The 45,716-nt window shown below is 36.7% G+C and carries 36 protein-coding genes and 1 pseudogene; 7 read left to right on the top strand and 30 right to left on the bottom strand.

What is annotated here, in order from left to right:
- The coding region (locus H4J76_RS10705; protein ID WP_182230567.1) for a transposase at positions 1–782 on the top strand (782 nt) is incomplete at its 5' end.
- A gap of 663 nt (positions 783–1,445) precedes the next feature.
- On the opposite strand, the gene H4J76_RS10700 is transcribed toward H4J76_RS10705, so the two are convergent.
- The 12 genes from H4J76_RS10700 to H4J76_RS10645 form a co-directional block, all read right to left on the bottom strand.
- Positions 1,446–2,759, bottom strand: a complete 1,314-nt coding sequence (locus H4J76_RS10700; RefSeq protein ID WP_182216404.1) for an OprO/OprP family phosphate-selective porin — start codon at positions 2,757–2,759, stop codon at positions 1,446–1,448.
- Between the two features lie 62 nt (positions 2,760–2,821).
- Entirely contained in the window at positions 2,822–5,425 is a 2,604-nt protein-coding gene (locus H4J76_RS10695; protein WP_182216403.1) for a response regulator, read from the bottom strand.
- A 30-nt stretch (positions 5,426–5,455) separates the two neighbouring features.
- A complete protein-coding gene (locus H4J76_RS10690; RefSeq protein ID WP_182216401.1) occupies positions 5,456–6,298 on the bottom strand; it encodes a phosphate/phosphite/phosphonate ABC transporter substrate-binding protein in 843 nt (280 codons plus the stop codon).
- Between the two features lie 458 nt (positions 6,299–6,756).
- Positions 6,757–8,163 carry a sigma-54 dependent transcriptional regulator gene (locus H4J76_RS10685; protein WP_182216399.1) on the bottom strand — a complete coding sequence of 469 codons (1,407 nt, stop codon included), beginning with the start codon at positions 8,161–8,163 and terminating at the stop codon, positions 6,757–6,759.
- 12 nt (positions 8,164–8,175) lie between these two features.
- Entirely contained in the window at positions 8,176–8,511 is a 336-nt protein-coding gene (locus H4J76_RS10680; protein ID WP_182216398.1) for an Hpt domain-containing protein, read from the bottom strand.
- Between the two features lie 129 nt (positions 8,512–8,640).
- Positions 8,641–9,462, bottom strand: coding sequence for an EAL domain-containing protein (locus H4J76_RS10675; protein WP_259364963.1), 822 nt, complete (start codon positions 9,460–9,462; stop codon positions 8,641–8,643).
- Positions 9,463–9,726: 264 nt separating this feature from the next.
- Positions 9,727–10,794 carry a hypothetical protein gene (locus H4J76_RS10670; protein ID WP_182216396.1) on the bottom strand — a complete coding sequence of 356 codons (1,068 nt, stop codon included), beginning with the start codon at positions 10,792–10,794 and terminating at the stop codon, positions 9,727–9,729.
- Between the two features lie 48 nt (positions 10,795–10,842).
- Positions 10,843–11,658, bottom strand: a complete 816-nt coding sequence (locus H4J76_RS10665) for a type II secretion system F family protein (RefSeq protein ID WP_182216394.1) — start codon at positions 11,656–11,658, stop codon at positions 10,843–10,845.
- Positions 11,655–12,524 carry a type II secretion system F family protein gene (locus tag H4J76_RS10660; RefSeq protein WP_259364964.1) on the bottom strand — a complete coding sequence of 290 codons (870 nt, stop codon included), beginning with the start codon at positions 12,522–12,524 and terminating at the stop codon, positions 11,655–11,657. Before H4J76_RS10660 ends, H4J76_RS10665 begins: the two co-directional genes overlap by 4 nt.
- Before the next feature lie 2 nt (positions 12,525–12,526).
- Positions 12,527–13,849 (bottom strand): CpaF family protein, encoded by a 1,323-nt coding sequence (locus H4J76_RS10655; RefSeq protein WP_182216391.1) that lies wholly within the window; start codon positions 13,847–13,849, stop codon positions 12,527–12,529.
- 37 nt (positions 13,850–13,886) lie between these two features.
- Positions 13,887–14,648 carry an SAF domain-containing protein gene (locus H4J76_RS10650; RefSeq protein WP_182216389.1) on the bottom strand — a complete coding sequence of 254 codons (762 nt, stop codon included), beginning with the start codon at positions 14,646–14,648 and terminating at the stop codon, positions 13,887–13,889.
- 73 nt (positions 14,649–14,721) lie between these two features.
- Complete coding sequence (locus tag H4J76_RS10645; protein WP_182216387.1) at positions 14,722–15,108, bottom strand: hypothetical protein; 387 nt, start codon at positions 15,106–15,108, stop codon at positions 14,722–14,724.
- 839 nt (positions 15,109–15,947) lie between these two features.
- On the opposite strand from H4J76_RS10645, the pseudogene H4J76_RS10640 reads away from it, so the two are divergent.
- Positions 15,948–16,732, top strand: a pseudogene (locus H4J76_RS10640) (transposase).
- On the opposite strand, the gene H4J76_RS10635 reads toward H4J76_RS10640, so the two are convergent.
- The 9 genes from H4J76_RS10635 to H4J76_RS10595 form a co-directional block, all read right to left on the bottom strand.
- A complete protein-coding gene (locus H4J76_RS10635) occupies positions 16,725–17,054 on the bottom strand; it encodes an SAF domain-containing protein (RefSeq protein ID WP_182216386.1) in 330 nt (109 codons plus the stop codon). The pseudogene H4J76_RS10640 and the gene H4J76_RS10635 sit on opposite strands and share 8 nt — an antisense overlap.
- A 69-nt stretch (positions 17,055–17,123) precedes the next feature.
- Positions 17,124–17,513 (bottom strand): hypothetical protein, encoded by a 390-nt coding sequence (locus H4J76_RS10630; protein ID WP_182216384.1) that lies wholly within the window; start codon positions 17,511–17,513, stop codon positions 17,124–17,126.
- Positions 17,514–18,153: 640 nt separating this feature from the next.
- Positions 18,154–18,915, bottom strand: coding sequence for an SAF domain-containing protein (locus H4J76_RS10625; RefSeq protein WP_182216382.1), 762 nt, complete (start codon positions 18,913–18,915; stop codon positions 18,154–18,156).
- A 73-nt stretch (positions 18,916–18,988) separates the two neighbouring features.
- On the bottom strand, positions 18,989–19,375 hold the full coding sequence (locus H4J76_RS10620) for a hypothetical protein (protein ID WP_182216380.1): 387 nt from the start codon (positions 19,373–19,375) through the stop codon (positions 18,989–18,991).
- Positions 19,376–19,960: 585 nt separating this feature from the next.
- A complete protein-coding gene (locus H4J76_RS10615) occupies positions 19,961–20,830 on the bottom strand; it encodes a M48 family metallopeptidase (RefSeq protein ID WP_182216379.1) in 870 nt (289 codons plus the stop codon).
- Positions 20,827–22,794: a pilus assembly protein N-terminal domain-containing protein gene (locus tag H4J76_RS10610; protein WP_182216377.1), complete on the bottom strand. Its 1,968-nt coding sequence runs from the start codon at positions 22,792–22,794 to the stop codon at positions 20,827–20,829. The genes H4J76_RS10615 and H4J76_RS10610 overlap by 4 nt, the downstream gene beginning before the upstream one ends.
- 240 nt (positions 22,795–23,034) lie before the next feature.
- On the bottom strand, positions 23,035–25,857 hold the full coding sequence (locus H4J76_RS20175; RefSeq protein WP_182216376.1) for a PAS domain-containing protein: 2,823 nt from the start codon (positions 25,855–25,857) through the stop codon (positions 23,035–23,037).
- Between the two features lie 14 nt (positions 25,858–25,871).
- The gene (locus H4J76_RS10600) at positions 25,872–26,471 is read right to left on the bottom strand and encodes a cysteine hydrolase family protein (protein WP_182216374.1); all 600 of its coding nucleotides are present in this window, start codon (positions 26,469–26,471) and stop codon (positions 25,872–25,874) included.
- A gap of 3 nt (positions 26,472–26,474) precedes the next feature.
- Entirely contained in the window at positions 26,475–27,482 is a 1,008-nt protein-coding gene (locus tag H4J76_RS10595; RefSeq protein WP_182216373.1) for a response regulator, read from the bottom strand.
- 680 nt (positions 27,483–28,162) lie between these two features.
- On the opposite strand from H4J76_RS10595, the gene H4J76_RS10590 reads away from it, so the two are divergent.
- The 3 genes from H4J76_RS10590 (at position 28,163) to H4J76_RS10580 (ending at position 32,000) form a co-directional block, all read left to right on the top strand.
- Positions 28,163–28,411, top strand: a complete 249-nt coding sequence (locus H4J76_RS10590) for a hypothetical protein (RefSeq protein WP_182216371.1) — start codon at positions 28,163–28,165, stop codon at positions 28,409–28,411.
- Positions 28,412–28,904: 493 nt separating this feature from the next.
- The gene (gene fdhD / locus H4J76_RS10585; protein WP_182216370.1) at positions 28,905–29,696 is read left to right on the top strand and encodes a formate dehydrogenase accessory sulfurtransferase FdhD; all 792 of its coding nucleotides are present in this window, start codon (positions 28,905–28,907) and stop codon (positions 29,694–29,696) included.
- Between the two features lie 12 nt (positions 29,697–29,708).
- On the top strand, positions 29,709–32,000 hold the full coding sequence (locus H4J76_RS10580; RefSeq protein ID WP_182216368.1) for an FdhF/YdeP family oxidoreductase: 2,292 nt from the start codon (positions 29,709–29,711) through the stop codon (positions 31,998–32,000).
- Between the two features lie 376 nt (positions 32,001–32,376).
- On the opposite strand, the gene H4J76_RS10575 is transcribed toward H4J76_RS10580, so the two are convergent.
- From H4J76_RS10575 to H4J76_RS10555, 5 genes are all read right to left on the bottom strand, one after another.
- Positions 32,377–33,843 (bottom strand): hypothetical protein, encoded by a 1,467-nt coding sequence (locus H4J76_RS10575; protein WP_182230566.1) that lies wholly within the window; start codon positions 33,841–33,843, stop codon positions 32,377–32,379.
- A 160-nt stretch (positions 33,844–34,003) separates the two neighbouring features.
- Positions 34,004–34,276: a hypothetical protein gene (locus H4J76_RS10570; protein WP_182230565.1), complete on the bottom strand. Its 273-nt coding sequence runs from the start codon at positions 34,274–34,276 to the stop codon at positions 34,004–34,006.
- Between the two features lie 29 nt (positions 34,277–34,305).
- Positions 34,306–34,689 (bottom strand): Arm DNA-binding domain-containing protein, encoded by a 384-nt coding sequence (locus H4J76_RS20295; protein ID WP_182221725.1) that lies wholly within the window; start codon positions 34,687–34,689, stop codon positions 34,306–34,308.
- Positions 34,690–35,244: 555 nt separating this feature from the next.
- On the bottom strand, positions 35,245–37,407 hold the full coding sequence (locus tag H4J76_RS10560; protein WP_182230564.1) for an AAA family ATPase: 2,163 nt from the start codon (positions 37,405–37,407) through the stop codon (positions 35,245–35,247).
- 129 nt (positions 37,408–37,536) lie between these two features.
- Entirely contained in the window at positions 37,537–38,526 is a 990-nt protein-coding gene (locus tag H4J76_RS10555) for a YafY family protein (RefSeq protein ID WP_182230563.1), read from the bottom strand.
- A gap of 355 nt (positions 38,527–38,881) precedes the next feature.
- Between H4J76_RS10555 and H4J76_RS10550 the strand changes: the two genes are divergently transcribed.
- Together H4J76_RS10550 and H4J76_RS10545 are read left to right on the top strand one after the other, a co-directional pair.
- Positions 38,882–39,301 (top strand): hypothetical protein, encoded by a 420-nt coding sequence (locus H4J76_RS10550; protein WP_182230562.1) that lies wholly within the window; start codon positions 38,882–38,884, stop codon positions 39,299–39,301.
- A 161-nt stretch (positions 39,302–39,462) separates the two neighbouring features.
- Positions 39,463–40,281 (top strand): HNH endonuclease, encoded by an 819-nt coding sequence (locus H4J76_RS10545; RefSeq protein WP_182230561.1) that lies wholly within the window; start codon positions 39,463–39,465, stop codon positions 40,279–40,281.
- Positions 40,282–40,504: 223 nt separating this feature from the next.
- Here H4J76_RS10545 and H4J76_RS10540 read toward each other — a convergent pair whose 3' ends face one another.
- The 4 genes from H4J76_RS10540 to H4J76_RS20290 all read right to left on the bottom strand — a co-directional run bounded on the left by H4J76_RS10540 (position 40,505) and on the right by H4J76_RS20290 (position 45,162).
- Entirely contained in the window at positions 40,505–42,619 is a 2,115-nt protein-coding gene (locus H4J76_RS10540; RefSeq protein ID WP_182230560.1) for a DUF262 domain-containing protein, read from the bottom strand.
- The gene (locus tag H4J76_RS10535; protein WP_182230559.1) at positions 42,619–44,418 is read right to left on the bottom strand and encodes a DUF262 domain-containing protein; all 1,800 of its coding nucleotides are present in this window, start codon (positions 44,416–44,418) and stop codon (positions 42,619–42,621) included. The genes H4J76_RS10540 and H4J76_RS10535 overlap by 1 nt, the downstream gene beginning before the upstream one ends.
- 1 nt (position 44,419) lies before the next feature.
- Complete coding sequence (locus tag H4J76_RS10530; protein WP_220466018.1) at positions 44,420–44,767, bottom strand: restriction endonuclease subunit S; 348 nt, start codon at positions 44,765–44,767, stop codon at positions 44,420–44,422.
- A 68-nt stretch (positions 44,768–44,835) separates the two neighbouring features.
- Positions 44,836–45,162 carry a hypothetical protein gene (locus tag H4J76_RS20290; RefSeq protein ID WP_404842533.1) on the bottom strand — a complete coding sequence of 109 codons (327 nt, stop codon included), beginning with the start codon at positions 45,160–45,162 and terminating at the stop codon, positions 44,836–44,838.
- Positions 45,163–45,716: the final 554 nt, after the last annotated feature.

Below are 45,716 nucleotides of genomic sequence, written 5' to 3'. Positions count from 1 at the left end.
ATGCGGTGATGAGTAATCACTATCATGTGGTGTTATTTATTGATGAAGAAAAAGCGAAGCAGTGGACAATGACTGACGTACTTGTGCGTTGGCACCGCATACACAAAGGCACGTTACTGACCAAACAATATTGCAACGGTGACCGCTTAGCTCAACCCTTACTTGATGAGGTTAATGCAACCGCAGAGGTCTATCGAAAGCGCCTGATGAAAATCAGTTGGTTTATGGGGTATATCAATGAAAGTATTGCAAGAGCCGCTAACCAAGAAGATAACTGCACCGGTAGATTTTGGGAAGGACGCTTTAAATCTCAAGCGTTATTAGATGAAGCAGCGTTAGCGTCTTGTATGGCCTATGTTGATTTAAACCCTATTCGAGCCAATATCGCAAAGACACCAGAGAGCTCAGCCCACACGAGCATAAAACGTCGTTGTAAAGAGGCAAAAAAGGGCCGGCAGCCCAAGACCCTGCTTCCCTTTATTGGTAACCCCAGGAAAAATATGCCAAAGGGCCTACCTTTTGAACTCGCCGACTATCTTCAATTAATTACGTTAACTGGCCGTTGTATTAGCGGAGATAAACGGGGTTTTATCGAACAAAAACAACCAGAGATACTCAAGCGATTGAATATCTCAGCGGACAACTGGTTAATCATCACCACCGAATTTAGAACACAATTTCATGGTGCTATCGGTCATGAAGATGTGCTGAGTGATTACTGCGAGCATCAGCAATTAAAGCGACGACATAACTTAAGCCATTGCAATAAACTCTTTGCTTGAAGACATTAAAACAGGTGTGAATTATAAAGCCATGATTTTGGAGAAATAGCCTTGCCAAAAAATTGTTATTTTGGGAGCAAATTGACTACATCTTTCTTTAATACATGAATATATTGTCAAAATATCACTTATCGGTGAGGACTCCATAAATGTTAAAATATATTTGTCATATATTTAGCTATTTAACATGAGTGTCTTATTAATTCTTTTGTCATCTATTTAGTTTTTTAACATGAGTGTCTTATTAATTCACTTATCGGTGAGGACTCCATAAATGTTAAAATATATTTGTCATATATTTAGCTATTTAACATGAGTGTCTTATTAATTCTTTTGAAACCAAGTCTCAAAACATTCAGGATGCTTTCTAAATGTTAGAAGAATGTGTGGACTATCCATCTATCAATGTTAACGATATTGGAGAGCAGGTCTCGGAGATCCCTAACACCATTATTGATGATGAAATTTATGATGCAGGAATAAAGGATTAAACTTTTATAGAGAAATTTTGAATAGCATTACTTCTCAATAGTTATTATTAACCCACGGCGAGATATATTAGTTGAGATATATAAGCTGTTCGACCTCTTAAAGTCACACAAGTCCAGATTATTGGCCTCTTGGAGCGATCCAATCTACATTCAATTTTATTTTTCATCCGACTTAAAATACCCACTCCATTCTTACTTGGCCAATATCCACGCTTGCATGGTCTGTCGTTGGATTATTTTTACTAACTTCCAACACTTTTAAGTATTCTGCAGTAAAGCGTATTTCAGGTGTCGCATATAAATTTAATGCTAGCGTCATATTTCTTTCAACGCCACCAATAACACTACCGTAACTTAAGTCTATTTCACTGTAACGCATAGCAAGTTCCCATGCTCCGCTACCATCTTGGCCAAGAATACTTTGCGGTTTCACGATACCAAACTTACCTTTTTTGTACGCTCGTCGGTCATTGGTTAAAAATAAACTCGATTGAATATACCAACTACTAAAGTCTAAGATTTCTGGACCTGTCTTTACTGAGCTTTGTATATATTCACTCTGAACATTAAATCGATTGTAGTTAAAAGCGAGTTCGAATCCTACTTGCGAGTAATCTTCAACCTCTTTAATGCCCCCCGTATCAACTAACTGAGTATTAGCAACATAACTTTCCGGATTAGATTTAAGTCTTAACGTGTCATTATCACCATTATTAGAGTACAAACCCGCGATACCTATATGAACAAAATAATCATCTTTCTTAATGGGTAACCAGACAAATCGTCCTGCAATGAGAGTCTCTTCATCTTGACCTTCACTACTTAGATGTATTTTGTTACCAAAAACGCCAGCTTGCACAGACCAATTATCCTTAAAAATATTTACGCCTGCCCCCAAGTGCCTACCTGGTGATAATGCAAAAGCCAGTGAACGTTCGATAAATGTATTTGCATGAGAACTGGCCTGGAACTCTAACGAGAATGGCACTTTATAGTTACCCGCAATTAATTGAACTGAATTATTAACTTTATATCCTAGGAAAGCATCTTTTATGCCTTTAGAGCCTCCAGCTACAAAATCATAATCCAATTTATATTGCCAGTCGTTATATAGGGTACCCTTTAAAAATAGTCGAGCTCGACGAATAGCCGAACCATCAGCTAAATCAAAATCATCACTACTATACCAAGCTGCGTGTGCTTCTACACGCCCACCAAAATGTGTAGAAAATTTCTTGTCAGCACTGCTCACTTTTAAACCATTTTTAACTAAAACTTCGGACTGATTTTTAATCCGTTTTTTAACCAGAGGTAGTGCTTGATTTTTTGGTTTTTCATCTTGTTGTTCAGCCATTAAGCGCTGATATTGTTCGGTACTTATGGTGCCGTTATTTTTTAAAACCTCAAGTAACATTGCCAGCTCTGATTGCGCACTAACCGGTGTTGCTAGCAGCATACTTAAACTTAACACTAATGCTTTTTTCATGATTTCTCCAAATACGGTTTGAATATTAAAATCTATTTATATCTAATGATAAAATGAAAGACCTATACATATTTTGCGCTAAAGTCGATATATGTTTTGAGCGTTAACTCACTAATAGACTTTAGTTCTTTGCATATAACTTCAGCTTCCATAAGTTTTTTTTCTAAACTGGCTTGTTCTAATCTTTTACAAAAATTATACATGGCCGTTGCCCCTAATGAACCCGCAGAGCTTTTTAAGGCATGGGCATGATCCCCAAGTGCTTCAATATCCGACTTCTCTAACGAGGTTTCTATCATCTGCACTCGTTCTTCAATATCAATAATAAATAGGTTGACCAAAGTTAAAACTGCGACTTCGGACAAATCCTCTGCCAAGGTTTTAAGTACGCTTTCTGACAACACTTCATTTTCATTTAAAGGGCTATTAGCTTTGCTTTTTTCTTGTGTTTCGGTGCTGTAGATACAATGATTAATACTTTCGATTAGCACTTGTGTATCGAAAGGCTTACCGACAAAGCCTTCCATTCCTGCAGCTTTACATCTCGCCATTTCAGATTTTTCTGCGTTTGCTGTCATCGCAATTACTGGGGTGTCTTTATTAATACCACCGCTTGCTTTTAAATGTTCTACTGTGACTATTCCATTCATTTTTGGCATACGAATATCCATTAGAATAACATCAAAAACTTGTGTTTCTAAAATATCGAGCGCATCAAAACCATTACATGCAAAAACAACTTGGTAGCCACGATTCTTTAATGTTTCACCCGCAATAAATCGATTAGCTTCCATATCATCAACTAATAAAATATTTTTTTTATCATTATGAGCACTATAAGTTAATTGAGATTTCGTCACTGAAAATGTATTGTTTTTATCGTTCAAAGAACATATATTGTTAAAGAGTAGTGGTTTATTTATACGATTAAAGCCTAGGTATGAACTTGACAAAGTTTCACCTAAGCTAGAAATACAGTGAACATTAATACCAAGCGAGTCTAACCAAATCTTATTGCTGTTGTTAACAGTCGCTCCATCCTCTATTAGCCACACCGATTTTTTACTTAATAATTGCGGCGTTGCCTGCTCACGTAACATATCTACATTGCTAAAGCCGAAGAAAGTGCCCCCTATTTGTTTAATTTTATTAGCAAAAACTTCCTGTAAACTTTGATTATCCGAAACAAGTACCATTGGGCCTTCAAATTGATGTTTATCTATTGTTTTATCTTCAACAAACTCTACGGGCATCGTAAAACAAAAATCGCTGCCCTGATTTAATTTACTACTAACAGTAATTGATCCCCCCATTAAGGTAATAAGCCCTTTGGCTATATTTAAGCCTAATCCAGTGCCGCTGGAATTTGCCTCTAATGTCGAATCAACCTGTTCAAATTCTTCGAATATTTGATTTAAATATTTTTCTCTAATCCCTATACCAGAGTCTTTTACATTCAACTGCAGTGTATCTTTACCATCTGCTATTTGGATTCGTTGGATAGTCACCAAAACAATCCCACGGGGAGTAAAATTACAGGCATTATCGACTAAAATAGTCAGTATCTGACGTAAACGTGTTGCATCAGTAATAACTCGCTCAACAGTCCCTGGTGCAACATCACCCAATATCGTTAAGTCTCGATTAGCTATTTTAGCTTCGGCGCAATTCAATACATCTTCAAGTAAAGGTAAGAGTTCTACTTCACTATATTTTAGTGACATGTGACCTGCCTCAATTTTAGAAAAATCGAGTATGTCATTAACAACCTCTAATAGTGCTCTGCCACTACTTTGCGCTGTGTTTAGCAACCGAATATGCTCAGGGGGCTCTTTAATTTTTTCCGATATTAGATTAACTGCACCTAACACTGCATTCATTGGTGAGCGTATTTCATGGCTCATTTGTGATAAAAATCTAGATTTAGCTTGGGATGCATTCTCTGCTGTTTGTTTTGCTTTGGTGAGATTAATAGCGTTTTCATTAAGTTTTTTCTGATCATCATTAATCTTATCTAACATCACATTAAACGCTTTTGCAGTGACACCAAGTTCATCTTTTGATTCTGTATCCGCCCTGGACGACATATCACCTTTTGTTACAGCAAGTGCTACTTTTTGTAAAACAAGTAAACCTTTGGTTAAGTAACTACCAAGTATTAGCGAAATCAGGCCAACCATTACCAATTCAGCTAAAGCAATACCAAATAAACGATAGCGCGCTTCACTTATAAATAACAATAAGGGGTCAACGGGTAAACCTACTTGTACTTTGGCAAATTCAGTTCCTGACTCCATTACTAAAACCTGCGTATCAAATATACGGTCATCTACCTGGTAAATTAGAGTATCTTCGAAAAAGCCATCCTCTAAACTACTTGTATCTCCAGCTTGTGCAAGAATACCGTCACTGTCTAATACACGAATATATTGAACACCTCCGAGCACAGCTATTTGCTGTGTAATTTCGTCCAATGCAGCAATATCTGATGAGATCACCGCATTTTTAGCGAGTAAGCTAAATAAATGAGAGGTCTCGCTGGCTCGTTTATATAAAGCCTCTTCACCTGATTGCTCAAGATATGCTAGAGATTGCCAAAGTAACAATAACAAAAATAGAGCTTCTGTAATGCCTATGAATAACATTGTTTTAATTCGAAATGACATAGAAATACCCTGAGCCAAAAAGTAAGTTTTTTAATTTTTACCAAGTAGAAGATTAATATTTAAACTACGAACATCATTCCACTCTTGATCGTTTGCTTGTGTAAAACCCTTCATTCTTAGTGGCACTAGTAATTTCACACTAGCATCAGAATTTTTAATATCTAAAAAACCACGAAGTAGTTTTTGTCGAATATCTTCAGTAACCCGCGGATGAGTAGCAATTGCGTGTGGTGTATAACCGTCTGATGTCCAGATGATTTTTAATTGCTTTCGAAAGCGCTCTGGTAATGCATTAAACGTGCGTATTATTCCGCCGCCTGCTACCAAACGGCCCATGGCAACATTGCGATATACAGCATCGTGTGAATTAACATATTTACTTTGAACGTTAATGTTTTTCTGTGCTAAGTTTGCCTTGGGGATCAATGTGGCGGCAAAAGATGCTGGCGCTGGAAAAGCAATTGTTTGCATCGATAAGTCTTCGATCTTGTTAATTTCACTATTTTTATTAGCAACTAAAATGCCTTTAATTTTTTTCCCTAGTTCATGTACAAGTGCTTTAAAGCCTTCTTCCTTACTTAATACAGCGTAGTGGTATGGGTTCATATACGCAATATCATAGTCACCTGCAATTAATCGCTTTTCAAACGTTGGAATATCGGGAGCTGTCGCAAATTTGAGTTCAATACCTGTGTTCTTACTGATCAGTTTAAGTAACGGAATCCAGTTACGAGCTAACTTAGCTGCTGATTGCTGCGGAACTATCCCAAATACTAGAGGCTTAGCTTCAACAACCTCAGCTGTATCCGCACTAGCAAAGCCAATAAAACATGTAATATAAATTATTGCTAAAAATTGAATTAATATCTTCATCTATTCACCTATGCTTTTTAAATTTGTTCATGCACTTAACAAAAGCAAGAAATACTCCAGCATTTAACAATATCAAAAAAAAACTTAAATTATTGATAAATAATATTTTTTATACTTATTCACTCAGTGTAATTTGATGGGAATTATTGAACATGCAATTTGATTCGCAATATGCAAGTCAAATTGCTTTGCATTTAAGAATATATAAATTAATTGATACATTTTATTTAAAGATTATATAAATATATTACAAGTATCTTGAACTAACTGAATATGACTTCACTAAAAATTATATTTTAGATTTAAGAGTTTCACTACTCAACGGCTATTTGTTAAGTTATCCATGGCTCGATTAAACTCAAATATTACCCATAGTACAATCATATATAGGACTACAACTTACCAGTTTTTATTACTTAGTAAAGTCCCAAAATTAGCAGGTTAACAAAGCTGGGCAACTAGTCCCAGTTTTTCATTTTTCTATAAATTGTTGACGCACTTACGCCTAGGTGTGCGGCGGCCAGCGGGATGTTACCATCACAAACTTCGATTGCCTTTTCTATAGTGTTTTTTTCAACTATCCACATGGGAACAATCTCTTGAATACTGGTAGGGCCAACAGAAGTACTTGCCTTGGTTTCTGATTTAATTACACTTGGTGTAGTTGTAACTTGAAGGTTAGTTTGTCTGAAACTCTCTGGTAACATGTCAATTGTAATCTCAGTACCAGTATTGATTACGACCATATTCTCAATCACATTTTGCAATTCTCGAATATTACCCGGCCAGTCATACTTCATAAATAATGTCTGAACATCTGATGAAAACTGTTGAAATCCTTTATCATTAGCTTCATTTTTATCCAATAAAATAGCGTTAGCCAACAATAAAATATCTGGACCTCTATCCCTTAAAGCAGGTAACTGAACTGGAATAACATTTAATCTATAATATAAATCTTCTCTAAAGCGACCTTCGCCAACTTCGGCTGCTGGATTACGATTAGTTGCACAAACAACCCTAACATCACTTTGTATTACGTCACTACTACCAACACGACTAAATGTACCTGTTTGCAAAAATCGAAGTAACTTAGATTGTAAATTTAAATCCATTTCACAAATTTCGTCTAGAAATAGCGTTCCACCATTAGCGACCTCTACAGCTCCTTTTCTATCGGCCAGAGCGCCACTAAAAGAGCCTTTCATATGACCAAAAAACTCTGATTCAAATAAATCTTTTGGTATCGCCGCACAGTTAATTGCAATCACGGGACCATTTTTCCGAGCACTGGTGTTATGTAAGTACTGAGCACAAACCTCTTTACCTGTTCCACTTTCACCGGTGACAAATACGCTTGCCTTGCTACGAGCAGCACTATCTAGCAAGCGAAAAACAGTTTTCATCGCTAATGATTCACCAAGAAAACTCGTATCTGGTTGATCTGAAACTTCATCTTCAACTGCAGGGGGTTCTGTTTCCAGATTAATCTGCTTTATTGCATCATAAACCGAAGTCACCATTCTTTCTCTAGTAAACGGCTTCTCTATAAAGTCAAAACCGCCCAAGCGCATAGCATCAACAGCTACTTCAATAGAACTATTAGAAGTGATAATAATAACCCGTGCAGGTGACTTCTGACGCTTGACAAATTGCAGTACATCTAAACCGCTAATATCTGGTAAGCAAACATCTTGAATAATAACACTGGGCATTTTTTCTTTAATCGCGGCTAAGGCAGAATAACCATCTACAAAATGCCTAGTTTCATAACCTATACTTTCAAGTTGAGAACTGTAAAGGGCTCCACTTGATACACTGTCTTCTACAATATAAACCAAGGTTTTTTGTGAATTTTTAGACATATTATTCCCTTACTAAAATTCTTTGCCATATTTGTTGTTATACAGTTTCAGAGTTTGTTTGATCAAATCTAATAGCTGGTTATCTGTATCCCTAAAGAGCCTTGAGGTTGAGCATAACCTATCATTTATTTCACTGGCCATTGTTGCTACAGTCATAGCCCCATAAAGTGCTGCCGAGTTTTTAAGTTTATGTGTCACTTCTTCAATTTTCTTCAAATCCATCGAGATAAATGCATTTTCTAAATCGACTAAAGACATGGTCATCTCGTCTATAAACAAACCAATCAATTTATGACAAGTTAGTTCATCTAAATCTTCGATCATTTGTTGAATGACCTTTTCATCCATTAAACAGCTCATACTCTACTCACTGATTAAAAATCTGCTCACTATTTAAACACTATTACAAAATGCGTTGCAAATTGCAAATTAGACAAATCTTAATATTCATCATCTAAACTACCTATGAATATTGTTTTAACTCCAACGGCGTAAATTATCTTCAAATGATGCTGGACGTCCTAGTAAGTAGCCTTGCGCAGTATCACAACCTAATTGGTTAAGTATTTGCAGTTGCACTTCATCTTCAATACCTTCAGCCACAATATGCATGCCTAGTCGTTGTGCCATTGCTACGATTGCACTACATAGAGTAAAATCTTCGTTACATGTCGCGATACCATCAACGAAGCTTTTATCTATTTTCAAACCATTAACTTTGAATTCTCTTAGTAAACTTAAAGAAGCAAAACCAGTTCCAAAGTCATCTACCCATATTTCGATCCCTTCTTTTTGAAAGGCGTCAAAAACCTTAGCGATAACTTTGGGATTTTGGATCAGTGCAGTTTCAGTCAACTCCAATTTAATACAACGTGTAGGTATTTCTAGTTTATCCACTAAGGTCATAATTTGCTCAAAAATATCAGTATTTGCTATCTGAACAGCAGATACATTAATTGAAACGGTAATATCTTTTAAACCATATTGAAGATAACGTTTAAGATCCAACAGTACTTGTTTAAATATCCAACTTCCCAGTTCAATAATCTGACCATTTTTCTCGGCATGTGGAATAAACTTATCAGGAGAAATAAACCCGAACTGAGGAGAGTGACATCTAACCAAAGCTTCAAAACCTGTTAATTTACTATTTTGCATACAAAAAAGTGGTTGATAAACCATAGAGAAGTGCTGATTTTGTAATGCGTCTTCAATAATGCAAGTCAAGTCATCTAACTTTGATGGCGTGTGAACAATTGTTGTTTCAAGTGTATCTATTGGTGAAAGTGACATATTCATATTATTTCATTCCTAATTTACTTTGAGTCGATAGTACTAACAAAGCAATTCGTAGACCAACGTAAACCCCAAACCAAAAAAAACACATAAGCCACTGAAAAATAAAACCTAATAAAACATAACCACTAGTATTTACATTTATTAAATACTGATAGTTGCAAAATGCAAATCAAATTACTAAGACTGATTACCAAATTGCCATTTGTAAAAAAAAGGGAAGAATGTAGTTATACATCCTTCCCTGCTTTTTCTTAACAACCTTTATTAGTTATTGCCTTCACCCTTTGGCGCAGTGTTGTACCATTGGTCGCCATCAACTCTACCGCCTAAGACTGGTAAGTTAACCTGGAAAGGGGGTGTAAATTGCTCTAACGCATTTTGAGTAGGATCATTTATATTAATGACAGATTCTGCTTTTTTCAGGCTCAAGCCGCTACAAAATGAAGGGTCGTCATAATTTGTACCCGTCGGGCAGCACTGGCCATCGACAGAGCCATCAGCAACAGAATAATATCCAGATGGACAACTACATTGCAATTGTGTATTAGTGCCACAGCCTGCATCACAAATACCCAATTTGATTTTTTTTTCAAGAAGATTATCTGTTACGTTATTAATTGAAATATCAACCTCAGATGCTTGGCAAGTTAATGCCGGTTGCCCCAGCGAAGTAGGTAAGATGAATGGTGATTCGCATGGCTCACCGGTTAACACTTTTTGTGAAATATAACGTGATCCAATAGGAGAACCAATTCCCCCAATAATTTCTAGCATCGGGCAAGCTTCAAAGGTTTCTTTATATAAAAATCCTGGCAGCCCATTAGGTGAGCGACCAATGGCGTAATTAGGAGCGCCCTGCAATGCTTGAAAGTAGCTCACTGAACCCGTATTAGGTAAACGGCTAATGCCTGTATTATCTAAAGTCTCAGCACTGGTTGGCTTGATGCAAGGAGGGCCTTGGCAGTTTAGTTCAGTGTAATAAATTGGCTCTCTACTGGTGAAACGGTCATCACGAACACCTATTAGTGCTCGGTAATTTGTTGTGCTGTCTGTAGAGGTACGGTCAATAAAAAACAATTGTGGTGCATCATGTTCATCAAAATTTATCACTTCGCCTAACACCTGACTATTACTATCTGCCACCAACACGGTTCGGTCTTGTTGCTTAATCTTTTGTTCAAATAATGCATTGCGAACAGCAGCTATGCCAACAAAGCTTCCTATGACTAAAATAGTAATAATCAGGATCAGCTCAATGGTTAAAACAAAACCTGCTTGTTTTTTTAATCGAGAATTTTCCTTCATTATTTTTGGCAATCTAACTTCAATCATTTTACTTCCTTTTATTATTTAGCACCGCTAAAACAGCATATCTTATAATTATAGGATATCACCCAACAATTTCATTATTTCGCTGATCTGCTGTCCAGCAGGAAAAAATACTAGCACAAAAAACATCGGGAAGCAGACCATTGCCATCGGCAAAGTAGATTCGAGGGCTTTGCGGTTAATTCTACTTGTTAGTTGTTGGTCCTGTTGTAACCTCAGAAAGTCAGCTAATGATTGTAATCCGTCACCAACGGGGCTACCTACTTCAATCCCAGCCTTAATTATTACCGATAATTTATTTAACGCCTCTACACCAGTCCTGACAGACAAATTATCAAAGGCTGCAGTGCGATCACGGCCAGCATCTAGCTCGTAAGCAATTAACTCAAGCTCTGCTGCCAAAGGGTTGTCTTTTTGCAAGCCAAATTGAGCAGCTTTTCGAAATGCCTGGCTTAACGATAAACCTGACTTCAAAAAAACAATCAGTAAATTGATAAAAAAGACTAATGACAGATTAATTCTACGTCGACGATTACTCCGGTTTATAAGTAGATACATGTCCATCAATAAAAAGGACACAATACCCGTACTGATAATAATCCATAAATTAAATGACAACTCAATAGCAATTATTACTAGTACTACAGCAGTGCACCACTTTACTGACCAGTACCATAACCAGAAACCAGCCACTGAAATACCACATTGGCGGATCAATTTATTTGGATAAATTAAATAAGCTTTTTTGGACTTATTAAAGGGATCATCAATCAATTTATTCTCTTTGGTAAGACTTTGTTTTAAAAAGTAGAGAAAAATAATTAACATTAGTAAAAAAAGTAAATCCAGCCAGTTGAATATATTCATTGCTCTATCCTCGATATACGACGTAACCATAAATAACCAGTAAATTGTAAAAATAGCGCCCCGCCCAAGTATGTTGGTCCAGATGGATGCTTTAATAAGGTGTCGAACCAGTCAGGTTGTTGCCATAGTAAAATTGGAATCAATATATAGGGTAAACCACCACATAATATTGCAGCATAACGAGTACCGGATAAGTGAGTGTCAATTTGTAACTGGTGACGTTGTCGATCTCGAACAATGCGGTTAACAGAATCAAGCATAAAAGTGAGATCACTTCCTGATTGATAGCGTGCAATAATAACTTGTGCAAATAGTCGAGTTGCAATACAGTTGTATTTGGTTGTTAGATGATTAATAGCCTGTTCTGGCGAACAGCCCATATCCAAGCGTCCTAACATTTCTGTTAGTTGATGCTTAACAGTTCCTTGACCTGACTGTGCAGCTAAAGCAATAGCCTGGTGAGGCGACTGGCCACTCGTTAAAGCCGCTTTCATCATATCCATAGCTTCAGCTAAACCTTTCTCTACTCGTTTTATTTTCATTTTCGCCATATCACTGATGCTATTAAAGCAAAACACCGTTACCGCCATTCCCGCAATAGCCGCCAAAGGAATATGCTTGGGGAATATCTCAAGCAGTAACATAAAAATAGCGAAGGCAACGATTGCTATACCCGCAATAACAAGTGCTGGAGGTAGATTCAAATTAAGCGTTTGCAAATGATTATACAATGACGAATCAGGTTTGCTCTTAACAGCATATGAAAAATTGGCGTTGCCCCTTTTAGATTCACGAAACCAATGCAATACAATAATTAGCATTACCAATAAACTTAGGGATAAACCGATAAACTCTATATTTATCATCACTAGTCCACCTTTAATAATCGATTGAATTGTTCACTTTTATAGCCTTTTACTGCTACCTTAGCCGCTAGTTCAGTACTATTACCTGTTGCAACATGCTTACCATGTATATGGTCTGGTTCACTGTTTGCTGCGTGCTTAAAACTAAACAACTCTCGAATTTCATCTTTATCTTCACCATGAACTAACTCGCAAATGCTTACGACTCTGCGGCTGCCATCTTGGAAGCGCATAACTTGAATAATTAATTGTAGAGAAGAACGAATCATCTGCTGAATAGCTTCTTTTGAAAAGCCTCCACCCATTAACGCAAGTGTTTCCATGCGGCTGATTACATCATGTGGGCTATTAGCATGTAAGGTAGTTAAGCTACCGTCATGACCAACATTCATCGCTTGCAACATATCCAAAACTTCAACCCCCCTGACTTCACCAACCACTATACGGTCAGCCCTCATGCGAAGTGCATTTCTAACTAAATCACTAAGATTAATTGCACCACTGCCTTCGCTATTAACATGTCTAGACTCGAGTGAGATAACGTGGGGATGCTTTAGCTGAAGCTCAGCCGTTTCTTCAACGGTTACGATACGCTCTGTTGTAGGGATAAAACCTGATATAGCGTTCAATAAAGTGGTTTTTCCTGCTCCTGCGCTACCCGCTATTACTATATTGATACCTGTTGATACGGCAAGTTCTAAGAAGTCCATCATGGCTTTACTTAGAAACCCCCTATTAATTAGTTGCTGAGTAGTCAAATCCTCGGTATGAAAACGTCTAATTGAAACGATTGGTCCCGACTCACAAAGCGGTGGGATCACTGCATGTAATCGACTACCATCAGGCAAGCGAGAATCTACCATAGGTTGACGTGCATCTAGCTGCCTACCTTGAGTACTTAACACTCTGTCCAAAAAGCGACGTAAATGACTTTCGTTATCAAAACGTAACTTAGTTTTTGTTAATCGTCCGTTTCTATCAACCCAAATTTCATCTGGACCGTTTATTAAAATATCGGTAACACCAGGTTCTTTCATTAAGTCAGAAATTGGACCCAAGCCCGTTAACTCTTGCATAATTTGCAGGGTTAATGCTTGTCTCTCATATACGCTTAAACCTGGATTTAATCTTGGACGTATTTCTTCAATCAATCGTTCAAGGCGACGTTCAACCTGCGAAGTATCTTTTAACAGATGTATGTTCTGCTCTTCCATACCGTCAATTAGGCGATTATGTAAAAAACGACGTAACTCACGAAAGCGCTCTGATTCTATATTCTCTTTGTCTAGCGCAGTAAATCCTAAAATTTTATTTGAGTTATTCATGATGTGTTACCTTTACTTAATACCTTGTTAAGGCATTTTAATTGTTCACTCGCACATTTGAACGACGAATACCTGCTACCATTTCAATATTGCGATAACGTTGTTTGGGGTCAATACTATATTGAGTACCTTTTGCCCTATCGTGTGCACTGTGAAAGATCATCGCTATCGAATCGCTGGCTTTGATACTCGCTAATGGGTATACATCAGACGGTCTTATCGCCACAACTAGAGACACCCCAGAGGTAACTCCTGCCTGCTTATTTTTTGGCATTAGCATATTTTTTAAACCACTGTCTGCAGTCTTTTTAGCAGCTGGGTGGTTAATACCAATTAACTGCACATCACGGGCAACGGTTCTTACACCATTCCTGCCTCTGACAACCACATCAAAGCGGTCACCGTCACTCAACTGCTCGTAAGGCATACCTTTTTGGATGTGCTCTAGGGTAAACAAAACACGACCAGCTGGAATAGCATCAGATAAAGATTTCTTTTCTTTAGTTTTCAAGTCGCTTGGGTAAATCGAACTCCCTGCTCGCTTGCTAACCTTTAATGTTTTACCCATCAAATGACGGGGGTTTTGTATAGTGCCTGCAAGATTGTCTTCATCAATACGCACTTGTTTAAGGAGTGATGAAGTCAGTACTTGACCCGGTTGTAGATTACTACTGACTATCCATGCCGGCTCCGTTGTCATATTTTCAAACTGGCGAAGTCCTAGCACTGAAGCTAACATACTTGATGCTGCAAAGAGGATCATGGCACCCGTGGCACTACCGGTTAATTTACTTTTCATATGTCACCTCATTTATCAAGTTAGGAATATTTTGGACAGGTGCAATGGCTGAACCTGCCCGTGAAACGCCTGATTAGTTCAAACTGCCGGTATTACTAGCAGAAGCAGCAGCTGTACTCGCTGTACCACTAATAGAGGCGGCAGATTCAGAAAAGTCAGTATTAATAAATTCAAACTTCTGACCATCACCTGCATTTATATCAACCGCATCAATAAAACCAGAGCCACTTATCTCTGACGTTCCTTCACCATTTTTCATACCATCAAAAGCGTAGCTCTGGTCTAGTGAGCCAATTGCTTCAGCAACATCTTCCATTTCAGCCGTTACAGCGTCACGCATCGTACTTAGACCTACGACTAGGCCAATGACTATCGTAGTCGATAACAATAACAACTCTGAAGTCATCACAAATCCGCCTTGTTTTTTCTTACCTAGTTTGTTGTTTATAAGAGTTTTCATAATGTTTACCTTTAATGTTGTGTAAGTTAGTAATTAATAAACCCAAATTATTTGAGCTTACATAGACTATTGCGATTGCTGTGCCAGCTTTTAAACAAACCAAAATAAAACCAAATAAATCCTTATAAAACAATAAAATAAATTTTAATTAAAATTAAATCATCACTGTATTGGTTATTAGCTAAAAAGCTTAGTTCACAATCTGATTTGCAATTTGCAAATCAGATTGTATTATTTATTTACGTACCCTCATTTGAGCTATTCAAAAAAGAAAATCTTTTTTTTGCGAAAAATATAGCCTATTAAAAATGAATGCCCATACGCTTAAAGAGTCAGACTCATATAATTTTAAAATTTATGATTATTGATTCTAAACCGACAGCTTTGTTTAAAATGGAGATGTATCGCTTGTTTCGTAATAGAAACGAGAAGAAAACTAACTTTTTATTGTGGAAGTAACTTAGAAAACGGAGTTAAAGGGTCTATATGTGGCGCATTGTATAGCTAAAAATTAGTAGTTATCAAAAAATAAATTAACAGTTAAGCAATAATTATCATTTTGTTAGCAATATTTTATGGCAATAAAAAGTTAATAAATACTAGTGTTTGAACCAACCAACGACCCTGTAGCAAAATCTGTGTAACTGCCTATCATTAGTACCCCAAAAGGGGTTAGGATTGGCAGACTATGAATAAGAAAGAACTAGGGTATTTGCTAAGCAAGCAGCCAAGATAACCGTTGAAGCCTTTTTAAACGCAGAGATTGAAGAGCATCTTGGTTATGCACTTCATGAGAAAATCAACACAAAAATAGCCGCAACGGCTACTATTCGAAGCCCATTCGCACTGAAGACGGCCAAGTAGAACTTGAAACACCACGTGATAAAGAAGGTAGTTTCGAGCCTTTATTGGTTAAAAAGAATCAAACGCGATTTACGTCGATGAACGATAAAATCTTGTATCTTTATGCCAAAGGTATGACGACGAGAGAAATCGTTAAAATGTTCAAAGAAATGTATGGCGCAGATATTTCACCCACGTTATATCTCTTGTCACTAATGCCGTAATAGAACAAGTCACTGAGTGGCAAGATCAACCTCTAGATTCAGTCTACCCTATTGTTTATCTTGACTGTTTAGTGGTTAAAATCAGACAAGATAAACAGGTTATCAATAAAGAGGTTTACCTGGCCTTAGGTGTTAACATTAAAGGTAAAAAGAGTTATTAGGTATCTGTTGATGGTCTTAAAGGCTTTGCTGAAGCGATTAATACCGTATTTCCTCCGGCACAAGTTCAGCTCTGTATTGTTCATATGGTAAGAAATTCGATGAAGTATGCACCCTGGGGGAATTACAAAGCAATAACGGGTGATGTAAAGCGAATATATCAATCAGTGACAGAAGAAGAGGTATTACTTGAACTCGATAACGTCTGCGTACGCTGGGATGATAAATACCCTCAAGACATTCGCAAACGATTTCCCTCTGATGACTCAGCGAAGAAAGTAGTTAATCTTGCAATAGATTCGGCATCCAAGAGATGGACAATCTCAATAAGAAACGGGAAAACGGCCTTGAATCGATTTATGATTGAATTCGAAGACCGTTTAAAGGACTTTATTTAAAACTGGAAGTTACACAAAATCTGTTACAGGATACAGCCAACTCATGCCAATAAATTGTACTGCTTGCCTCTTTATTCACCACTAACATTTTACCAACGAGTGCATCAGGGTTCTGAACTGAACCATAGATATTATTAGTAGAAACTCTAGTTTTAACTAGCAAATCTGACGTAATCAATTGACCTGCTGAGATATTTACTTTAGTTACCCAAGCTGAAACTGTGAACAAATGATTTAATGGTAGTAAAAAATATGCTATGGATATTAAAGTAACGAATGCGAATACGCTCCAGGCAAAAGGTGTATTTAATTTGTATTTCATACATCACCTCATTCATTAATTTAAAGATAAAAGAGCCAGTCAGGTGACTGACCCTACTATTTAAGTATTTTAGTTTATCAAACTACCAACATTGGCAGCAGAATTAGCACCACTACTAGCGCTACTACTAATAGAACTGGCTGTTTCAGAAAAATCACTCGCGATAAATTCAAATTTCACTCCATCCCCAGCGTTAGTGTCTATGGCATCGATAAATCCTGAACCACTGATTTCAGCAGTACCTTCACCGTTTTTCATACCGTCATAGGCATAACTTTGATCAAGTGAACCAATCGCTTCAGCGACATCTTCCATTTCAGCAGTTACAGAATCACGCATTGTTGTTAACCCTACGGTTAAACCAATAACGATAGTCGTAGACAACAACAATAATTCTGACGTCATCACAAAACCGCCTTGCTTTTTCTTCATGTTCTTTTTATTGATATTAGCTTTCATAGTGTTTACCTCTGGTAGTGTTAAAAAGATATCGGCTCATCATTTGTTATTAATTTAATGAGCCTATTAAGGTTATTGCCATTGCTGTGCCAAATATAAAAAAAAACAATAAAATCACACAAAAAACATAAAAAACCAATAAAAAACAGTGTAGTAAGTTGGAAGTAACAAAAACATTTAGTCATACATATTTACGAAGATTACCGCAATAAGTAATTTGATTTGCAAAATACAAATCAAATTATAACGAGTTACCTCTATCAAAAATGATTTATAAATTTCACTTATGGTAATGCTGTAGATCCAGATAAGAAGTTTCGATGGGTCAATAAGTACCTGTTAGGGATGTGCAAATAGCCTTTTTGGTTCCAAACAAAACCTAAGTACTCACTTCCCTGTGAGCACAGGTTTTTGGTTCCAAACAAAACCTAAGTACTCACTTCCCTGTGAGCACAGGTTTTTGGTTCCAAACAAAACCTAAGTACTCACTTCCCTGTGAGCAATAATTTATGAAATGGGTATAACGATTAAATATAAAAAGGTGTACTAGTATTAAAAAAAATCCGATTCAATCAATGTAAGACTAAACCGGAAAATTACTCAGGAGAGAGTAGAAATATTATTGTTACTACAAGTTTTGTTAATTAATAACCTGCACTCTTGTGCGGTGCACACCTGCTACCATTTCAACATTACGAAAACGTTGTTTAGGATCAATACTATATTGAGTGCCTTTTGCCATATCATGTGCACTGTGGAAAATCATCGCTACAGCGTCGCTTGCTCTAATACTGGTTAAGGGATACACATCCGATGGTCTTACGGCAACAACCAACGACAAACCGGGTTGATTACCTGCTTGTTTACCTTTAGGCATCAACATATTTTTCAGACCACTATTATCAGCCTTTCGGGCTGCAGGATGGTTGATACCAATGAGCTGCACATCTCGTGCAACCGTACGTACACCATTTCGAGCTCTTACAACCACATCAAAACGATCACCATCACTTAACTGTTCGTAAGGCATACCTTTTTGAATATGCTCTAGGGTGTATAACACCCGACCTGGTGGAATAGCATGAGATAAAGATTTTTTTTCTTTGACCTTTAAGTCACTCGGGGAAATTGTACTACCCGCACTCTTACTAACTTTTAATGTTTGGCCCATCAATCGACGGGAGTTTTGAATCGTCCCTACAAGGTTATCCAGATCAATACGTACTTGTTTAAGCAGTCCTGAAGTGATCACTTGACCTGACTGTAGATTGCTACTTACTATCCACGCAGGCTCAGTTGTCAGCTTGTCAAATTGACGCAGTCCTAGCACTGAAGCTAGCATACCCGATGCCGCAAAAAGGATCATGGCACCTGTAGCACTACCGGTTAATTTAGCTTTCATATGTCACCTCATTAATCAGATTAGAAAAACGAGGACAGGAGCGAAATACTTATCCTGCCCTTTGAGCCACGGATTAATTCAAGCTACCAACATTGTTAGCAGAAGCCGCGGCGGTGCTTGCAGTGCCACTTATATCATTAGCTGATTCAGAAAAGTCAGTATTTATAAATTCGAACTTCTGACCGTCACCAGCGTTAGCATCTACTGCATCGATGAAACCTGAACCACTGATTTCAGCAGTACCCTCACCATTTTTCATACCATCAAAAGCGTAGCTCTGGTCGAGTGAACCAATAGCTTCTGCAACATCTTCCATTTCAGCCGTTACAGCATCACGCATAGTACTTAAACCAACCACAAGACCAATGACTATCGTAGTAGATAACAACAACAACTCTGAAGTCATTACAAATCCGCCTTGCTTCTTTTTACTCGGTGTATTGTTTTTAATCGCTTTCATAGTGTTTACCTCTAAGGTTATAAAATTAGTCGTTTATAAGCCCAATTAATTTGAGCTTACATAGACTATTGCGATTGCTGTGCCAGCTTGTAAGTAAATGTAAAAATCAAATAACAACACCTTAATAACTCCTTATTAAACAACATGTTGAGCAAAGACCATATTCAGACTATTTAAGTTTACAATACCAAGAGGATCACTATCTAAAGCTGAAGTGACAAATTGATTCGCAATTTGCAAAGCAAATTTAATGAATAAATACCATGAAGTTTTGATCTTGATGTATGAAGAAAAAATAAATCAAGATTATGAGCTAGAATGATCTCTCACGATTTACGGTGATTGAGCCTTTAGTTCCAGACAGAACTTAAGTACTCACATTCACGCGTGCAGCATTGGTTGGCTGGTCTATCTTAACCAGTTCACATGAGAAAAATTTTATGAAATTAGTATGAATAACTTGAAATTTATCGACAATTATTGTGATGACTGTGCGCTAAAAAATAAAAAACCCAAGCGCTTAATAAACGGTTTGGGCTTATTTAATAAGTGGTAGTATTAGGGGGTTACCACCAATTTCAAATGCTAAGCTGGATTAACATAACAACCAATATGTTCTCTTAGTAACAGTATTTTTGCACTCATCATCTGGTTATCTGGCTGTTCTCTTAGTACACCGGTATACTCCTTACAAGCTTTATACCACTGCTGCTGCGCTTCATAAATTATGCCTCTGTGGTAATTAATACGCCAATCACTTTCCATAAAGCGTTCGGCTGATGTTATAGCTTGTAATGCTTTAGTATATTTTCCTTCAAGATAATAGTATGCCGCTTGAAGTTCATAAAGGTGCGGATTATAGGGTGTTACACTCAACTGTCGTTTGACTATTGTTCTGGCTAAAGTCAAGTTCCCTTCTTCCATTGCTATTCTACTGCGCAAAATAGCCGCTTCAGGAAATGCACCACGCTTAGACAAAATCAAATCTAATAACTGCTGGCTTGTATTAGTGTTACCAATTTCAAATTCCACTAATGCACTAGTCATCATAATTCGCTTATGATTTGGATATTTCAGATACAAGGCGTTCAATTCAGATGCAAATCGAAAACAATCAACTATCGGTTTGCTATTATCATGACAGTTAAGATTAATCATTAACGCTTTAACATCGATTAAATTATGATCTTTCGCTTTTTTACAATTAGAGTTGCTTGCGAGGTTATTCAAACACATTTCTTCGCGGTTAAATGATGTCATTCGACACTTTATTAATTGTTGCGTTCGAGTTTGACACTTAGGCTTAGGTACTTTTATTTTTACATACCTAGTTAAAAGCTCATCTAACTGCTCATTGGGCGCATAAACTTGGTTACTTGTACTCTTGTTCGCACAGCCAGTGATAAATAAACCACTGAATATCATACAAATTGAAAATAATTTTTTAATATTCATTTTACTGTCTCCTTTTCTGAGGCATTGAATGCCTGGTTGACATTAAAAACCGATTTTTGTAGTAGAAACTCAGTTGAAGGGAACTGCCATAAGTTGACTTCATGCTTCATCTCACGAACGATGGTAGGTGTAACAATGATAAATAGCTCACGTTCTGTATCTGAATCGGAAGTTGACTCTGCTAATTTTCCAAGTACCGGCACGCGACTCGCACCAGGTATAAAGTCTCGATTATTGTTAATGTCACGACTGACCAGCCCTCCAATAACCATAGGTTGTCCATCACGCAAACGTGTTGATGTGCTAATACTTCTAACATTAAACGCTGAGGTATTTAATCCGCTACCTGTACTACTCGAAATTTCCTGAGTTAGAAGCGTATCAGGTGTAGAAATTGTCGGGTTTAAGTCCAAAGTAATACGGTCATGTTCGTCGACCATAGCGCGAACCTGTAACTGAACGCCGAATGATTTAAATGTTGTCCCACTAAAAACACCAGAAGTATTCGCCCCAACTTCATCACCACTTACAATGCCACTTGGTGCAAATGCAGTTGGTACAGGCACTTCACCACCTGCTGAAAATACAGCTGATTCACCAGCTAATACAGTTAAAGTAGGACGAGATAAGGTTTTAGATATTCCTTCCTCTTCTAACATTGAAAACAATAAATCAAAGGCAAAATCTTTACCTGCTACTTGCAAATTATTTACTAGCCCGCCACCTAACACCTGCAAGGCATTATTAACTTTTGTCGATGATGATTCATTAGGGCTAGCTCCTGCTAAGCCAAAATTACCACTCGTTTTATCATAGCCCTTACTAAGTACTGAAAAATCTGGACGCCACTGTTTCAAGCGACGATGGTTAACTTCGTACATTTGAACCGAGACGCGAATTAGCGGTAAATCTCGTACTTCAATCACCGATAATAATTTACCTCCAGCAATGGACAATAATTTCGCGCGGCCAATATTTGAAGCAAGGTTATTATCTGAACTTCCGCTGGATCCAGACGCACCACTAATACCAAGTCCTGCCGGGCCAGCTGAGCTTTTCTTGCTATTACTCGTAAACAGCCCACCTGACTCGTTCGCTAGAATCGTAATAATGGCTTCTTTAGATTTTTTGCTTTCTTCTCCGGTCACGAGTCTAGATGCAACAGTAAGTACTCTAACTAATTCAACTTGGTTATCTACATAACCTTTTAGTAATAAAGTGTCTTGATTAGCATTAGGAACATCTCCATGCTGAACACGTGTCACAGTGACAGACTCGCCCCCCACTAAGTTAATATTATTTTTCACCCGAGTAACAATATCTTCAGGTAATATTTCAACCTTGATTAAGTTTATAATAGCGGCTGATTTAGTCTTTCTTTTTAGCGTATGCTGAACATCTTTGTCCTGCATACGCAAATTATTAACCAATGATGCAATTGCCGATGACTGCAGCAAAACATTATCATTGTCTCCTTGACCTGCTTCGAAATAGTTACGGGCCGCCGCTTCAGCTGCTATTCGGTATTTAATAGTAGGTACTTTTCCACGTAACACTAGCGCATTACGATCAGGAGCTAGTGTCAACGAGATGTTAGGATGAATATCTTTAATGGCGTGATGTAATACACTTAAATCTGAAGTAACAGTAAATAGAAAAGTTTCTGATGTATTATCAGTATACCAAACCATAACACTAGTTCGGCCCACTTTTTTGGCCAATGCTAAAGCTTCATTTTTACTCAGTACTTCTACTTGTAAAGTTTCTTCTTGCCCAACAGCAATTCGCTCAAGCGGTTTATTGAAGACTAATCGACTGTGTGTCCACTGCACTAGTTCCCTAGTTTCTTTGGACTTTTTACTGTCTGCGGTCTCTACAAATTTCAGGCCATCAGCTGCACATACCGTTGAGAATAAAGCTAATAACCAAATATAATTAATCAAAACTAATTTAAAAAATTTCATAATGCTCTCCTGTTACATTCGTCCGCAGCTACATACTTATGGTGTTTGTTGATACGGCGGTTACTAGCTATATCGCAACATTTAGACCAAGTTGGAGATTAGTTTAAGGATTTAGATTTAATTATTATAAAACAGTAGGTTATAAATTATATTTAAAATTTATTATCAGAAAGGAATTTATCTACATGGAAAATGAAATTGAACATTCTTATATTGAATTGCGTTTTGCAAATATGTAGATTATAAGAGGCATTTTGCAACAAGTGTGCGCATTTCTAACAATCGTTGAACTTTAGTTTCATTATTTTTTTGCTTTTTATGTTCAGGTAAGTATTTAATTAACAAGCGATGTAATTCTTTGCGAATAACAGGTTTAGGCAAGAAATCATTCATACCAGCTTTCATATAACGCTCTTTGTCACCATAGACTGCGTCAGCAGTCACCGCAATAATAGGTACATGCTTAAAGTGCTCATCGCTTGAGCGTATATGAGTAGTCGTGGTTAGACCGTCCATTACCGGCATTTGGATATCCATGAGCACTAAATCAATTTCAGAATTTTTCAACATGCGTAACGCTTCAACGCCTTGGTTAGCGATTAGCACCTGACATCCGCAAGATATTAAAAATTGTTCTATAATAATTTGATTTTGTTGGTTATCTTCCACAACTAAAATAGTCGCATTACCAAAATTAATATCACTCTTATTAACGCTGAGTGCGTCATATAACTTGATACTAGCCTTCCCTAACATCTCATGCAACTGCTCCAAAATCCTACTAATGTGAGAAACTTTGATCGGGCCATTAACCAGTAATTCATTTTTACTGTGCCAATGAGTGAATTTACCACTGCCCAGCAGATCCAATATTATCAAACAAGGTGTGGAGCCATCGCTGAAGTAAGGCTTTAAATACTTTCTACAACTATCGCTTTGAGCCGGCTCAGTCACTACCAAAAAGTCAGCTAACCCAATAGAAGGATCAGGTAATTCTGAGGTGGACCTAAACACTTTATATGTTACTTTGTAACGTTTGAATATCTGCTTAATTGCATCGTTTAGATTATTATCATTCCCAATTAACCAAACAATATTGTTGCAGTTATCTGGTAGTAAAGGTAATTGATTTTGTGGAACAGAAATATCAATCTCAATTGGAATTTCAATACAAAAAGTACTACCTTTATCTAATTTAGAATTGACTCTAATTGTTCCTCCTGCAGCTTCACAAATTTGATGACAGATGGCCAAACCTAAACCACTACCGCCAAATTGACGAGTGGTAGACACGTCAGATTGCATAAAAGGTTCAAATAACTGAGACATTTTTTCTTCAGCAATGCCAATACCCGTATCAATAACCTTGATTGAAAGAACACCTTGGTTATTTTCTGTGGGTTTGTATGCTACATGAATGTTAATTTCTCCAATACTCGTAAACTTAATAGCATTGGCCAGAAGATTAATTAAAATTTGGCGAAGTCTAACATTATCACCTATGACGTTCATTGGTACATTAGCATCAATACACAAAATCAGTTTCAGCTTTTTCTTAACCGCGCTGTCAGACAAAATATCAATAGCTTCATCTATACAAATACCTAAGTCGAATTTTCGATGCTCAAGTGTGACTGCATTAGCTTCAAAACGTGAATAGGTTAACACGTCGTCAAGAATACTTAATAATGCACTTCCACTCGATTGGATCATATCAGCAAAGCGTTGTTGCTCTTGATTAAGCCCAGTATCTTGTAATATTTCACTTGAGCCAATCATGGCATTTAGTGGGGTGCGAATTTCATGGCTTATATTAGCCAGAAAACGACTTTTTGCAACAGCAAGGGTTTCAGCATGCTGCTTGGCCTCTTTTAATGCATATGCTGCTGCTACACGCTCATCAACATCAACAAGCGTAGCGGCAATAGCAATTAAGGCACCATTTTGATCAACAATTGGCGTCATACTCATTTCTGCCCAAGTATGGGAACCGCCAGCGCATCTCATCTGTAATTCTAATCTGCATGTGTTGTGCACGCCATTGGCAAATTGGTTCAAAGCCTTAATAACAATTGGTTGGTTAACACCACTAACAAATTCAGTGATCTCTTTACCCATACATTGACTTTCAGGCAACTTGATTAAATCACTCCATGCATGATTCATAAAAGCAATGCGTCCGTCTGGTTGAAGGCGCAGAACAACTTCACTAATATTATCGACTACTAGTCGATAACTGTATTCAGCAGCAGATGCCAACTGTTCAGCTTTTACTCGTTGGGTAATATCAGATTGGACCGCAATATAGTGGCTAACTTGACCATTTTTACTTTTTACTGGTGATGCATCCATTGCGATCCAATAAGGCTCACCATCGCGATTATAATTGATAATTTCGACGTTAAAATTCTCCTTATTTTTAATGGCTTCAGACATAACTGTAACAACGTTCTGATCAGTCATTGGCCCTTGTAGTAACTTTCCTGGTCGCTGGCCTTTAATTTCCTCAAAAGAGTACCCAGATAGTTTTTCAAAGCTGCGATTAACCCATTCAACTTCACCACATTCATTTGTTATAATCACCAAGTTGTTGGTGTGACTTGCAACCAAAGATAATTTTCGTGCTTCTTCTTTAAAGCGTAAGCGGGTTTCCATATCTTTATGAGCTTGAATATCGAACAAAGATCCTATAAACCCCTCTTCAGCGTTTCTAACCATACGCATTTCAAACCATCGGTATTCACCAGATTTATCTCTAAGTAAAACCTCAACTCGCTTAGGATCACTTTTTTCACATGCTGTTTCAGCCATGTTATTACAGAAAGATTCTTTACTTTTTTCATGCAAGTAAGTTGGTAAAGCACAACCCAATAATTCGTTATCGGTATACCCTAATTGCCTATTCCAGGCTGAGTTTAAATAGGTCAGCGTAAAGTTATTATCGCATTCAAATATACATTCATCTAACAACGACAGTAATTTAGCGTGAGCTTGCTGGCTTTTTGATAGCTTCTCAATTAGGGCATATTGGATTTGTACTTGGAGCTCTTTGCTGTTATCCACGCTGACATCCTATGCTATTTAGTTGAAGCTAATTGTGACCAGTGACAAACATTGGCATATAAAGGAAAAACTTCGGTGCAATAAAAGTTCTGTTCAAAAGGTGTTCGACTAGAGGTACAATCATCCAGAACTGTTACGTTAAAGCCCAAATCTATTGCGGAACGCGCAGTGGAATCGATACAGATGGAAGTAACTGTGCCTGCAAACACGATATCGGTAATACCTTTATCATGAAGTAACTTCGCTAAATCTGTATTAGAAAATGCATTCAATCCTCGCTTACCTGGAATTATAGTAACAAAATCATCAAATTTAGACAGTTGAGGAATAACTTCTGCTCCAAACGTATTTTCTTTGAAGGCTCCAACATCTTTGATGACTTTAAGAATACCTATAGGATTTGCTAGCTCATTGTAGTCAGCGGTAAAATGAATGGGCGTGTTGATCACCATCCCAAAATCACGCCCATACTCACTAAGTAACGTAAGCGTATTTTCAAGTACTCCCGTCACTCTTGATGATTCTTCAATCACACTATATAAAATACCTTGTGGTGAAAAATAATCATTTTGATAACCTATCAAAACTAGTGCGGTATGGGATAAATTATTCATCTTTTAAACTCCAATAGTTTCATTTACTTGTGCAAGTTGAATTTTACGATATTGTTGTAAAAAATTTTCTAACACTAACTTTGTAATAGGCTTTTCAATATGATGAGTAATACCTTTTCTATATAACTCAGCAACAGAATCTCTGTCGGTGATCCCTGTCAGCGAAATTTTCGGCGTATTAGCATTTACGCCATTACCATCACGTAACTGGCTTGCAACATCACTACCAAGTAAACCGGGCATCCGTTCATCTAAAAATATAAGGTCAAATGGCTGTTTGCTGGTCAACTCCAACGCTTCAATACCATCATCTGCACCAGTAAGAATACAACCTAGATGTTCTAGCATGATTATTGTCGTCATTTTACTGGGTTGACTATCGTCTGCAACAAAAACTCTAAGTTTACGTAAATGCTTAATGTCACCCAAAAGGTTATGTAAATCACTATCAAAAAATGGCCAATATAGTGAAATTTCGTCCGTACGCTCACGCTCCTGCAATTGTTGCATAGTACGCAATACAATCGTTGAATGACTATTTGTTTTAGTTAAGTTAGCATAAACGTCAGACGTAGCTCGACAATCTTTAATTTCGATATGGCAAGGTGAATCAGCTGTTTCATTTGATGATTGCGCTATACATTCAATATTAAGGCCTTGTTCAAACGAACGAAAACAATGTTGTAATGATCTGTCGTCTGATTGAATACGGACTTTAATTGGCTCACCAATCAGCTCTGGCAGGCTTTCTTCTAGTTTAGGTTTACCAGAAATTATAGTGCTAAAATATTTTTCACTTTGGTCATCACAGTAAAAATCAAAATGCATGTGATCATCAACAACACTGAATTTTATAGTGACACCATATTCGACACTATCTATAGCCTGTTGAATGTCTTCTGCAAGCTGTTTTGTCAGTTTATTTGCATCAAGGTCAACCATAGCTCGACTAAAACTGGTTTGGTTTAGCAATCGACAACAAACGGGTCGCCCCATTTGAGCTATCAACATAGCTCCTACACATTGAACCAATTCTAATATATCAATTCTTGAATTTTCCAAAATGATGTTCACCTTTAATGAAAAAACGATATTATCCTTAATCAAAGCAATTAACGTTCCATTATAAAGCCTATTATTTAACGTTTAAAATCAATAATTAAAAATTATTGATTTTAGATATAATCATAAAAGTCAATTTGAGTTGCAAATTGCAAATCAGAATAAAAACCAAATTGCTAAAAGTAATATATTAAATTACCCATACTAAGTTTTCCAAATAGTGTAAAAACAACTTCAAAAAATCCATCAATTTTTTGTTCTAGAGAAAATAAGCCGCTCGTTTAAGCAAAATATAAGTATTGAGATTTAATTCACAGTTATTAGCTCCTCCAGTATCTTTGTCGACTGTATAAATATCGATTAACATCAAACACACAGACTCTAACTATTAGCTATACTTTATGAAAAAAGCTAATAATCAGTCACACAATACTTTAATAAAATACATATTTGACAAATATTTACTCGATAATAAAAGAAAAAAGTATATAAGTGACGCCTGTCAAAGCTATCAAGAATTATTAACACTTCACCTTAATAATTCTTGATATATTATCTGGCATAAATAATGCTTTGTAATATTCACAGCCCATAGCTAACAAAGAATATCAATTCAGGGGTGAATTACTATGATTAATATTAGAAAGCAGGCAGGTTTTGCAGTTACCGCTGAAATGGTATTTTTGGCAACAATTATATTTATTGGTTCAATCATTGGATTAGTTGTGATCCGTGATGCTCTTGTTCAAGAGCTACTAGATGTGGCTGAAGCAATAGAAATAAGCGAGCAATATGCCTTTGATGGTATTAAAAAACCTGTTGAAGAAAGTCAAAGCACAGTAGTCATTGTTAATCCAGAATTGGAAGGTATCCAATAGTCGTGTTTGGCACTAAGCACATTAAAAATAAAATGACAGTGTAAAGTATATTATCAAATCATTTTGGATATAAAAAACTGAAAACCCTATATAACTTGGAGCTTTCAGTTTTCATTGGTTCTTATTGAACCTGTATTTGGTGCAGATAGAGAGACTCAAATTCTACCCCCCTAATGCCCCCAAAGATGGACGTCAAAAAAAATTATAAATTTTTATATCAACTACTTAATTAGATCACTAAAGTAACTCTCCCATACATTTAAGTACGATTGGGTACATTAAAATACAAAGAATTTACTGTTGAATATGGTATTGAAATTGATGATGATGTCTGTAGAGAAATTAATACTACAGATTTAAGTGTAATGGTTTAAAACACTGAGTGTTCGAGAAAATATGCTGGAGGTAATTAAAAACCTTACGGTCCTATTGTATAATAGAATGGCTTTGTCGATAGTATGGCAAAGCGCCACTATTTTAAGATAAAAACACTTTGGAGAATGTTATTATAGAGCATCTTAACTGCACTAAAAAAATTGCTGAACTTCCTCAGAAAGAGTTGCATCAAGCGCAGCTTACTGAGGCAGCTATTGCAATTAGTATTAATGGCATTAGCCAAGCGGTAATGATGGCATCTCCTGAGCATTTAAAAGACTTTGCACTTGGTTTTAGTTTAAGCGAAGGCTTAATTCATTCGGCTAACGAAGTTTTAGATATCATTGTTCATTCACATATCTCTGGATGGCAAGTTGATATTCTGGTTTTAGCACGAGTTCAGCATCGATTGAAGCAACGACGCAGAACGATGGCTGGGCCAAGTGGCTGTGGCCTTTGTGGTCTAGACTCTATTGAAGCTGCTATGTCATTAAATCAGCCTCATCAAAAAGAGGTAAAATCGTTTCAATTACCCTCTGAGAAAATTATTATTCAAGCAAGAGATGCCTTACCTAGTATTTTAAAAAAATCGGGGAGTATCCGAGGAAATCATTGCGCTGCATTTTTTGATTTATCTGCTAAAATGATCGCCTTTCGAGAGGATGTGGGTCGTCATTCAGCGTTAGATAAATTGCTAGGTTGTTTGTCGCATAAAAAATTACTGACTCATGATGGTTTTGCTTTGATAACAAGCCGCTGCAGTCATGATTTAATTGCCAAGGCTGCTCGCTTATCTCTGACAACGTTAGTCACGCTAGCACAGCCGACTGACTTAGCTGTTAATTCAGCTCGCAAATCTCAAATAGCCTTATTTTGCTTCCAACATGGGCAACTAAAACGTTACGCCTAATAAAGGATTTATATGTCTAAGTCATCAAAAAACAATCCTGCCTATTCTTCACCTGCTGGTGGTTGGGGAGCACTAAGAAGCTCAGCTAAACACTTAATTCAAAGTGAAAATGCCGCGAAAAGCGTTAAAGCATTACTCAAAGCAAATCAACCAGGTGGTTTTGATTGTCCTGGTTGTGCATGGGGTGATTCTACCACTGCCGGGAAAGTAGACTTCTGTGAAAATGGCGTTAAAGCCATTGCATGGGAAGCCACCAGTAAACGTGTTGATAGCAATTTTTTCAAACAATATTCAATAACAGAATTACAACAATGGGATGATCATTCACTGGAGAAAAGTGGCCGTTTAACCCAACCAATGTATTACGATGGAATAAGTGATCACTACCAGCCAATTGATTGGCAAGAAGCTTTTAAAATCATTGGCACTAGCCTGCAGCAACTTTCCTCCCCCAATGAAGCATTATTGTATACCTCTGGTCGAGCGAGTAATGAAGTGGCCTACTTATATCAGTTATTTGGTCGAGTATTAGGCACAAATAACTTTCCTGACTGCTCTAATATGTGTCATGAAGCCTCTGGCATAGGCATGACAAATAGTCTAGGTACAGGTAAAGGTACGGTGACTATGGACGACTTTTCTAAAGCTGACGCCATTTTTGTCTTCGGCCAAAACCCAGGCACTAATCATCCTCGTATGTTGGGAACCTTGCGTGAGGCAAGTAAACGCGGAGCTAAAATTGTCTCCGTTAACAATTTAAAAGAACGTGGATTGCAAAAGTTTTCAGACCCACAAAGCCCAAAAGAAATGATCTTCTTAACGGGGACTACCATCAGTCAATATTATTTCACCCCTCGCTTAGGCGGAGACATGGCGTTATTACGTGGCGTCGCTAAATGTTTATTTGAAAGATTTGAGCATGATAAATCAGTACTCGATATCGAGTTTATCAATAAACATTGTCATGGTTTTGAAGCATATCAACAAAGTGTTGCGGCAAGCGAATGGGACAAAATTCTTGACCAATGTTGTTTGACTCGAGAAAATATTGAACAAATAGCAACAATATATGCCAGCAGTAATAAGGTTATTTTCACTTGGGCGATGGGGATTACCCAACACCGCCATTCTGTCGCTACAGTACGAGAGTTATTGAACGTACTAATGCTCAGGGGTAATATTGGCAAAGCAGGGGCTGGCGCATGTCCGGTACGCGGTCATTCAAATGTGCAAGGTAATCGTACTATGGGGATCAATGAAAATCCGTCAATGGACTTTCTTGATGCACTAGAGAATCGTTACTCTTTTAATGTTCCTCGTGATAATGGTTTTAATACCGTTGAGTCTATTCATGCCATGCTTGAGGGTAAAGCTAAGGTATTTATTGCCTTGGGCGGCAATTTTTCTGCGGCAACACCTGATACCACGCGTACTCACAAGGCCCTAAGAAAGTGTGACTTAACCGTACAAATCAGTACTAAATTAAATCGAAGCCATGTAATAACAGGTAAACGTGCGCTAATTCTCCCGTGCTTGGGCCGTACAGAAATAGATCGCCAATCTAGCGGCGAACAGTGTATTACGGTGGAAGACTCAATGAGTATGGTACACAGTTCAACGGGTCAAAATGAACCAGCAGCTAACACTCTTCGTTCAGAAACAGCTATTGTTGCTGCAATAGCCATGGCATCAGTAGGCGATAAAATAGTCGATTGGAATACGCTGGCCGGTAATTACGGGTTAATTCGTAAAGAAATAAGTGCTGTCATACCCGGTTTTGATGACTATAACTCCCGAATAAAAGCAGGTAGAGGTTTCCACCTAGAAAATTCAGCAGCACAACGTCATTGGCGTACTCCAATAAAAAAAGCCATTTTTAGTGATGCTAGATTACCAGACCAATTAGTACATGAGCGTGCACAGTTAATGACTAAAAAGCCGGTACTAACGTTGCAAACACTGCGTTCACACGATCAATACAACACCACTATTTATGGAATGGATGATCGTTACCGTGGTGTATATGGTGAACGTAATATCATATTTATGAGTGCAAAAGATATAGATAAACAGGCATTAAAAAATGGAGATTATGTCAAAATAACAACGGTATCAAACGATGGCATAGAACGTTCGCTCTCTAATTTTAAAATTGTTGAATACCTTATCCCCCCAGGCTGTGTGGCTGCCTATTATCCAGAAACAAATCCCTTAGTGCCGTTAGAAAGTATCGCTGACGAATGCGGTACCCCAACATATAAATCGATACCAATATCTATTGAAAAAATGGATAACCAACAATAGGTCTTAACTAGATATATCGGTTACCTATCAAGAACGATAAAATACGCTTCTTGATTAGTAACCGACAGAGTTAAATTTATATCGCTGAATTAAAACTACGTGACGCGACTGGAGTGGCCTAATAACAAACCTTTAAGTGGTGTACTTTACTTCGTACATCACTCAATGACATGCTAGGGTAATATCCTAATGTTAAGCGAATAGGCTTATTATTAAATTTATATCTATATTGCTAAACAACTTTACCTTTTTAAATACCCTATGTAGTGGCGTAATATTTAGAAAGCCATTGAGCATTGAGGTATATCATCAGCCAAAAATAAAAATACCAGCATGAAGCTGGTATTTAATTAAAGCCACCTAAATAAAAAAGCGATTAAGGACAGTCTCCCCAGTTAACGCCGTCAACACTACATTCATAAAAAGTTGTGCCGTCCTCTTGCTTCGTTTCTTTACGCCACTTTCCTTCATCATTTTTATGTATCACTACATTACCTGTTGCCTTGCTTTTACGCCAGTAACTAACATCAACTGCAACTTCATCATCAAATCGATAAGGCATTGCATCAAAAGCAGTAAAGAAATCTGCTGGATCTAGATCTGCAACCTTCTCTTTAACATTTACCCAATTAGATAAAGTTTGAAAGTCAGCATTCATGTCTCTGAAATAGAACTCTGCACCATACTCATAATCAGTTTCAGAGTAACGTAAGTTAAAGTTACGCTCATAAGGGTTTTCTAAACTGGTATTTATACACTCTTCAAGTGTTGGGAAAGTGACTGTGGGTATTGAATTCCCAAGCTCATAGTGAATTCCCTCTTTTTCAAAGCTAACACGCTCAATATTGCCACAGCGATATGTTTGGTCTGCATTGATATATACATCTTCTCGAATACTTAGCCAACCTTTGAGTGACTGGTCGCCCCAGCTAATTCCCACTTCATGAAATTTAGCTAAAACAACATCAACTTTTTTTAATGACCCTGTATCTTTAAGCTTCACAAACTCAATAAAGTCTTCAGTGCCCATATAAATAATTTCATCGCGATACCAAGCATCAGTAAAGTTGTACTCTTCATCTTTATCTTTGTCTTGATAGATAACAACTCGAATTTCGGCAGCAGTTGGATATTCTTTTTCCAAGGCTTTTTTATGTTTATAAGCAGCTTTTAAGCCCGTAACAATAGACTGAGCTTTGCCATAAGCGGCGCTGTCATTATTCGCAATAAAATCTGAATAAATTTGATCAGCCGATAAATTGTAATGAGCAATCAGATTTAGTATTACATCTTCAATTTCTTGCTTAAGCTCAAGACGTAAATCAGTATCAGCCTTAAGTTCATCACAAGTTAAGTTTCCCTTGCCACTCCCTTTTAATTGACGTCGTAATTGCCCCCAAATAACAGACGTTAATGGCGATATATTACGAATATCATCATCTGATAAAGGCTCTATAGATGGAGGAAAAGACATCTGATATGCCTCAGTAACCTCGCCTAAATCTTCATCTATAGCACCAACAGGCACATCGACATACATAGTAGAATAAGGTACACAAGAAGCTTGTTCTTCAGTGAATTCAAAACTGTAATTACCTGATTCAGTTGAAACTACTGACGGCTCAGTTTGCTTATCAAACTTACTATCACCATCTAAATCCAACCAAACCGTAGCACCTGAAACGTACCCATCAATAACTTTACCCGTAAGAGAAATCGTATTAACTACTATAGGGTCAGGTTTATCAGGTGCAGGTGCAGCATCAGAACCACCACCGCCACAACCAGCAAGGCTAGCCGTCATGGCTAAAGAAATAACAAATTTACTTTTTTTAAAAAACATACAAATTTATCCTTTTTTGTATTTAAAAATTAATGCCATACGATTACAAATCGTATAATAGGAATAAGTGAGCAACTCGGGCATTTATAGTAGTTATTTTGTAACTACCTACAAAATAACTGATTAATTACATTTCAGCTAGTCTATTTCTTTTTATCATTTAATAATAAGTAGATGCTCCCGCCTCAGTAAGGCCAACTTCACTTTTAAATAAAGCTAAAATTTCTGATCTTATTTTATTAGAGGTTTCATCAAAAACTTTCTCAGCTTTAGGTTTTTTAGTTATTTTATGTAGAGCAGCCTGCATAATCTCAACCCACTTATTCTTTTTGTAACCAAATTCATCACCATTATTTAACTCATCACCTTCTAATTGCAATTCAACATCATGGTTGGTAATAGCTGAATGATTTTCAGTAATCCTATTAAACAACTAAAACCTTTCTGGAATGGTTACTTCTTCTACTGGAAATTTAAAAGCATTTTCACCATGAAGAACAAGTGTCGACTGATAATTTCCCTGTAAGACGTCTCTAAAGTTTTTACGTGCTTTTCCATAAACCAATCAATACATTCATCTAACGTTTCGTTTCGAGTTGCTTTAGAGCGTTTTGTTTGAACAGCTGGGTTAAGACCATCATTTAACAATTGTCGTAACTCTGGTATCTTCTCACACGCTTTTTTCAATGAAATATCAGGATAACGTCCCGATGCAATGCGAGATGGTTTATCATGGTAACTATATTGAAAAGTAATGGTACAGAACTCCGAAACACGTACACTTAAACTATCACGGTCAGCTATATCGAAACGTTTGGATTGTTTTTTATTTAATAAAGATTTAATTTTGAATCACTTAGTGCCATTTTTATTACCTTATAATTTTTATCATGGGTACACAAATGGGACACTTTTATTTATAACGGTAGAAAACACGATGATATCCAATGTTACACAACAACACATACAACAGAGTTAAATAGTTGATTTATATGAACAACAAAGAACGTAACGTTACACAGAGTGACACTATGAACCAGCCTACGATTCTCTGGCACGATTATGAAACCCGCCTTACTTTAATGGGCTACAGATGAGCGTTATTGTTTTGTGTACACAACTATGTACACAACAAAAACAGTCCAAAACAATTTAGCCCTAACAACAATATTTCATTATCACTTACTGAGAGATTCGAACTCTCACTTTTCGCCACTATAGCCATTGTTTTTACTGACCTCTTGTTTTTCGCGTGCAACACGCGTGCAAGTCAGACCAGTAAGTTTTCGCATGATTTATTCTAATGCATAGCTGCCTTTTAAAGTATAAAAGGCAGCTATGATGTATCAAAAAATATTCTAAAAAAAGAGCCTCTGAACTGAGAGTGGTTGTGAGCAAAAGCTAAATAAACCCTATCGGCTTAGCTTCTGATTGCTTATATGCCGACTCATCAATCAGAATATCTAATATCTCATTTTCAGTAAACTTCCCCAGCAAAGCTGATTTTCTAGAGACGACAGCAAAGTCACCAGGTGTTAAATTATGTAATTTATTAATCTGTCCTTTTGACTTTTGGCTTATTTTAGGTGCTAACTGTTTGAACATTTTTATCGATTGCTCATGTTTTAAATAATCTAACTTAATTTTAAAGTCAAAGCGCCTAGCAACGGCATGATCTAGCTTTTTATTAAAGTTTGTTGTTGCTATAAAGACACCGTCAAAGTTTTCCATTTGAGTCAGCATTTCATTGACCATAGTTGATTCCCAGTTCTGACTGCTACCCTCTCGAGAGTTTAAGAAACTGTCGACTTCATCCAATAATAATATCGCGTTCTTTTCTTTTGCCTCATCAAATGCTGCGGCTATATTTTTTTCAGTTTCCCCTACATAGCAACCTAGCAAATCAGAAGCGCTTTTAGTGATTAAAGGCAAACCAACCTCTTCTGCAAGATATTTAGCGTATGCTGACTTACCCGTCCCAGGAGGTCCATATAGCAAGATACGAGACTCACCCAAACGGTTAATGCCTTTTTGCACAACGCTCAAATCATGCCCAATACAGTTAGTCAGTGATAAGTCATAGTCTAAGTGTGAAGACTTTTGTATATCTTTTAATTTTGGATAACTGCCTGCAACTAGATACCCATTTAACAACATAGTCATTTGCTCTGCTGCGTTAGTTGCCGTCAGGCCAAACGTTTTTGTTACGTTAATCGTTTTTTCAATATGCGCAATTGAAAGGTTTTTATGATGGCAAATATGTTTAATAAACTCACTTGATAAGCGCAGCCCCTTACTTAGTTTCCTTATTTTATTTTCATAGTTTTCAGGCTCGGGGGATGTGATCTCCATCACCATATCAAAGCGACGTACATAAGCGTCATCAAGGCTGGAAGGATTGTTAGTTATCCAAATTGTTGGCTTAATAGAACACTCTAAAATTTTGTTTATCTGATGTTTTCTTATATTCCTACCACTTGAAGTACTCTCATAAAAGAAATCATCACATTCATCGACTAACAAAATAATATTACCAAGTTGTTCACATAAGACTTGAGTCCGTAATAACTCACTTGCCATATTTTCGGAAAGATTACCGCGTCCATCATTACTTGAGTTTTTACTAATATCAAATAAATCACACCTAAGAGAATTGGCAATCGTTTTCACTAATTCGGTTTTCCCCACACCTGGATCACCATGTATTAGAATATTTACTCCCCGTTGTTTAAGTCCAATTGCGGTCTCTAAATATTGGAACATGGGTATAAACTGATCGGAGGAAAAATCTAATGGTGTCAATGAGGTTTTATAGTTTAATTGATAACACTGTCTAATTAAGTGCTCTACAGAAGTAAGTTCTGGATGGCTACTAATAACAGGAATAAACTTCTGAGGAAGCTCAATATTCGCCAGCATTATCCTTATATCTATACATGAATAGCTTTGAAGATGAATGCTTTCTTCATCTTGATTCACCAACAAGCTATCACAGGTCTGCTCAAATAGTTCATCCCCTATAAGTGCCTTATTAATATCACTTTCACTGATACCAATAATATTTAACAGGAGGAATTTAGAATCTTCATTATTACAGTAGTCTGAATTAAGCTCGTCTATCAATTGACGAAAAGTGCTTGAAACCTGTTTAAGGTAACAAAATAGATACAACCTGAAATATAGGCGAGGATGTTTTGTCTTTTTCGTTAATGTGCGAATATTTTGGTAAAACTTTGCAGCTTTCAATGTAGACAATGACGTTTCATCAATAATATTGCTCAGCCATTTTAATTGATGATCTTGTTTAGTATTTTTTGTTTTACGTAAGAACTTTGGGATATCAATTTTATGTATGCCACTTACAAAACGTCTTGGCATACCTAAAGCAGCCAAACTACGAACTATGAGAGACTCATCAATCAAATCATCTAATGCTAAACAATGAGTCTGAATTTGCTGTAGTAATTTATAAATGCAACAAAGCACTAGTGGTTGCTCATGCATAGTTAATGCATAAGGTTTAGTTTCTATTTCTAATGCATGAGTTTTTATTCTAATAGCCATAGTTATCTCTTTTAATACTAAATAAAGGAACTATGACTATTATACGGGTGGTGGCGACAGATGTTGTCGCCACCTAAAAATTAGTGGTGAGCAATACCTTCAGCAGTCTTTACTGATAAAATTCATTATTCAAAACACTTCACCTGTTTTACGCTCTTCTAGCGCATCAACCAAATTTTCTGGCTCCAATACCTGCACCAATTTACCGTAACCTAATAGAAAGTGAACAAGAGTATAGGTAAAGTCAACAGTAGCTGTTAGCAATGCGCACTGTCGTCCAGTACTGCCAGTAAAAAATTTAAGGTGTTGATCATCACTAAGTTTTGCATTTTCTAGTAGGTTTAACGCTGGGCCAGAAATGTTCATTTTTATCAATATTGGTTCTTCACTTATCATGAAGCCTGTTACATCCGAGCGTATAAATACTGAAACATCATCAGCACTCGGCAAATTATCTAAAAATTGGCGTTCTACTGATTGTATTTGTGATAATTTGAATAATTGAAAGATATCTGGAGAACTAAGCTTGCTCGCCACTAAATACTGAACATAGTCTTTTATAATCAAACCATGAGCACTTAATGAATAATCGGCAACATCGCCATTATTTTTTCGATAATTGATTTTTACTTGTTGGACTTGTGCAACCGCCTCATAAACATCTTCCCTGATATTTTCACTAACCTCAGCAACAATCAAGGGCACCATACCTTGAACAACCTTAATTTTATCTTGCCAGTTTGCCATAACCGTATTCTGTGACAAAGTAGCTTCAGCTTTATCAAATCGTGGCTCTAAGGACTGCAAAGCTTTAAATGGCATAATATTTTTTAAATGCTCTTTCGCTTGAAGTAACAATAAAGATTCGCTTGGTGAAAGTGCAGGCAACAACTCGCGGGCATGGTTTATATAAGACCATTTATATCCCTCGGGGCTATCATAATTGATTAGCCCCATAACATCAGCAAGCTTATGTAAATCTCGCTCGACTGTACGAGTGGACGTTTTAAAACCATCATCGATTAATCGCTGATATAAATCCTTAGTCAGAACAAAAGCGGGATGCTTAGGAATAATTTTAAGCATGGTAATTTGTCTTAAAATAGTACTCTTATTCATGATGTTCCTTCACCTAATAAAAAATCACTATAGCACCTTAATTGTCAAATAGTATCGCTATGGGAATATCAGCTTCTAAACAAGTTTTAAAAATTTATTACTTTGTAGTTCCTAACGACATGAAAATATGGGATATTAATAAAAAATAATAAATAGTTAGCTAATTTGTAAGTTTGGAGAGTAATTATCAAGTCAATTAGAAAAGTTCTTGGCGCTGCTTTAGAGCATGCATCAAACAATGCATGCTCAATGACAGGTGACGCTCCCCGAGTATTTCCTTTCGGTTAAAGTTGCAGAATACCTTCATGACCATTTTAAATCTTTCACTTTTTCTATGGAAGATTCGATACCTCAAATGGCTAAAGAAATTGAAATGGACATTTCAGGTGAATCCGATGATTTTAGGCTAAATGGAAAGGCCGATTTGGTACTTCGAAGTCAAAGAAGCAAACGACTGAAACATGTAGTTGAATTTAAACGGAGCTTAGGGGTAACGGGCATAAAAAAAGATGCTCTAAGGCTTGCTTGGATTTGTGCCAATACACCTAACGGTCATAGGGCGGAGAAAAATTTCTTAGTTGCAGTAACTCATAAACCAGAAAGCTTGTTTAAAACGCGAACTTCAAATATCGAAGAATGGATTAAAGAAGAGTTCGATGGAAATATTAAAGTTAACTTTGAACCCGTTAACTTAAGCCCCTTAAAAAGCACTCATAAAAATGGTGGAGGAAAGGAGCTTTTTGGTGGTGTATGGGAATTCAATTATGTTGAATAATCAGCTAAAAATTCCTTAAGAGCAGACAATTTACAGCTGGCTACTTTTTGTCCACGTTATTGTAGCCGACTGCTAATAGCCACATAACGCGCGTTAGTTTTTCAACCAGAATCATCAATATTATAGTCTAAAACTGTAATCATTTAAGTAGGGATTAGCTTATGACAGCATCGTTAAAAGAGACACTTATCAGCAAGTACAGTAAACATTCCGAAATTGTAATTAATCGCCAAAAGTTATTGGTGAGTGACTCTGATATCATTTGGCTTATGTCCAAAAGTATAAAAAATGAAAGTCATCAAATTCATATTGACTATAAATCAACATCAACATTATCTGACGAAGCAAAAGTTAAAGGGTTAACACCATATATCTCTTTAGGAATCGAAGACCACATTGCTAATTCAGGGCAAAAATTTTATCAGATTCCGCTTAGTGATTTACTAAATTTTGCTGTTCCTAATCAAAAAGATACTCCCAGTCGTTACATTATCCACTTATCGAACACGAAAAATTACGAATCAAAGCAAAATATTCTAGATCGCTATCTGATTAACGAGGTTACTAAATCTGGGGTTAACATACATATAGAGAACTCGGCATATATTGATAAAAAGACATACTCTCAGATCGAAAACCGACGTGGTCAACCAGTTTTCAGAAATAACTTAATAGATATTTATAAAGGCCAATGTGCCATTACAGATTGTACAACTATTAGTGCCTTAGAAGCTGCTCATGTGGTGCCTTACTCTGAAACTAACAGCTTATCTCAGGATCAGGGAGTTCTTCTTAGGGCTGATATACATACATTGTTTGATCTATACTTGATTTCAATTAACCCTGTAACAGGTGTGGTTCAAGTGGATTCAAGTTGTTGTGATTATTATAAGAGCTACTCAGGTAAAAAAGTAAAAACTTTGCCTAATTTAGATGCATTACATATCCATTACACAAGGTTTGTAGAACAAAAAAACTAATAGACCTCCGCTCAGGATAAGCAAAGTTACTTAATAAGCTATTTTAGCGCCGATCTGCGTTGGTTCTGTTACCAATAAACTGTTATTAGTAACAGAACACACTAAACTATCAATATTGAGCGATATGAATAGGTTAATAAGTTGCTAAAACGTGAGAAAACAGGTGGCTTTTCACGCGTTCTGCAATATTTATAAATTTAACCTTCGTTTGTTTTACTAACCATTATGAACTCCTTTTATCTTCTGGTAGCAATGTATATAACTCACGTGGGCTTCCGCCTTTAAAGTCACCTTTTGTATTCAAGAATGGCTTGCGTTCATCAAATGCTTGGTCTTTTTTATTCTCTGTATAGTATTCACAAAGAGCAATATATGGGCCTTGATTCCACATACCTTCTTGCAAATTATTGTTGTACCAAAGTAACTGATTCAACAAAGAATCATCTGTACCTTCAATGTACCGCTTTCTTTTTTCAGCTAGCAATTGCTCAACTGACCATCCTGATTCCATTAATTCATTAAAGAGCACGTTAAACTCAATTCCCGTTAAGTGTGGGGTGCGTGAACGAACAATGTTTCTCCAATCATTAAACTGATAATTTTCGTAATAATATGGAGATTTTCGTTTCCAAAATTTTCCATAGTGCAAAAGCAAACTTAGAACTTTAGGAAACCTACTACTATCTGTAGATTTATCAGCGGGAAAACAGTTATAAAACGTATCCTTAATCTTGGTTAACTTTTCGAGCGTAATTTTTTCTTCAAAATTAATTAAGTGACTACTGTTGGTTAAGCCAACATCTGAACCATCTACATTAAATGGGTGATCTTCAATTTGCCAAAGCATTGACTCTAAACTTGGCCAGCCTTCTGTTTTACTGATATGCGTAAGCCAACGTTCTTTCTTATATTCCTCATCATCAGCCTTCGCTGAAATATAACCTGTTTCAAGTAAACTTTTAACAGAGTTCTTTATGCCGTTATTACCAGTAACTGAACGAACATTATTTTTATACCGAAGGTAAAATTGACGTATACCACGAAAGATTTGATGAGTACTAAGTTTTTTGTCAATGCTTAAAGCCGAATCGACCCAGTGTAATACGCCCCACACAAACACCATTTTTCGGCGTTCTGTAGAAAAACGGTCGTAATTATAATCAATAACCCATGCTGTAGTGGTCGTATTCAGTATTGACCAAAACTCATAAAAATATTGCTCAACCCACTCAGTGTTATTGTAAGTGTCAGATAGCGATTGCTGACTATCAGCAATATATGTTAACGCCTTTATATACTTAGCTATAAGATCTAATGAAAGTACTTGGGTTAACATGCTCTGTGAGGGCTTTAACGCTTTTTGTTTATCTATCCAAGTATTAGCTTCATCTTCTAAGTAAATATTAAGCCCTGTTACACAGTTTAAAAACTCATTAAACCCCTTATCTGCATTGAGCTTAGCTCCTTTAGGAAAACGGACACCTTGTGCTCTCATTCGCCAGAAAAAGTCCTGCCAGTTTTCCCACTCAGCGCCCATTTCATTTTTATTTTCTGTAGTTTCTAAGGCGCTTAAAAGCTCTGCTTTAAGGTTCTCATTGCCCTGCATTTGCTCGCCACGAGCATTAAGGTAAATATATAGGTTTTCACCTTGGGCACTAATGTTTGTATCGAAATACCAAAATTCAGTAAAGTTATTTAAATACAGATAGAACTCTGATTCGTCTAAATCACTTTTTTCTAGCCAATCAGTGATCACTTCAAGATTACTGATTATATTTTTAACGGTTATGTCATTGTCATAACTATTTAAATACCAGCATTGTTCTTTAATTTCAGCGTTTGGGTTAGTTAAAACGAATGAAACAAGTTGACGAATAAAACTACAAGCAGAGTCCCGAACACGATAATCGAGCTTAGGCATACCCTTGATACAATATTTCTTTTCAAAATCAGCTTTGTTACCCGTTCTCACGGCAAGTAATAACAACACTAAATACAAAGTAGTTATACGCTGCTGACCATCAATTAAAAAATAACGCCCATCATATTGCTGATCACTATAGGCATAAATAAAACCAATATTGGATGAGTGATTACGTTGACGGTAAAAGTCTGCAAAATCAGCATTAAGCTGTTTTGAATCTACGCTTTCTTCACCAGAACTTAGCGAAGGTATATCAGCATGTTGAAATCGTAAAAAGTCGTCTGCAATCGAAGAAAGCAATCCTACTACTTGGGGTTTTTGCCAAACATAATCACGTTGTATTTCAGGAATGATGAGTTGTTCAACATACCTGTTAACAAATAAAGCTTGATAGTTATATTTACCTGCTCTCATTACGCATCATCCTTAATATCATTTAAAATGGTACTTGCTATATATTGCGCATGGGCATCAATATCTTTTTTCGACCATTGCTTTAAATCAACACCTAAACCAGCAATCATCTTCGCAAAAACATCAAAAGTGTGTTTGGGTACAAAATTCCCCCTTTGAATGAGTTCAAGAATTTTTTGCCTTTTGCCATCGAAAAATATGCAGCCTAAAGCACTATTTGCTCCGCCAGTTAATAAACACATATTGCCAATATTGTCTAACGTACCTGTTTTACGGATGGCATCTACATACACTTTTTGCTCATCTGTAGTTCGAGATTTTTGTTTTAGTAATAACTCAACAACTTCATTTTCTTCCTTACCTTCGCCCAAAATATGTTTAATATTGTGTTTTTCATCATCCGTTAAAACGTGGCCTTTACCTTCAGGTGTTTGTGGAAAAATGTGCTCTAAAGACCAGTCTTGTCTTTTAAATGAATCAAAGTCGAAGCGCCTAGTAACATTTTTAGGGAAAACACTTAAAGCTAACAGTACTGCATGAATTTGCTTATCATCGTCGCCATACTTTAAATTTTTAACTAAAGCTTCTTTGTTATCACTTTCAGCATTTTTGCCAAATAGTAATTCCGACTTCTTTTTTCGCAAAAATGAGGTTAAAGCTGTTTTAGTTGGTAGCGCTAAGCACTCTTTTAAAAAGCTTAACCGCTTATATTCGCTGTTTTTGGCAAAGCGACAAAAACCAATGAGATGATATATTTCGTCTGTATCAAACCAGTCTTTTAAACGCTCTTGTGTTGAAATTAAGTATTCAAAACCATTTTGAGTGCTTTGCTGTTGAGAAAAAAAATTAAAAAGCTGATGACTACCTAGTTGAGAACCAACTAGGTCAGCTTGCTTAGCACCCATCACCAGTGCAGTTAATTTAAGTAACTCATGTAAAGAAGAGCCTTTATCATCAAAATAAAAGCTCGTAATAGCACTACTTTGCGCCCATTGTTGAATGTCTTCCCAAGTTCGACTTAAGCCAAGCCGAACTTCCATCACTTCACGAAAGTGACTTTCTGAACTGTTAACCTTGTCACGCCCGACACGAGTTATAAATAACGCTTTAATTAGTTCAACTTCGGACAGTGGCACTTTATTGTTGTTTAGGTTTTTGAAGACTGTTTCACTGACAATATGTTGTTCAACTGAATTGACTATTAACTTAACATGCTTAAATAAATACAGTTTAAAGTCATGCAGTAATTTAGCTTTATCATCAAAAAAAGTAGCGCATTCTTTTACAGCACCATGTAAATAAAAGATGTCTTGGCGATCTAATAGTTGAAGGTCTTTTGCAATAAAGTCGTCCCAGCTTATTTCAATTATTTCTGATAGCTTTTCTTGCGCATAAATAAACTCGCCGAAAAAGTTTGCTCTTATTGCATAGTCGAGCTTATTACAGGCGATATTGTCATCGTTTGTTGTATCAGCTTGTTGCAAGTTCAATACAGACAATAAAATAGACAGGGTTGTTAGCCTTTGTTGACCATCTATCACTTCTAAATAATTCGTATTTGTCGCTAACTCTAAGGGCTTTACGGTGATGTATTGCAGATAATATTCATCTTCCTGTTTTTCAAATGCATTCCATAAGTCATCCAATAAAACGGTTACCGCCTCGCCTGCCCCTGTATCCCACTTATATCCTCGTTGATAGGCGGGAATATGAAATGAAGTTGCACCATATTGTGAAAGGCAACCTCCCATTGTTTTACTGTTAAAAATATCAGCTATATTGAAAACAAGTTCCTTCATCCTAAATCACCTTTATATTCCCTGTTACTGAGCTGTTGAACAGCGTGGTTTGGTATTCTTTTAATTTTTCGATTTGTTGTTGAAGTAAGTCTATTTCACCATATGATGAGACCATAAACTTTTTAAAGTACATAGCTATTCCCTTTTGTTCTTCTAATGATGGAATGAACAAATCAACTTGTGAAAGGTTATCAAAATTAAGAGATTGCCCACCTCTAATAAAGTTACCAGTTCTTTGTAAGGTTGTGATATAACTTAGGAGCTTTAATAGATAACCATAAAAAACAGGACTTATGCCTTGTAAAGGGCGTAAATTATATAAGAAGAGCGTATGCAACCGCTCGACCAAGCTCGCTCTAAGCCTCCTTGGAAACTTCTCATGCTGATAGCAAGTCACCTTTATTCACATTATTTCGCTTAATCCCCTACAACAGGAAAACATGGCTCTCCCCAAATTTCATTAGAGCTATCCATCATGGTTTTGATTATGGATGGTAAAAATTTACTCATAAAAACAACCGCATCACGCATTTGGCCTCGATTAACTGCACTATTCCATGTTGCGCCACCGTGCATTGTTTGATTACGTACTGTATATAGACGTGAGAAAATTACAAATAGAACGGCCGAGGTATTTTTATGGCCTAGAGCTTTATGAGCAAAAGCATTAGCTGTTTTAAAATCATCTTGCCATTTTTGTTCAGTCTTCTTGTGATTATGAAAGTCCCGAAATGGCTTGAACACATACTGATTACTAAGAAGCACACGGATACTACTGGTAAATTCTTTCCAAACTAAGTCTGACAGTAAGTTACTTTGATCTAGCTGGCACAATCTATCAATAAAATTTCGAAAAGTTTCTTGTTCGGTAAATCGGTGGTGGTCATCTATTTCATTTGCATAGGCAGCGTTAAACCCTATCCAGAGAAAGATAAACTGACCATCTTGGTCACCTTCTGCTTGTTCTGCTCTATCAAGTCAGCTTAAAGCTCGGTGGACTCTTAATCCTAGATTAATAGGGTAAGTATCACGCTCTTGTCTTTGACGTTTTTTAAGTCATTGATGAGTAATATCCATATTTGTACTTCCGTGTAATTAATAACTAACTATCTTATAAGTAAGGATAAATAGCTAGTTATTTTATTGAGTTAAAATGGCTTTGGTTGATTTATCACAAATTACTTTCTTCTCTAAAACCTGAATGAATTCATTAGCAGTAAATCCATCAGTATATGAAGTAAAGTTAGCCTCTCCGTGCATCTCTTGACTTTTGTAGTTATTATCTTAGTTGTTTCAAC

It is taken from the genome of Colwellia sp. BRX9-1, assembly GCF_014077195.1.
Taxonomy (GTDB): Bacteria; Pseudomonadota; Gammaproteobacteria; order Enterobacterales; family Alteromonadaceae; genus Colwellia_A.
The sequence above is the reverse complement of the archived record's forward strand: the minus strand, read 5'-3'. Positions and strand labels throughout refer to the sequence as shown.

Coding starts and splice junctions, on each gene's coding strand:
- H4J76_RS10700 (WP_182216404.1), bottom strand. CDS start 2,759: ATGAAAAAAGCATTAGTGTTAAGTTTAAGTATGCTGCTAGCAACACCG.
- H4J76_RS10695 (WP_182216403.1), bottom strand. CDS start 5,425: ATGTCATTTCGAATTAAAACAATGTTATTCATAGGCATTACAGAAGCT.
- H4J76_RS10690 (WP_182216401.1), bottom strand. CDS start 6,298: ATGAAGATATTAATTCAATTTTTAGCAATAATTTATATTACATGTTTT.
- H4J76_RS10685 (WP_182216399.1), bottom strand. CDS start 8,163: ATGTCTAAAAATTCACAAAAAACCTTGGTTTATATTGTAGAAGACAGT.
- H4J76_RS10680 (WP_182216398.1), bottom strand. CDS start 8,511: ATGGATGAAAAGGTCATTCAACAAATGATCGAAGATTTAGATGAACTA.
- H4J76_RS10675 (WP_259364963.1), bottom strand. CDS start 9,462: ATGAATATGTCACTTTCACCAATAGATACACTTGAAACAACAATTGTT.
- H4J76_RS10670 (WP_182216396.1), bottom strand. CDS start 10,794: ATGATTGAAGTTAGATTGCCAAAAATAATGAAGGAAAATTCTCGATTA.
- H4J76_RS10665 (WP_182216394.1), bottom strand. CDS start 11,658: ATGAATATATTCAACTGGCTGGATTTACTTTTTTTACTAATGTTAATT.
- H4J76_RS10660 (WP_259364964.1), bottom strand. CDS start 12,524: ATGATAAATATAGAGTTTATCGGTTTATCCCTAAGTTTATTGGTAATG.
- H4J76_RS10655 (WP_182216391.1), bottom strand. CDS start 13,849: ATGAATAACTCAAATAAAATTTTAGGATTTACTGCGCTAGACAAAGAG.
- H4J76_RS10650 (WP_182216389.1), bottom strand. CDS start 14,648: ATGAAAAGTAAATTAACCGGTAGTGCCACGGGTGCCATGATCCTCTTT.
- H4J76_RS10645 (WP_182216387.1), bottom strand. CDS start 15,108: ATGAAAACTCTTATAAACAACAAACTAGGTAAGAAAAAACAAGGCGGA.
- H4J76_RS10635 (WP_182216386.1), bottom strand. CDS start 17,054: ATGAAATACAAATTAAATACACCTTTTGCCTGGAGCGTATTCGCATTC.
- H4J76_RS10630 (WP_182216384.1), bottom strand. CDS start 17,513: ATGAAAGCTAATATCAATAAAAAGAACATGAAGAAAAAGCAAGGCGGT.
- H4J76_RS10625 (WP_182216382.1), bottom strand. CDS start 18,915: ATGAAAGCTAAATTAACCGGTAGTGCTACAGGTGCCATGATCCTTTTT.
- H4J76_RS10620 (WP_182216380.1), bottom strand. CDS start 19,375: ATGAAAGCGATTAAAAACAATACACCGAGTAAAAAGAAGCAAGGCGGA.
- H4J76_RS10615 (WP_182216379.1), bottom strand. CDS start 20,830: ATGAATATTAAAAAATTATTTTCAATTTGTATGATATTCAGTGGTTTA.
- H4J76_RS10610 (WP_182216377.1), bottom strand. CDS start 22,794: ATGAAATTTTTTAAATTAGTTTTGATTAATTATATTTGGTTATTAGCT.
- H4J76_RS10600 (WP_182216374.1), bottom strand. CDS start 26,471: ATGAATAATTTATCCCATACCGCACTAGTTTTGATAGGTTATCAAAAT.
- H4J76_RS10595 (WP_182216373.1), bottom strand. CDS start 27,482: ATGTTGATAGCTCAAATGGGGCGACCCGTTTGTTGTCGATTGCTAAAC.
- H4J76_RS10590 (WP_182216371.1), top strand. CDS start 28,163: ATGATTAATATTAGAAAGCAGGCAGGTTTTGCAGTTACCGCTGAAATG.
- H4J76_RS10580 (WP_182216368.1), top strand. CDS start 29,709: ATGTCTAAGTCATCAAAAAACAATCCTGCCTATTCTTCACCTGCTGGT.
- H4J76_RS10575 (WP_182230566.1), bottom strand. CDS start 33,843: ATGTTTTTTAAAAAAAGTAAATTTGTTATTTCTTTAGCCATGACGGCT.
- H4J76_RS10560 (WP_182230564.1), bottom strand. CDS start 37,407: ATGGCTATTAGAATAAAAACTCATGCATTAGAAATAGAAACTAAACCT.
- H4J76_RS10555 (WP_182230563.1), bottom strand. CDS start 38,526: ATGAATAAGAGTACTATTTTAAGACAAATTACCATGCTTAAAATTATT.
- H4J76_RS10550 (WP_182230562.1), top strand. CDS start 38,882: ATGGCTAAAGAAATTGAAATGGACATTTCAGGTGAATCCGATGATTTT.
- H4J76_RS10545 (WP_182230561.1), top strand. CDS start 39,463: ATGACAGCATCGTTAAAAGAGACACTTATCAGCAAGTACAGTAAACAT.
- H4J76_RS10540 (WP_182230560.1), bottom strand. CDS start 42,619: ATGAGAGCAGGTAAATATAACTATCAAGCTTTATTTGTTAACAGGTAT.
- H4J76_RS10535 (WP_182230559.1), bottom strand. CDS start 44,418: ATGAAGGAACTTGTTTTCAATATAGCTGATATTTTTAACAGTAAAACA.